Here is a 57,671-nt window from a genome sequence, read left to right as displayed (position 1 = left end):
CGCTACATGGGGCTGATCGGCGCCGCGTTCGGCCTCGCCTCGGTCGCGGGGCCGCTGCTCGGCGGCTACTTCACCGACCACCTCTCGTGGCGCTGGTGCTTCTACTTCAACGTCCCCTTCGGCCTGCTCACGCTCGCCGTCACGGCCGTCGTCCTCAAGCTCCCCAAGCCCACCAAGAAGCCCCGACTCGACGTGCCGGGCGCCCTGTTGCTCGCCTCGGCCTCCACCTGCCTGGTGCTGCTGACCAGTTGGGGCGGCACGCAGTACGCGTGGGGCGACCGGGTCATCATCGGTCTCGGCGCCGGAGCGGTTCTCTCGGCGGCGCTCTTCGTCGTCGCCGAGAAGTACGCGGCCGAACCCCTCATCCCGCTGCGGCTGTTCCGCGACTCCGTCTTCAACCTCAGCGGGTTCGTCGGCATGGTCGTCGGCGTCGCCCTCTTCGGCGCGGCCAGCTACCTGCCGACGTTCCTGCAGATGGTCGACGGGGCCACCGCCACCGAGTCCGGACTGCTCATGCTCCCCATGATGGGCGGCGTCGTCGGCGCCTCGATCCTCTCCGGCCAGCTCATCAGCCACACCGGCCGCTACAAGCTCTACCCGATCCTCGGCGGCGCCCTCTCCGCCCTCGGCATGTATCTGCTGTCGCGCCTGGAGGTGGAGACCCCGCGCCTCGAATACAGCGTCTACATGGCCGTCCTCGGCGCGGGCATCGGCCTGATCATGCCGGTCCTCGTCCTCGCCGTGCAGAACTCGGTGCGCCCCGGCGACCTCGGCACCGCCACCAGCGCCAACAACTACTTCCGGCAGATCGGCGGCAGCGTCGGCGCCGCCATCTTCGGCACGCTCTTCGCGAACCGGCTCGCCGACGCCCTCGCCGACCGGCTCCCCGCCTCCGGCGCCGGACTGCCCGCGGGGCTCGACGCCGAGTCCATCACCCCGCAGCTCGTGCACGCGATGCCCGAGGCGCTGCGCACCCCGTACATCCAGGCGTACGCGGACGCGATGCCCCGCATCTTCCTCTACTTGGTCCCGGTCCTCGTCCTGGGCCTGCTCCTCGCCTTCTTCATCAAGGAGACACCCCTGTTGTCCAGCACAGCCCCCGCCGAGCACCCCGTCACCCCCGCCGTGCCCGCACAGGAGCGCGTCCCGTACGCCGCCGGGGTCCCGGTCTGCGGAACGGTGCAGCACTCCGACGGCACCGCCGTGCCGCGCGCCGCGCTCACCCTCATCGACGTCGGCGGCACCCAGATCGGGCGCGGCGCCAGCGGCGACGACGGCCGGTACGCGCTGTCGACGCCGGGCGCGGGCAGTTACGTACTGATCGCGGCGGCCGGTGGGCACCAGCCGCAGGCCGTGACGGTCACGGTGGGGGAGCGGCCCGTGGAGCTCGACGTGGTGCTCGGCGGCGCGGGCCGCCTCGCGGGCTCCGTCCGCACCGCCGACGGCACCCCGGTGCGGGACGCCATCGTCACGCTGACCAACGTGCACGGCGAGGTCGTCTCGGCCACCCGCAGCGGACGCGAAGGCGCCTACGTCATCACGGAGTTGGTGGCCGGGGAGTACACCCTGGCCGCGAGCGCGCCCGCGTTCCGCCCGGCGGCCCTGCCCGTCACGGTGATGGCCGCCCGCGAGACCCGCCAGGACGTGGAGCTGGCGGGCGGGGCGGTGCTGCGCGGCACCGTGCGGGCCAGTGGCGGGCGCGCCGTGGAGGAGGCCCGGGTCACGCTGCTCGACGCCGCGGGCAATGTGGTGGACACGCTGACGACCGGGCCGGACGGGACGTTCCGCTTCGTCGACCTCTCGTCGGGCGAGTACACGGTGATCGCGGCCGGCTACCCGCCGGTGGCCACGGTTCTCCAGGTCGCGGGCGGCGGCCGTACGGAGCGGGATCTGCAACTGGGCCACGAGGACTGACCCGGGCGGCCGGGTGGCCGGGCGGCCGACTGTCAAGGGGGACACCTCGATTCGCCGGTAACCGCCCCGGGGCCAGGGCCCCCGCGTACCGTGGCAGAAGGCGGTGCGCACCCCCCGGCGTGCCCGGAGGGAAGGAGCGCGACGATGCCAGGCACCCGTCGAGCCCCGCAGGGTCGCGTTCCGCTGGCCGTCGTCGTCGTCGATCAGGCGGGCCGGGTCTCGCACTGGAGCACCGGCGCCCGTCGTCTCTTCGGCCCCGACCGGGAGCAGGCGGTGGGCCGGCCCGCCACCGACCTGCTGCCCGTCTCCGGCGCCCTCTCCGAGGACCGCGCGGAGCCCGACCCGGCGGCCCACGGCGCGTACGGCACCTACGACGCGATCGGGCACGCGCTGGAGGAGTCGCTGGGCGGCCGCACCTCCTACCCGGCCGCGGGCCGTGCCCGGCTCGACACCAGCGCGGGGCCGCGCGACCGCATCGACGTCCTGTGGTGGGCGTACCCCCTGGTGGGGCCGGGGCCCGAGCGGCTGCTCGTGCTCGCCGCGGACGCCCGGCGGCTGAGCGAGGACGCGGGCCCCGACGGCGCGGCGGGGGAGCGGATAGCCCCCGGTTTCGCGCTGCACACCGACTTCTCCGCCGCCGAGGACCTCGCCCGCGGACTGCCCGAGATCCTGCCGAGCATGAGCGTGCGGGAGAGCGCTCGCATCGTCTCGCAGGTGCTCGAACTCGGCTATCCCGTACTGGAGTTCAGTCAGCACGACCGGGTCCCCGTGACCGCCGACTGGGGCATCGCCCGGCGCACCGAGCGCAAGGAGCGGCGCGCCGCGGCGGCCCGCGCGGCGGCGGCCGGGGTGCCGTCCCCGCGTACGCCGCTCGACGACGCCGAGGACGCCGAGGACCTCGAGTACGTGGCGGTGCGCGAGCGCCTGGAGTTCCTCAACGAGGTGAGCGGGCGCATCGGTTCCTCGCTCGATCTCTCCCGCACGATCCTCGAGGTCAGCCGCGCCGTCGTACCGCGCTTCACCGACGTGGCCGGCACCTATCTGCGGGAACAGGTCGTCGCGGGCGAGGGGTTCCCCGACGGTCCGCCCGACGCCACCACGATGTGGCACCGGGTCGCCGTCGAGCACACCGACGAGCCGGGCCGCTGGGACGATGTCGTGCCGGTCGGCGAATCCATGCCGTTCCCGGTGCACACACCGTTCTTCCAGTGCATGACCACCGGCGATCCGGTGCTCGTCCCGTACATCTCGGAGGAGATGGGCAACGGGATCGCGGCGCAGTTCGAGAAGCGTGACATCCGCCCGCTGATCAACCACCGGTCCATGCTCGTCGTCCCGCTGAAGGCCCGGAACGTGGTCCTCGGCTTCATGATCCTCCTCCGCCACCAGGAGCGGCCCCTCTTCAACGACATGGACCGCGTCACCGGCGCCGAACTCGCGGCGCGGGCCGGGCTCGTGCTCGACAACGCGCGCATGTACACCTACCAGGAGTCCGTCGCCGAGACGCTCCAGGACAGCATGCTGCCGCACATCGAACCGCACATGCCGGGCTGTGACGTCGCCACCCGCTATCTGCCGGGCACCCTGCTCGGCCGGGTCGGCGGCGACTGGTTCGACTCCGTCAAACTGCCCGGCGCGCGCACCGCACTCGTCGTAGGCGACGTCATGGGCCACGGGCTCAACTCCGCCGCTATGATGGGTCAGTTGAGGACCGCCGTGCAGACCATGGCCGCCCTCGACCTGCCGCCCGCCCAACTCCTGCGCAACCTCGACGACTTGGCGCAGCGCCTGGGCGAGCACTACCTCGCCACCTGTCTGTACGCGGTGTACGACCCGATCGCCGGCGAGTTGCAGCTCGCCAACGCCGGACACATCCCGCCGGTTACCGTGCGCGCCGCCGACGGCCGCAGCGAGCTGCTCGCCCTGCCGACGGGCGCGCCCATCGGGGTGGGCGGCGTGCCCTTCGAGTCCGTACGCATACCGGTCGCGCCCGGCGACCGCCTCGTGATGTGCACCGACGGGCTCGTCGAGGTGCGCGGCGAGGACATCGGCGTGGGGCTCGCCACGCTCTGCGAGTCGGCCGCCCATCCGGCCGCCTCCATGGACGACGCCTGCGACACCATCATCCGCTCCCTCGGGGTGCGCGGCGGCCGCAAGGACGACGTGGCGCTCCTCATGGTCCGGATGAGCGGCATCGGGAGCGGCGACGTGGCCCAGTGGGAGCTCGAACAGGAGCCGTCCGAGGTGGGGCGCGCCCGCGAGCTCGTGCGGCGGCAGCTCGCGCGGTGGGGACTTTCGGCCATCGAGTACGCCGCCGAACTCATGGTCGGCGAGCTCGTCACGAACGCCGTGCGGCACGCCAGGGGCGGCCCGGTGCAACTGCGGCTCGTGCGCTCGGGCGCGCTGCTGTGCGAGGTGGAGGACGCCGATCACACGCTGCCGACGCTGAGCAGTGCCGGGCCGGGCGACGAGTTCGGGCGCGGCCTTCGGGTGGTCGCGTACCTGGCACGCGAGTGGGGCACGACCCGGACGGCGACCGGCAAGACCGTCTGGTTCGAACTCGCCCTGCGCCGCGCGCGGATCTGACGCGTACGGCGCGTATCCGAAGGGCGCACACCCCGTGAAGGTGTGGTCCCTGTCCTTGTGGGGCGCACCCCGGCGCGGTAGACCGGCCTGAAGCGTCGGCGGAGTCCGCCGTCGCGCCTGGGGAGGGCCATGAGCGTGACCGAGCGCTACAAAGCGGCATGGGAGGGCTTCTGGGCGGACGCCCCCGTGGAGCCCGGGAGCGTCTTCTGGGACGCCGAGCCCGCCCTGACGGTGGGGCTTCATCTCGCCCTGCTGGAGCCGGAGTTGGTGGCGGCGGGGCTCCCGATGGTGGATCTCGGGTGCGGCAACGGCACCCAGACCCGCTTCCTGGCCGACCACTGTCCGAAGGTGGTGGGGGCCGATCTGTCCGCCGCCGCCCTCGACCGGGCTCGCGGCGCGGACCGCGCCGGACAGGTCGAGTACCGGCAGCTGGACGCCACGGCGGCCATCCAAGTGGCAGCGCTGCACGCGGAGTTGGGTGACGCCAATGTCTATATGCGCGGCGTGCTGCACCAAAGTGAACCCCGCGACCGGCAGCCGCTCGTGGACGCGGTGGCGGCGCTGGTCGGGGAGCGGGGGCGGGCCTTCGTCGTGGAGTTGTCCGAGCGGGCCCGGCCCGTCCTGCGGGAACTCGCGCGGCATCCGGCCGGGCCGCCGCCGAAACTCGCCCCGGTGTTCGCGCACGGCATCGCTCCCGGCGAGGTCTCCGACGCGGCTGTGCCGGGGTATGTCGCGCGGGCGGGCCTCACGGTGTTCGCCGCCGGGGAGCTGCCCCTGCTCACCACGGAGTTCACCCCCGACGGAACCCTGATCGAGCTGCCGTCACGGTGGCTGGTGGTGGGGCGGCCTTCCGGTGAGCCGGAAGCGATGAGCGATAAGCGGTGAGTGGTGAGTGGTGAGTGGTGAGTGGTGAGAGTTGAGCGGTGAGCGGTGAATGACGGTGATAGGTTAGCTTAGGCTAAGCTAAGTTCGATACGGTGCGTCAGGAAGCGGTGGGCGATGACAACGCCTCTGGTCTCGTCCGATCTCTCCTGGGTGGCGGAGGCCGTCCGGCCGCGCCCGGCCGTCGGCGCCCGCGTGGCGCGGCTGCTCGACGACCTGGCTGGGGTCGAGGGGGAGCGGCGGGAGGAGATCGCCGCCGCGTTCTGGGCCGACGTGCGACGGCTCGGCGCCCCGCTCGTGGAGCCGATCGAGGGGGAGCCCGGCCACCGCACCCTCACCTTCCTGTACCGGGGCCACCGCGCGACCCGGCACGTCCTCCTCTTCAGCAACCGCCTCGTCGACCGCGCGCGGCTCGCCGACGCCCTGCTGCACCACGTCCCCGGCACCGACATCTGGTACCTCGGCCTGCGGCTGCGCGCCGACCACCGCGGCGCCTACCGGATTGCCGCCGACGTCTCCACCGGCGCCCCGCCCACCGAACCGGGCCTGCTCCAGGACTTCCTGCGCACCCTCCAGCGGTACGCGGGCCCCGACCCGCTCAACCCCCGCACCATCCCCACCCGCTGGGGCGGCCCGGACTGCTCCGTCTTCTCGCTGCCCGAGGCCCCCGTCCAGCGCTGGACCCGCCCCGCGCGCGAGGTGCCGCGCGGCCGGGTCGAGCGGCACGGCGTCGACAGCCCCGCCCTCGGCGCCACCCGCGACGTCTGGGTCTACCTGCCGCCCGGGCACGGCCACCGCGACCTGCCCGTCGTCGTGCTCGGCGACGGTGACATGTGGCTGGGCGGGATGGGTCTCCAGGACTCCCTCGACGTACTGATCGCCGACGGCGTGCTGCCGCCGCTGATCGTCCTCGCCCCCGACTCCGTCGACGGGCCCACCCGCTGGCGCGAGATGAGCGCCCGCGACTCCTACGTCACCTTCCTCGCGGACGACGTCCTGCCCTGGGCCGCGGGGCGCTGGCCGCTCACCACCGACCCGCGCCGCACGGTCGTCGCCGGACAGAGCCTCGGCGGTCTCACCGCCCTGTACGCGGGACTCGTCCGGGCCGAGCGGTTCGGCAACGTGCTCGCCCAGTCGCCCTCCCTGTGGTGGCACCCGGGCCTGCCCTCGGACGGCGGGGTGCCCCAGACGCCGGTCGTCGGCGTGCCCTGGCTCGTCCGGCGGTACGCGGAGGCGGCGCCCCGCGACCTCACCGTGCACCTCGACGTCGGGCTGCACGAGGGCCCGATGGTCGGCTACAGCCGCGCGCTGTACGAGGCCCTGCGCCCGGCCGGTCACCGCATCACGCTCGACGAGTTCAACGGCGGCCACGACTACGCCTGTTGGCACGGCGCGCTCCTCGACGCGCTGGTGCGCATGTTGGCCCCGTAGCCGCCCGCACGGCGCTGACGAGCGGGAACGTCGGCGAACGGGTACGACATTGGTCTATACCCCTGAGAGTTATCCACAGGTCTGGTGGGCTGTGCCCGGATCCGCGTACGGTGCTGCACATGAAGATCCTCATCAGCGCCGACATGGAGGGCGCCACGGGTGTGACCTGGCCCGCCGACGTCCTCCCCGGCACGCCGCAGTGGGAGCGCTGCCGGTCGATGTTCACCTCGGACGTGAACGCGGCGGTGCTCGGCTTCTTCGACGGCGGCGCCGACGAGGTGCTCGTCAACGAGGCGCACTGGACCATGCGCAACCTGCTCCTTGAGCAGCTCGACGACCGCGCGGAGATGCTCACCGGACGGCACAAGTCGCTGTCGATGGTGGAGGGTGTCCAGCACGGCGACGTCGACGGCATCGCGTTCGTCGGGTACCACGCGGGCGCCGGCATGGAGGGCGTCCTCGCGCACACCTATCTGGCCAACCAGATCACCGGCGTATGGGTCAACGACGTACGGGCCAGCGAAGGTCTGCTGAACGCGCACGTGGTGGCCGAGTACGGCGTCCCCGTCGTCCTCGTCACCGGCGACGACCACGCCTGCGACGACGCCCTCGGCTACGCGCCGGGGGCCCGCAAGGTCGCCGTCAAGGACCACGTCTCCCGGTACGCCGCCGTCTGCCGCACCCCCGCGCGGACCGCCGCCGACATCCGGGCCGCCGCCAAGGACGCCGCGTCGATCGCCGTCCGGTACGAGCCGGTGCAGGCCGGACCGTACACGGTCGAGGTCGAGTTCGACGCCGAGCACCTCGCGATGGCCTCGACCGTCGTGCCCGGGGTCGAGCGGACCGGCGAGCGTAGGATCGCGTACACGCACGGGACCATGTACGAGGGCATCCGCACCTTCAAGGCGGTCACCACGATCGCCTCGGCCGCGGTGGAGGAACAGTATGGCTGAGCAGCACCTTCCCACCGTCGACGCGCAGGCGCTGGACGAGGTCGTCACCTTCACCTCCGAGCTGATCCGCATCGACACGACCAACCGGGGCGGCGGCGACTGCAAGGAGCGCCCCGCCGCCGAGTACGCGGCGGCCCTGCTCTCCGAGGCCGGCCTGGAGCCGACGATCCTGGAGCGCACCCCCGGCCGCGGCAACGTGGTGGCGCGCATCGCGGGCACCGACCCCGGCGCCGAAGCCCTCCTGGTCCACGGCCACTTGGACGTGGTGCCGGCCGAGGCCGCGGACTGGAGCGTGCACCCGTTCTCCGGCGAGATCCGCGACGGCGTGGTGTGGGGTCGCGGCGCCGTCGACATGAAGAACATGGACGCGATGATCCTCGCGACCGTCCGCCAGTGGGCCCGCGTCGGATTCCGGCCCCGGCGCGACATCGTCATCGCCTTCACCGCCGACGAGGAGGCCAGCGCCGAGGACGGCTCCGGGTTCCTCGCCGACCAGCACGCCGACCTCTTCGAGGGCTGCACCGAGGGCATCAGCGAGTCCGGCGCCTTCACCTTCCACGACGGCAGCGGCAAGCAGATCTACCCGATCGGGGCGGGCGAGCGCGGCACCGGCTGGCTCAAGCTGACCGCGCGCGGCAAGGCGGGCCACGGCTCCAAGGTGAACGCGGCCAACGCGGTCACCCGCCTCGCCGCCGCCGTCACCCGCATCGGCGAGCACGAGTGGCCCATCCGGCTCACCCCCACCGTGCGCGCCGCCCTCTTCGAACTCGCGGCCCTGTACGGCATCGAGACCGATGTGCACGCCGCGGACCTCGACGTCGACGCGCTGCTCACCCGGCTCGGACCGGCGGCCTCCCTCGTCGAGGCGACCGTGCGCAACAGCACCAACCCGACGATGCTCTCCGCCGGTTACAAGGTCAACGTGATCCCGGGCGAGGCCGGCGCGCACATCGACGGCCGCTTCCTGCCGGGCGCCGAGGACGAGTTCCGCGCCGCGCTCGACACGCTCACAGGACCGGACGTCGACTGGGAGTTCGCCCACCGCGAGGTCGCGCTCCAGGCCCCGGTCGACTCGCCCACGTTCGCGAGGATGCGGGCCGCGGTGGAGGAGTTCGCCCCGGAGGGACACACCGTCCCCTACTGCATGTCGGGCGGCACGGACGCCAAGCAGTTCTCCCGCCTCGGCATCACCGGCTACGGCTTCGCCCCGCTCAAGCTCCCCGAGGGTTTCGACTACCAGGCCCTGTTCCACGGGGTCGACGAGCGGGTCCCGGTGGAGGCGCTCCACTTCGGCGTGCGCGTACTCGACCGGTTCTTGCGCTCGGCATAGGCACGGCCCGCACACTCGCGACGCACTAGGCAATCGTGGAGGACGCGTTGAACATGGAGGGTCCGGAGTAAATGGGGGACGGGGAGGACATGGTGCGCACGCTGGGCTACGGCTCCTGGCCGTCGCCGATCGACGCCGCGCTGGCCGCGGCGCACGACGGCAGACCCGAGTACGTCGGGTTCGTCGGTGACGAGCCCTGGTGGACCGAGCCACGGCCCACGGAGGCGGGCCGCCGCGCCCTGGTGCGGCGCAGGCCCGACGGCACGGAGCAGTCGGTGCTGCCCGCGCCGTGGAACGTGCGCAGTCGCGTCATCGAGTACGGCGGCCGGCCCTGGGCCGGCGTGGACCGCCCCGAGGGCCCTCTGCTGGTCTTCGTGCACTTCGCCGACCAGCGGCTGTACGCCTACGAGCCCGAGGGGTCCGGCACCGCGCCGCGCCCGCTCACCCCGCTCTCCGCGGTCGGCGACGGCCTGCGCTGGGCCGACCCCCAGCTCCACCTCGACCGGGGCGAGGTCTGGTGCGTCCTGGAGGAGTTCACCGGCGCCGGACCGGCCGACGTGCGGCGCGTGGTCGCGGCCGTCCCGCTCGACGGCTCCGCGGCGCAGGACAGGGCGGCGGTGCGTGAACTCACCGACGATGCCCACCGGTTCGTCACCGGCGCCCGCCTCTCGCCCGACGGCAGCCGGGCCGCGTGGATCGCCTGGGACCACCCGCGCATGCCCTGGGACGGCACGGAGCTGCTGGTCGCGCCGGTCACCGAGGACGGCACGTTCGGCCCCGCGAGCACCGTGGCCGGCGGGCCCGAGGAGTCGGTCTGCCAGGCCGAGTGGGCGCCCGACGGCGCGCTGCTGTACTCCGGCGACGACAGCGGCTGGTGGAACCTGTACCGGCTCGACGCGCCCGGCGCCGACAGCACGGACTTCGCCCCGGCCCGGCCGCTGTGCCCCCGCGAGGAGGAGTTCGGCGGGGCGCTGTGGAAGATCGGCCTGAGCTGGTTCAAGCCGCTGGAGGCCGGGTTGATCGCCGTCGTGCACGGCGTCGGCGCCACCGCGCTCGGCGTCCTCGACCCGGAGACCGGCGAGGTCGTCGACACGGCGGGGCCCTGGACCGAGTGGTCCGCCTCGCTCGCCGTGCACGGCACCCGCGTCGTCGGCGTCGCCGCCAGCCCGCGCACCGCGACCGAGGTCGTCGAGCTCGACACCTGCACCGGGCGCGCCCGCGTGATCGGCGCCGCACACCGCGACCCCGTCGACCCGGCGTACTACCCCGAGCCGCAGATCCGCACCTTCGAAGGGCCCGAAGGACGCGACATCCACGCCCACATCTACCCGCCGCACAGCCCCACGCACGCCGCCCCCGACGAGGAACTCCCGCCGTACGTCGTATGGGCGCACGGCGGCCCGACCGGCCACTCCCCGCTCGTCCTCGACCTGGAGATCGCCTACTTCACCTCGCGCGGCATCGGCGTCGCCGAGGTCAACTACGGCGGCTCCACCGGCTACGGGCGGGAGTACCGCGACCGGCTGCGCGAGCAGTGGGGCGTCGTCGACGTCGAGGACTGCGCGGCCGTCGCGCTCGCCCTCGCCGCCGAGGGCACCGCCGACCGGGGCCGGCTCGCCATCCGCGGCGGCAGCGCCGGCGGCTGGACCAGCGCGGCCTCCCTGACCAGCACCGACGTCTACGCGTGCGGCACCATCATCTACCCCGTCCTCGACCTCACCACCTGGGGCAGCGGCGAGACGCACGACTTTGAATCGCAGTACCTGGAGTCGCTCGTCGGGCCGCTCGCCGAGGTCCCCGCGCGGTACGTCGAGCGCTCCCCGGCCGAGCACGCCGACCGGCTCACCGTGCCCTTCCTGCTCCTCCAGGGGCTCGACGACGTGATCTGCCCGCCCGTCCAGTGCGAGCGGTTCCTCGCCCGGGTGGAGAGCGAGGGGCGGCGCGTCCCGCACGCGTACATCGCCTTCGAGGGCGAGGGCCACGGCTTCCGCAGGGCGGACACCATGGTCCGCGCCCTGGAGGCCGAACTCTCCCTCTACGCCCAGGTGTTCGGGCTGCACCCGATTGGCCTCCCCGCTCTGGAGCTCACCAAGTGACACCCTCCCCGGAGCCGTTGGTCCGGCCGGAGAGGCTGGCCCCCGGCGCCCGGGTCGCCGTCGTCGCGCCCAGCGGACCGGTCCCCGAGGACCGGCTGCGGGCGGGCCTCGACATCCTGCGCGGCTGGGGTCTCGACCCGGTCGTCTCCCCCCATGTCCTGGACGCGCACCCGGAGTTCGGCTACCTGGCCGGCGCGGACGCCGACCGCGCCGCCGATCTGCTGCGCGCCTGGTGCGACCCGGGCATCGACGCCGTGCTCTGTGCCCGTGGCGGCTACGGCGCGCAGCGCATGGTCGACCTGCTCGACTGGACCGCGATGCGGGCCGCGCGGCCCAAGGCGTTCGTCGGGTACAGCGACATCACCGCGCTGCACGAGGCGTTCGCCGTCCGGCTCGGCGTGAGCACGCTGCACGGGCCGATGGTCGCCGCGGCGGACTTCCTGAAGAACGCCCGCGCGCAGGATCATCTGCGGGCCACGCTCTTCGAACCGGAGTCGGTCCAGGTGATCTCCGCGCACGAAGGGGCCGGTGCGCTGGTGCCCGGCGTCGCGCACGGCGTCACCCTGGGCGGCTGCCTGTCCCTGCTCGCCGCGGACCTCGGCACGCGCCACGCGCGGGGTTCGGCCCGGGGCGGGCTGCTCTGTCTGGAGGACGTCGGCGAGGGGACCGACCACATCGACCGGTACCTGACGCAACTGCTGCGCGGGGGATGGCTCGAGGGGGTCTCGGGGATCCTGCTCGGCTCCTGGGCGGAGTGCGGACCCGTCCGGGATCTTCTGGTCGACCGGCTCGGGGGGCTCGGGGTCCCGATGGTGGAGGAGTTCGGGTTCGGGCACGGGGAGGGGGCGCTGACGGTGCCGTTCGGGGTGGCGGCGCGGCTGGACGCGGCGGCTCTGACATTGGCCCTGGATGAGCCTGCGCTGCGCTGAGCGCCGCCGCGCGCCCGCCGGGGCGACCAGATCGACCGGGTCCGCCGGATCGACCGGGCCCGCCGGAGCGCTCCGGGTCCCCACGGCGAGTGGTCCCCCGAGAAACACCCCGCACGAGCATTGACCCCCATATGACACGTGTCACAACATGACCACGCCGCAAACTTACCGGTCGGTACAACCCGCGTGGAGGCCCAACGTGTCCCGAGCCATACGCAGAACCCGTCCCACGCTCGCCGCCGCCGTCGGAACGGTCGCGGCGGCGCTGGCCGCCCCGCTCGCCCTCGCCGCCCCCGCGAGCGCCGCCGACGCCCCCGCCCTGGGCGAATACACCGTCACCGCCCTGAAGTTCACGGTCGATGCCGGTGGACGCCGGTGCGTCGTGGACGCCGACCTGTACCGGCCCGCAGGCGTGGACGCGCAGCACACCGCGCCCGCCGTGCTGACCACGAACGGCTTCGGCGGCAGCAAGTCGGACGGGTCCACGGACGCGACCGGCAAGGCGTTCGCGCAGCGCGGGTACGTCGGGCTCGCCTACTCCGGTCTCGGCTTCGGCAAGTCCGGGTGCCTGATCTCGCTCGACGACCCCCGGATCGACGGCAAGGCGGCCTCCGCGCTGGTCGACTTCCTGGCCGGGACCCGCGCCGCCGACGACGGCACCACGATCGACTATGTCGCGGCCGACAAGAAGGGCGACCCGCGCGTCGGCATGATCGGCGGCTCGTACGGCGGCGCCGTCCAGATGGCGACGGCCGCGGTGGACCACCGGGTGGACGCGCTGGTCCCCCTGATCACCTGGAACGACCTGGCCTACTCGCTCGATCCGCAGAACGCCGCCGACCGGGACGTGCCCGGTGTCTTCAAATGGCAGTGGACCAACGGGTTCTACCTGATGGGGGAGGGACAGCCGCTGCTCGTGCCGTCGCTCGACCCGTCGCGCGTCAACAAGCTGAGCTGTCTGCACTTCGTCGACGACGCCTGCGCGACCATCCGCACCCTCAACTCGGGCCGCTACCCGGCGGACCGGACCAAGGCGCTGCTCGACTACGCGCGCGGCGTCTCCCCGGTCTCGTACCTGAAGGACGTGAAGGCGCCGACGCTGTTCGTCCAGGGCCAGGCCGACAGCCTGTTCAACCTGAACGAGGCCAGGGCCGGCTACGACACCCTGCGGGCCCAGGGCACCACCACCAAGATGATCTGGCAGTCCTGGGGGCACAGCGGCGGCCTGACCGACCCGGCGAGCGGTGAACTCAACCTGTCCGAGGGCAACTTGGAGACCAGCTACGTCGGCAGGCGGATCCTCGCCTGGTTCGACCGGTACCTGCACCACAAGAAGGGCGTCGACACCGGCCCCGCCTTCGCCTACTACCGCGACTGGATCACCGACCCGGAGAGCACCTACGCCACCGCCGCAGGCGTCCCCGCCCTGTCGGAGAAGCTGTACCTGTCCGGCGACGGCAAACTCGTCGACAACCGGAAGAAGGTCGCCCGCGGCAGCCGCGAGTACCGCAACTGGCTCATCCCCACGAGCCACTCCGAGTCGTCCCTCGGCGGCCTCATCGGACTCCCCGACCCCGCGCCGCACGACACCCGCGGCACCTACCTCGACTGGACCACGGAGCCGCTGACCACCACCACCGATGTCGTCGGCGCGCCGAAGGCGACCCTCAAGGTGATCTCGCCGAGGACCGAGCGCGTACAGCACTCCGACGACGCCGCCGACAAGCTCGTCCTCTTCGCGAAGCTCTACGACGTCGCGCCGGACGGCACGAAGACGCTGGTGCACCGGCTGGTCGCGCCGGTCCGGGTGCCGGATGTCACCCGCCCCTTCACCGTGACCCTGCCCGGCATCGTGCACCGCTACGAGAAGGGCCACCGCATCCGGTTCGTGATCGCCGCGAGCGACGACGCCTACGGCGGCAACAAGGGGATCAAGACGGTCACCGTCACCAGCGCGCCCGAGGACACCGGCACCGTGGAGCTGCCCGTCGTCGGGCGGTAGCCCGTCACCCGTACGGCCCTCGGCCACTGCGCGATCGCCGCCTCCCCGCACATGCTGGGCGGGGAGGCGGCGACGGCCTCCGGGGGAACGACGGAAGGGTCCACCGATGAGTCCCAAGGACACCGCGAGCTCCGCGAAGAGCGGCGGCTCCAGCGCGTTCACCCCGGCCAGGATCGCGGTCCTCGTCCTGGCCGTCCTCGTCGTGGTCTTCATCTTCGAGAACACCCGCCAGGTGCGCATCCGGCTCCTCGTCCCCGAGGTCACCATGCCGCTCTACATGGCGCTCGCGGCCGTCGCCGTCATCGGTGCCATCTGCGGCGGCTACTTCGTGGCGAGGAGACGAAAGTGAGACCGGCCGCGACCGTCGCCGAACGGTCTGCGTAGGCTGCCCGGATGGCCGCTCACCTCGCCGAAGGAGCCCGGGTCGCGCTCCGGCACATCGCTCTCACCGACGCCGACGAGTTCACCGCGCGAGCCCGCGAGAGCCAGGAGCTGCACCACCCCTGGCTCTTTCCGCCGCTGCGGCCGGACACGTTCGCCGCGTACGCGGGGCGGCTGGTGGACGACCCGGCGAGCCACGGCTTCCTGGTGTGCGAGCGCGAGAGCGGCGCCCTCGCCGGATTCATCAACATCAACAACGTCGTCCAGGGCGGTTTCCGCTGCGGCGCCCTCGGCTACGGCGCCTTCGCGCACGCCGCAGGCCGCGGGCTGATGTCCGAAGGGCTCGGCCTCGTGGTGCGGCACGCCTTCGGGCCGCTCGGACTGCACCGCCTGGAGATCAACGTCCAGCCCGGCAACGCCGCCTCCCTCGCGCTGGCCCGCCGCGCCGGGTTCCGCCGGGAGGGCTTCTCGCCGGACTTCCTCTTCGTCGACGGGGCTTGGCGCGACCACGAGCGCTGGGCCCGCACCGCCGAGATGGCCGCTTTTGCGCAATCCTGACCGGACCGGCCCCTGGTCAGCTGCCCGACGGCGATGTTCCATGGTCATCGGGGGCGGGCCGCGCTCCCTGGCATCGGGAGGCAGCCATGACCGTCGTACGACGTGAGGTACTCACCCTGCCGGGCGTGGCGCTGGGCCCGGAGAACCCGCTGCCCCCGCTGCGGCCCCGCACCGCGGTGCACACGCTCGACGAGCGCGCGAAGGAGGGCCTGCCGCTGGACATGGCCCGCCAGCTCGGCCACGGGGCGCTGCGCAGCGTGCTCCCGGAGCGGATCCGCGACGGGTACGGGCGGGACCGGACGCCCGTCGACCTCGACGCGATCGTGCTGGAGAACGACCGGCTCAAGGTGACGGTGCTGCCCGGCCTCGGCGGCCGGGTCGCGTCCCTGTTCCACAAGCCGACCGGACGTGAACTCCTCTACCGCAACCCGGTGTTCCAGCCCGCGGCGTTCGCGCTCAACGGTGCCTGGTTCTCCGGTGGCATCGAATGGAACATCGGCGCCACCGGCCACTCCACCCTGTCCTGCGCGCCCCTGCACGCCGCCCGCGCCACCGCGCCCGACGGCTCGGAGATGCTGCGCCTGTGGGAGTGGGAGCGGCTGCGCGACCTGCCCTTCCAGGTCGACCTGTGGCTGCCGGACGGCTCCGACTTCCTCCACGTCGGCGTACGGGTCCGCAATCCGCACGAGAAGGCCGCGCCGCTGTACTGGTGGTCCAACACCGCCGTGCCCGAGGAGCGCCGGGTGATCGCGCCCGCACGGGAGGCCTGGCACTACGGGTACGAACGGAACCTGCGCCGCGTCCCCGTGCCGGAGTCCGGCGGAACCGACCGCACGTACCCGCTGAACAGCGAGTTCCCCGCCGACTACTTCTACGAGGTCGAGGACGGGCGGCGCCGCTGGATCGCCGCGCTGGACGAGGACGGGCACGGGCTCGTCCAGACCTCGACCGATGTGCTGCGCGGCCGGAAGCTGTTCCTGTGGGGCACCGGGACCGGCGGGCGGCGCTGGCAGGAGTGGCTGACCGAACCCGGCACCGGCGGCTACGCCGAGATCCAGGCCGGCCTCGCGCGCACGCAGCTGGAGCACGTACGTCTGGAGGCGCAGGGGGAGATCAGCTGGCTGGAGGCGTACGGGCCGCTGGCCGCCACCGCCGATACCGTCCACTCCGCCGGTGACTGGGGCGCCGCCGTTGACGAGGTCGAGGGGCGCCTGGAGCGGGCGCTGCCCCGCGCCGACGTCGAGGCCGCGTACGAGGCGTGGCGGCCGCACGCCGACGCCGACCCCGGGCAGCGGCTCGCCGTCGGGTCCGGGTGGGGCGCGCTCGAAGTGCTGCGCACGGGCTGGAAGCCGGCGGGCACGCCGTTCGACGAGTCGACGCTCGGCGAGGCGCAGGCGCCCTGGCGCGAGCTGCTGGAGACGGGACTGTTCCCCGAGCCGCGGCGGGTCGGCGCCCCGGGCCCCACCCTGGTCTCCCGCGCATGGCGGGACATGCTGGAGACGGCGGCGGCCCGGCCGCTCTCCGAGTACCACCTCGGCGTCGCGCAATGGCACGACGGGGACCGGGCACAGGCCGTGCGGAGCTGGGAGCGGGGCCTCGAACTCGCCGCGTCCGACTGGCCGTTCCTGCGCTGCCTGGCGGTGGCCGACGCGACGGACGGGCACCACGAGCGGGCCGCGGACCGGCACGCCGCGGCCTTCGACGACCTGTGCGCGGAACGCAGGGACGAGGGGGAGGCGTGGGTGGCCGCGACGGCCGCGCTCGGCCGGGAGGCGATCGCGGCGCTGCTGGCGGTGGAGCGGGTCGCGGACGCGCGGCGGGTCTGGGACCGGCTGCACCCGCGCACCCGGGCACGGGGTGCTTTCCGCTTCCTGGAGGCCCGACTGCTGCTCGCGGAAGGCGAACCGGAGTCCGCCCGCGCGGTGTTCGAGGCGGGGTTCGAGGTCGCGGACCTGCGGGAGGGAGCGGAGGTCATCGGGGAGGTGTGGGAGCGGATCGCACCGGGCGAACCCCTGCCGCCTCGCTACGACTTCCGTATGCGGCCCCCGTCTTCGAGCCCCCGCGGCGACTGAGGATCCGTCCGGGGGCGCGGAGTTCAGGAGTCCGCGGACGCCTGCCGGTCCACGTACTCGAAGACCGCGCCGTCGGGGTGGAGCGCGATGAGATTGCGGCCCGCTGGTGTCGGTACCGGACCCGCGAGCACCTTCGCGCCCGACGCCGTCAGGACCGCGTTGGCCTCGTCCACATCGCGCACCGCGATCGTGGCCGACACCTTGCGCAGTACCGCCAGCTCCTGCTCGGGACCGCTCATCAGGAGGAAGCAGCCGACGGCGGCGACGGAGACCCCGCCGCGCTCGAAGCGCAGCGCCCGGCTGCCCGTCAGGTGCTCGTAGAACGTCACCGAGGACTCCAGGTCCTCGACGCAGATGCGCAGCGTGGTGCCCAGGATCTCCATACGGCAAAGCCTAGTTGACCTGGCGCCGGAGCGTGATCGGTTCGCGGGGCGGGGTCGTTACCCGGGACGCGCCCCGGGTACCCGGGCCGCCATGGAACGCATCGACCAGCGAATGAGCGACGAACTGACCGGCCAGGTGACCCGGGCCGTCCGGGAGGCGCTCCGGGCCGAACTGACCGGGGCCGTGCGGGAGAGCGCCCGCAAGCGAAAGCGCATGGCGACGCTGTACGCCGGTGCGGCGGCGGCCGCGCTCTACGCGGGCGCCGCGGTGGCCCTGGCCCTCGGCCTGGCGCTCGCCCTCGCCCTGCCGGACTGGGGCGCCGCCCTGGTCGTCGCGGCGGTCCTGGGCGTCGCCGCCTACGCCCTGCGCCGGGCCGCGCGCCCCGGCAGGCCGTCGGTGCCCGGGGCGCCGCCGATGCCCGCGGGGCCCCCGCCGACCGGGGCGCCCTGAGCCCCGGCGCCTCCACAAACTCCGCACATATAAGGAGAGTTGAAGGTTTGCCGATGGACTGAGCGGTGACTCGAAGGTCGAGATTGCCAAGGCCAACAAGAAGAGTGACGTAGGCGGCTCGACCGGCTCGGCCGATCGCGGCACAGCCCCTGAGGGGGCGGCGTGCCGAGCGTGCGGACCCGTGGAGGTGGCGCGCGAGACGCGCGCCAGGCAGGCAGAGATCACCGACAGCGCGGGCGGACCGGGCCACATGGGTCCGGGCGCCGGACCCGTCGGTTCCCGGCCGCCTCGTACCCGCGTACCCGCGTATCCCGGACCGAGCCCGACCGAGCCCGATCGAGGAGGACAGCTCTCCATGACCGTAGTCCCTGCACAGCAATCCGGCGGCGGTGGCGGCACCAGCGGCCTGTACGACGTTCTCGAACTCGTGCTGGACCGCGGGCTCGTCATCGACGCGTTCGTCCGTGTCTCGCTGGTCGGCATCGAGATCCTGAAGATCGACATCCGGGTCGTCGTCGCCAGCGTCGACACCTACCTCCGCTTCGCCGAGGCGTGCAACCGGCTCGATCTGGAGACCGGCAGCAACAAGAGCCCCGGTCTGCCCGACCTCGTCGGTGACATGACCGAGTCGGGCTCCCAGGGCAAGGCCAAGGGCGCGCTCTCCGGCGCGGCCGAGACCATCTCGGGCGCCTTCGGCCAGGCGCGCGAGGAGGGCCGGTCCGAGCCGCACCGGGCCCGCCGTGCCCCGAGCCGCCGTAAGGAGGAGCAGGAATGAGCAGCACGTACATCTACGGCATCGCGAGCGCCGACCACGCCTCGCTGCCCGAGGGCATGGAGGGTATCGGGCAGCCGTCGCGCAAGGTCAGGCTGGTCGAGGCGGGAGCGCTGACGGCGATCGTCAGCGACGCGCCCGAGGACCTGCGGCCCAAGCGGCGCGACCTGCTCGCCCACCAGAACGTGCTGTCCGAGGCGGGCGGCGGCGGGGCGGTACTGCCCATGCGGTTCGGCAGCCTCGCTCCCGACGACGAGGCCGTCGCCACGGTGCTGGCCGAGCGCGCCGAGCACTACCTGGAGCGGCTGCGGGCGCTCGACGGCAAGGTCGAGTACAACGTCAAGGCAGAGCACGACGAAGAGGCCGTACTGCACCGGGTGATGGCCGAGAGCCCCGAGGTCCGCGCCCTCACCGAGGCCAACCGGCAGGCGGGCGGCGGCAGTCACGAGGAGAAGCTGCGGCTCGGCGAGCTGGTCGTGGCCGCGGTGCAGGCCCGTGAGGCGCAGGACGCGGCCACGTTGCGCCGGCTCCTGGAGCCGACGGCCGAGGCGGTCTCGAGCGCACCGGAGAGCACCGGCTGGCTGGCCAATCTCTCGTTCCTGGTCGACCGGAAGGCCGCCGAGCACTTCCTCGCCGCGGTCGACACGGCCCGCCGCGAGCAGGCGCACCTCGAACTCAAGGTCAACGGACCGCTCCCGCCGTACAGCTTCGTGGAGCCGGGCCCTTCGGCTCCCGTCGGCTCGGAGTGACACAAGCAGCAGGTCGGTACGGAGCGAACGCGGCGACAGATCAGCACGGAGCGAGCGCAACAGCAGATCGGCACGGACCGCAGTTGACATTCGACCGTTACGAGGACCAGCTCCTCGACCGGGTGGAGGCATAGTGAACCGAGTAGCTCTCGGCCTCGCGGTAGGGGCCGGGTACGTCCTCGGGCGTACCAAGAAGATGAAACTGGCGTTCGCCGTCGGCACGATGGTGGCGGGCAAGAGGCTGAAACTGAGCCCGCGCGCGCTGGCCGAACTGGTCAGCACGCAACTGGAGAAGAACCCGCAGTTCAAGGAGCTCGGCGGCCAGCTGCGCCAAGACCTGCGCGGCGTCGGCACGGCCGCGTCGGGTGCCCTGGTGGAGCGGCAGCTGGAAGGTCTCGCCGGCCGGCTGCACTCGCGGACGCAGGGCGTGCAGGACCGGATAGCGGGCGTCGCGCCCGACACCGACGACGTCCGGGACGCGGGGGAGCGGGTGACGGGCCTCGTCCCGGGGCGCCGGCGCCGTGACCGCGACGAGGCGCAGGACGGTGACGACGCGGCGCACGCCGACGACGAGGCGTACGAGGACGAGCACGACGCGGACAGCCGCGACACCGACGACGACAGCCGCGCCGAGGACGACAGCCGCGCCGAGAACAAGAGCCGCGACGAGAACGGCGCACGGAGCGAGAAGTCGTCGTCGAACCGGCGCACCGACAGGGCCCGCAAGTCCAGCGCCGCCAAGACCGGCACCACCAAGTCCACCGCCACCAAGTCCACCGCCGCCAAGACCGGCGCGACCAAGTCCGGTGACACGGCGAAGAAGGCGCCCGCCAGGAAGACCGCGGCGAAGAGCGCGGGCAACGGCAGGGCGGCCGGTGGCGCCAAGACGTCCGCCACCAGGGCCCCCAGGGCCGCGAAGAAGACCGCGGGCAGCGCGACGCGCGCCGCGAAGGGAGGCCAGGGACGTGGCTGACTCTCCGACCAAAGCGCTCAGTGGCATAGCCAAGAGCGAGGCCGCCGAGCATCTGAAGGCCGCAGCGCAGGAGTACGCCGTGGCCCAGATCCATCGCGTCCTCGCCGGCACGGGCCGCAAACTGGGCGAGACGACCGGCAAGCTGACCGACATCGCCGAGGGCAACAGCCCGGGCTTCGCCAAGCTCGCGCTCGACGGCGGCCGCAAGCTGGCCGAGGGCAAGGGCCCGGTGCGCACCGCGGTCGAGCTGGGTGCGGGCCGCCTCAAGGACAATGTCGTCGGGGCGTTCAAGGGCCTCGGCGGCAAGGGCAAGCGCAAGGGCGGCGCCGGCAAGAAGCCCACCGTGATCATGGAGTTCGTCGACATCGGCGTCGACCTGCGGACCGCGTACGACCAGTGGACGCAGTACCAGGAGTTCAGCACCTTCGCCAAGGGCGTCAAGAACGCGAACCGCGCCGACGACGTCACCTCCGACTGGCAGATGAAGATCTTCTGGTCCAACCGGAGCTGGAAGGCGCACACCACCGAGCAGCTGCCGGACGAGCGGATCCAGTGGACGTCCGAGGGCGCCAAGGGCACGACGAAGGGCGTCATCACCTTCCACCCGCTGGCCGACCGGCTCACCCGGGTCCTGCTCGTCATCGAGTACTACCCCAAGGGCCTGTTCGAGAAGACGGGCAACATCTGGCGCGCCCAGGGCCGCAGGGCCCGGCTCGACCTCAAGCACTTCGCCCGCTTCGTGACGTTGCGCGGCGAGGCGAGCGACGGCTGGCGTGGCGAGATCCGGGACGGCGAGGTCGTCCTGAGCCACGAGGACGCTCTGGAGCAGGAGCAGGAGCAGGAGCAGGAGCAGGAGCAGGAGGCGCAGGCCAAGCCGTCGGACGACGCGTACGAGAGCGAGTCCGAGGAGGCGGAGGCCGACGACGAGGACGACGAGTCGTACGAACCGCGGGACGCCGACGCGGACGCGGAGGCCGACGAGTACGAGGACGAGTACGAGGACGAAGGCGAGGCCGAGGAGGAGGACGAGCCGGCGCACGAGGACGCCGCCGACGAGCAGGAGCCCGCGGAGGAGTACGACGAGCGGGACGAGGAAGAGGAGCCCGCACCGGCCGCTGCCGGCCGGTCCCGTCGATGACCACCGCCGGCCGACGGCGCCTGACCGGACTGACCGGACTGACCGAACTGGAGGAACCGCGCACGGAGAGCGGGTCCGGCTGACCGGGACCGCCCGACCGGTTCCGACTGACAACGGACGGCTCGTTGCCGCGCAACGAGCCGTCCGTCAGTGCTGCCCGTTGCTGCCCGACGGCACAGGTGTCCGGTCCGGCAGTTCCGGCAGGCCCAGTGGTTCCGCCAGGTCCGGCGGAGCCGCTGGGTGTCAGGACGCCGGGGCGTCCGCCTGCTTGCGGCAGAGCAGCTCGCCGTGCAGGACCGCGAACCACGCGTCCTCGTGCCCGCCCCACTCCCGCCACGCCTCCGAGACGGCCGTCAGCTGTTCGGCGCTCGCGTGGCCGCCTTCCGTCGCGCGGTCGGCGTACGCGGAGGCGACGGTGCGGTCCGCCCACAGCCCGCTCCACCAGGCGATCTCGTCCGGCGTCGCGTAGCACCACGTACCGGCCGTGGACGTGATGTCCGCCGCCGCGAAACCCGCCTCCAGGGCCCACGACTTCAGGTGCCGTCCGGCGTCCGGCTCCCCGCCGTTGCCCCGGGCGACCCGCCGGTACAGGTCCAGCCAGTCGGTCATGCCCGGCGACGACGGGTACCAGGTCATCGCCGCGTAGTCCGAGTCGCGTACCGCGATCAACCCGCCCGGCTTGGTGACGCGCCGCATCTCGCGCAGCGCCCGCACCGGATCGCCGACGTGCTGCAGGACCTGGTGCGCGTGCACGACGCAGAAGGTGTCGTCGGGCCAGTCGAGGGCGTGCACGTCGGCGGTGGTGAACTCCACGTTGGTCAGGCCCCGTGCGGCGGCCGTGGCCCGGGCGTGGTCCAGGATTCCCGGGGCGTGGTCGGCCCCGACGACGTGGCCGTCCGGGACCAGTGCGGCCAGGTCCGCGGTGATCGTGCCCGGGCCGCAGCCGATGTCCAGGATCCGCATGTGCGGCTTGATCGAGCCGAGAAGGTAGGCCGCGGAGTTGGCGGCGGTGCGCCAGGTGTGCGAACGCAGCACGGACTCATGGTGGCCGTGGGTGTACACGGCGGTCTCCTGCGGCATGACCGATCCCCTTCACGATGCGACGGCCCGCCCGGACGAGGAGCGCCGGGCGGGACCGTCACCGTACGTCGGGTAGCCGGATCGTGAGATATACGTCTCGCAGTGTGGACCAGAAGGGTGTCACAGTATGCTCAGCGGCCGGTACACGCGCAGCGCCTCGTGCTGCTTGTCGATCGTCAACTTCCCCTCGCACTCGATGACTTCACCGTCGTACGCGAGCGGTGTCCCCGGTGACACGCCGTCGATGTGCAGCTTCGTGAGCCGGGTCGCGGCGTGGAACGGGGAGCGGGACAGCGGACCCGACAGAGCCGCCGCGAGCAGCCGTACGCCGGGCAGCCGGCCGCCGCTGACGGTGCGCACGTCGAGGAGGCCGTCCGCGAGATCCGCGCGCCGGCCCGCCGTCAGACCCATCCGCCGGTAGGTGCAGTTCCCGGCGAACAGCAGCCACAACGGCTTCTTCTCGCCGTGCAGTTCGACCTCCAGCGGGTGGTCGCGGCGCAGCACGTGCACCGCTCCCACGACATCGGCGAGCCGTCCGCCGATCCGGCCGGACCAGCGCTCGCGCTCACGCACCAGCTCCGGATAGGCGCCCAGGCTGAACGTGTTGAGGAAGATGCCCGACGCCCTGCCCGAGCGGAACCGGCCGACGTCGACCGCGACCGCGTCGCCGCCGATGACGGCCCGCACCAGGTCGCCCGCGTCCTCGATGCCGAGGTCGTAGGCGAAGTGGTTCAGCGTGCCGCCGGGCAGCACGGCGAGCGGCAGCCCGTGCCGCAGCGCCACCCGCGCCGCGGTGTTCACCGAACCGTCGCCGCCGGAGATGCCGAGCGCGCGGGCACCGGCCGCCGCCTTCTCCAGGGCGTCCGGGATCTCGGGGCCCTCGCACTCCACGAACTCGGCCAGCGGCAGCGCGTCCTTGAGGACACGCACCCGCTCCGGGGTGCCCGCCTGGGTGTTGACCACCATCACCAGGCCCTCGCCGTCGGGCAGCGCCGGCACGTCGTCGACGAGCGGACGGCCCGGCGACGGCATCTGGTCGCGGGTCGGCACCAGACCCCGGACGGCGAACGCGGCGCCCACCCCGAGCGCCGCGCCCGCGATCACGTCACCGGGGAAGTGCGCGCCCGTGTACACGCGGGAGGCCGCCACCGAGAACGCCACCGGGGCGATGGCCGCGCCCCAGCCCCGCGACTCCAGGGCGACGCCCGTCGCGAACGCCGCCGCCGAGGCCGCGTGGCCCGAAGGGAACGACGTGGTGAACGGCTGCCGCTTCAGCCGGCGCACTATCGGCACCGCGTCGAGCGCCGGCCGCGTCCGGCGCACCGACCGCTTCCCGAGCGTGTTGATCGTGGCGGAGGCCAGCGCAAGCGAGGCCACCCCGCGCATCGCGGCCCGGCGGGCGCGCGGCGAACCCGTCGCCGCCAGCGCCCCGCCCACCGCGAACCACAGCACGCCGTGGTTCGCGGCCCGGCTCAGGCCGGGCAGGATTCGCTCGGCGCCGGGCCAGCGCGCCCCGGCGGCGGACTCGAACAGCCGCCGGTCGAGAGCGGCCAGCCGGTCGCGCAGGGGAGGGCCCGGCCGGGGCGGGTCGTCCGCGGCCCGCGCCAGCTTGGTGAGGTCGAAGTCGGCACACATGCCACGACGACTACCCCGGCCCGGGCCCCGCACCCAGGTTCGCGCGCCCTATTGGTTTGCCCGTCACCCGCACGGCCGTGAAGAATGCGCGACCATGGGACATCTGGAAGCCGCGCACATCGAGTACTACCTGCCGGACGGGCGGGCGCTGCTCGGTGATGTCTCGTTCCGGGTGGGCGAGGGCGCCGTCGTCGCCCTGGTCGGGCCGAACGGGGCGGGCAAGACGACCCTGCTGCGGCTGATCTCCGGCGAGCTCCAGCCGCACGGCGGCTCCGTCACGGTCAGCGGCGGTCTCGGGGTGATGCGCCAGTTCGTGGGCTCGGTGCGCGACGGTTCGACCGTGCGCGACCTGCTCGTCTCCGTGGCGTCGCCGCGTATCCGCGAGGCCGCGCAGGCGGTCGACAAGGCCGAGCACGCGATCACGACCGTCGACGACGAGGCCGCGCAGATGAACTACGCACAGGCCCTCGCCGACTGGGCCGAGGCACAGGGGTACGAGGCGGAGACGCTGTGGGACATGTGCACCACGGCCGCGCTCGGTGTGCCCTACGACAAGGCGCAATTCCGTGAGGTGCGCACCCTCTCCGGCGGTGAGCAGAAGCGCCTCGTCCTCGAAGCGCTGCTGCGCGGCGGCGACGAGGTCCTGCTCCTGGACGAGCCGGACAACTACCTCGACGTGCCGGGCAAGCGCTGGCTGGAGGAGAAGCTCCGCGAGACCCGTAAGACGGTGCTGTTCGTCTCCCACGACCGCGAGCTGCTGGCCCGCTCCGCCGAGAAGATCATCAGCGTCGAACCGGCCCCCGGCGGCGCCGACGCCTGGGTGCACGGCGGCGGCTTCGCCACCTACCACGAGGCCCGGCGCGAGCGCTTCGCCCGGTTCGAGGAGCTGCGCCGCCGCTGGGACGAGAAGCACGCCCAGCTGAAGAAGCTCGTGGTGAGCCTGCGCCAGGCGGCCTCGGTCAGCCACGAGATGGCGTCCCGGTACTCCGCCGCCCAGACCCGGCTGCGCAAGTTCGAGGAGGCCGGGCCGCCGCCGGAGCCGCCGCGCGAGCAGGACATCACGATGCGGCTCAAGGGCGGCCGCACCGGAGTGCGCGCCGTCACCTGCAAGGGCCTCGAACTGACGGGCCTGATGAAACCGTTCGACCTGGAGGTCTTCTACGGCGAGCGGGTGGCCGTCCTCGGTTCGAACGGCTCGGGCAAGTCCCACTTCCTGCGGCTGCTCGCCGGGGACGGGTCCGTGGCGCACACCGGCGAGTGGAAGCTCGGTGCCCGGGTGGTCCCCGGCCACTTCGCCCAGACGCACGCCCACCCCGAACTCCAGGGTCGCCCCCTCCTCGACATCCTCTGGCGCGACCACGCCAAGGACAAGGGCGCCGCGATGTCCCTGCTGCGCCGCTACGAACTCACGGCGCAGGCCGAGCAGAAATTCGAGCGCCTCTCGGGCGGCCAGCAGGCCCGCTTCCAGATCCTGCTCCTCGAACTGGAGGGCGCCACGGCCTTGTTGCTGGACGAGCCGACGGACAACCTCGACCTGGAGTCGGCCGAGGCGCTCCAGGAGGGCCTGGAGTCCTTCGACGGCACGGTCCTCGCGGTCACCCACGACCGCTGGTTCGCCCGCGCCTTCGACCGGTACCTGGTCTTCGGCGCGGACGGCCGGCTCCGTGAGACCTCGGAGCCGGTCTGGGACGAACGCCGCGTGGAGCGCCCGCGCTAGCCTCGCCACGACCTGCCCGACCGTTCCAGCCGGCCGGACTTAGGACCTCCCCCGGGGCCCCTCGTGGTCCCGGGGGCCCTGAGACGGTGCCAGGTCGCCCAGGGTCACCGTGCCCACCGCGCGGCCGTCCTCCACCACCGGCAGGCGCCGCACCGCGTGTTCCCGCATCAGCGCCACCGCCGCGGACACCGCCTCGTCGGGACCTATGGTCACCAGGACGGGCGTGCACACGGCGTCCGCGCTGACGGTCAGCGGATCCGCCCCGTCGGCGACGGCGCGCACCGTGATGTCCCGGTCGGTGAGCACCCCCACCACCAGACCGTCCGCCGCCACCAGGACGTCCCCTATGCCCTGGGCGCGCATCAGCTGCGCGGCCTCGACGAGCGACGCGTCGGAGCGGACCGTCACCACGCCCGGCGTCATGACTTCTCTCACCAGAACGGCCATGGTCGTGGGCCCTTCTTCCCTCGGACGCGGCGGACGCGGACACGGTGCCCGGCCGCAGTACCCCTCTCCTCGACAGCTATGCGTTTGCTCCCCCGGTCGGCGGGCAGGCGTAGGTGAGTGCTTCGGACTGGAGGCACGTCCGTGGGAGAGATGCCGCTCGGTATCCACCCCGGGTGTGTCCGACGCTGTAGCGAGGCGCGACTCCCACGGTGACCACCGAACCCCAAAGCACCTCCAGGGGAGTTGCGATCCATGCGTACGCCCACCAGCGCGCCCGTGAACCCGGCGAAGCCCCGTCGGCGCCACCCGCACGACGACGCACCCGACACGGCCGAAGCGTTCGCCAAACTGTCCGCGATGCCCGACGGCCCGGCCCGTGACGAGCTGCGCCACGATGTCGTGGAGGCCTGGCTGCCGATGGCCGACCGGCTCGCCGGCCGGTTCCGCAACCGCGGTGAGTCCTACGACGACCTGCGCCAGGTCGCGGCGATGGGCCTGGTCAAGGCCGTCGACCGCTACGATCCGGCGCGCGGCAACGCCTTCGAGAGCTACGCCGTGCCCACCGTGACCGGTGAGATCAAGCGGCACTTCCGGGACCACATGTGGACCCTGCACGTGCCGCGCCGCGTCCAGGACCTGCGCAACCGGGTCCGCTTCGCCCAGCACGAACTGGCGGGGAACATCACCGGGCGCGCCCCCACCACCACCGAGATCGCCGAGCACGCGAATCTGACGGAGGACGAGGTGCACACCGGCCTGGAGGCCCTGGAGAGCTTCACGGCCCTCTCGCTCGACGCGGAACTGCCCGGCAGCGACGACGGCTACTCGTTGTCCGACGCGCTCGGCGCCGCCGACCCCGCGCTCGACGTCGTCATCGACCGGGAGGCCGTCAAACCGCGTATCGCGGCCCTGCCGGAGCGCGAGCGGCAGATCCTCTACATGCGCTTCTTCGGCGACATGACGCAGAGCCGCATCGCCGAACAGCTGGGCATCTCGCAGATGCACGTGTCCCGGCTCATCACCCGGTGCTGCCACCGGCTGCGCGCCGAGGTCCTGGCCGACGCGGCCTGACCGCCGGCGCCCCTCACCTGCGCATGGCCAGGGCGATGTGACGTGACATCACGTCCAGCGCCCTGGCCTCCGCCATGGAGTACGCCGGCCGGCCCGCGGACCGGCACAGGGTGAGCACACCCTGGACCGGTTCGCCGGGCGCCGGGACGAGGGGCACGCACAACAGGGACGTGACGTCCGCCCGCACCAGGACCGGGGCGCCCGACGCGTCATCGCCCAGCGCCCCCGCGTCCTCGGGGCGGACCAGCAGCGCCGGTGAACCGCCGCGGGCCGCCTCGACGACGAGGGGGCTCGCGGCGGGGTCCTGCGCGGCGATGTCCCGGACCGCCCCGGCGTCGGCGCCGAGCACCGCCGTACGGACCGGCCGCGCGGCCCCCCGGTCCGCCACCACCCAGTCCGCGAACCGCCCGTACAGCGCCCGCGCGGCCCGCCGCAGCACCTCGGCCGGATCTCCGGCGGGCGCGCCCAGCAGCTCCCGCGCCATCAGGTCCACCAGATCCATCAGCGCCGTGTGCCGGGTGGTCTCCGCGAGGTCGGGGACGGACGCGGCCAGGTCCGCCGCCGGCGCGAGCAGGGAGCCGTCCTCCTCGGGCCGCATCAGGACCAGGACCGTGGGCTGCCGCTCGTTGCCGGGGCGCAGCCCCGTCAGCGACGTACGGATCGCGGTCTGCGGGCTCTGCTGCAGATGCAGGGTCAGACCCCGGTCGCCCTCGCCACGGGCCACCGCCGCGACCTGCGAACGCAGGGCGGCCCGGTCGGCGTGGGCGAACAGGGCGGTCAGTGAGCGGCCCGTCGCGTACCCGGCGCGCACCCCGGTGAACGTCGTCGCGGCGAAGTTCAGCCGCCGTACGACCGACTCCCGGTCGACGAGGGCCACCGGCAGCGGCAGCCGCTGGAAGACGGCGCGCAGCAACTGCTGTTCCTGCCGGTCCGCCGCCGCCGACCGGCTGGGCTCCGCACCGGGGTCGGCGGCCCGCCGGTCCTCCTGGTGCGGCAACAGCTCCCGTACCGCGTGGTCGAGTTCGAAGAGCGCCGCGTCGAGCACGGCGGGCAGCTCGTCGGCCGGGACGGATCGCGCGGCTTTCAGCTCGGCCACCCGGCGGACGAAGTCCGCGCGCTCTTCACCGGATTCGTCCATCTGCGGCATGCCGAGAACCTATCCCGCGCTCCTGTTTCCCGGGGACGGCCCGGGGAACCCGCTGGAGGAGGAGGCGTTGACCGATGCGACAGCCCGATCCTTCCGGCACGCGGGCACAGGCCGGCGAGCACGGCACCGGCGTCCGGGCCCCCGGCCGTCGCCTCTCCGAACTCGCCGAGGGCGCGGCCCACTGCATGCCCGACTGCTGCGGCGCCGTGGCCACCGCATCCGACGGCGGCGACGACCGCGCCTGCGCGGCGACCCATCCCGACCTCGCCGCCCTGGCCTGCGAACAGCTGTGCTCCGGCGAGGGCCCGATCCCGGCGGCCGAGGAAGCCGGGACGCCCGTGGACAGCGCCGACCTCCTGAAGGACGGGCGGTGGCCGCGGTACCGGGCCCTGGCGCTCGACTCCGGGGTGCGCTCCAGCGTGACGTTGCCGTTCCGCAGCGTCGGCCTCACCGTCACCCTCAGCCTCTACAGCTTCCGCGCCGGCACGCTGCGGGACGCCCCGCGCGGCCCGGTCAGTGCCCTCGGCGAGCTGGCCGCCCTGTGCCTGGCCCGCGACCGCTCCTACCAGGCGGCCCTGACCGAGCTCGACCAGCTGGGCGCGGCGCTGCGCACCCGGCCCGTCGTCGACCAGGCGTGCGGCATCGTCATGCACGTGCTGGGCTGTGACGCGGGCGAGGCGTTCACCGTGCTGCGCCGTATCTCGCAGACCACCAACCGGAAACTGGCCGACGTGGCCCGCGCCGTCGTGGAGCGGCGCGGTCGCGGTCTCGAGAGGGAGTTCGCCGCGCTGACACCCTGACCCCGGACCCGCCCGTCCCGGCGCCCCGGTGTCGGCCGGCTTTCACTCGTTCGGCGCAGCGCCCGCCCCGGACCACTCGCCTGTCCGTCCGTCCCGTGGGTATGCGCATGGACACGCGCCCGGCAGGCGCACGGCGCGCGCAGGTGCCCGCAGGGATGTGACGCTGGGAACAGCGCACCCACGCGGCACGGCGACCCCACACGGCACGGAGGCAGCATGCGGCCATCGGACCCCACGGCCCGGGCATCCCGCGCGGACGCGGCCCGCGGGCCCGTCCCCGAGGGCCGCGGCCCGGTGCGGTACGGGCCGCCGCTGCCCGAGCCGGGGCTGCCGGTCCTGCCCGAGCTCGCGGGCGTCGTCGCCGGGGCCGCCGGACGCCCGGACGCCGAGCCGCCCGGCGGATCGCCCGCGCTCCTCGAAGCCGCCCGTGGCTACTGGCAGCGCCGGGGCCTGGCAGCCGAGGGGGCCCGCGTCGTCGCCGCGCCGGGCGGCGCCCCGCTGCTCCTCGCCCTCACCGCGGCGCTCGGCGGCGACGTCCTCGTGCCGCGCCCCTGTCCGGCGTGGTGGGCGCCGCAGGCCCGCCTCCTGGGCCGCGACGTCTTCCACGTGCCGACGCCCGCCGAGTGCGGCGGCGTCCCCGACCCCTACGCCCTCCTGGAGACGGTCCGCCGGGTCAGGGCCGAGGGCGGCGACCCCCGGCTGCTCGTCCTGTCCGTCGCCGACGACCCGACGGCGACCGTGCCGCCGCCCGAGGTGCTGCACGAGGCGGTGGAGGCCGCCGCGGGAGAGGGCCTGCACGTCGTCAGCGACGAGACCTGGCGCGACACGCTGCACCCGGACGCGGACACCGTGCTGTTCAGCCCCGCCGAGATGTTCCCCGCCCAGGTCACCGTGGTCACCGAGCTGACCGGCGGCTATCTGCCGCCGTCGCTGCCCGCGGCCTGCGCGCGTTTCCCGCCGACCGCGCGCGGCGACCGCCTCACCGACCGCGTCCTGGACTTCCTCACCGCGACCGGCGCCGTGCTCGCGGCGCCCCTCGCCGCCGCGGCGACGTACGTGCTGGGCGAGCCGGAGGAGGTCACCGCCCGGCGCACGGCCGCCGTCGCCCTGCATGCCCGGGTGGCCACGGCCGCGTACCGCGCCGTGCTCGCCGGTGGCGGCCTGGCCCGGCCGCCACGCTCGGGCCGGCACCTCTACGTCGACCTGGACCCGCTGCGCCCGCCGCTCGCCGCCCGCGGTGTCAGCGACGCCCAGGACCTGGAGGACTTCCTGACCGAGCGCCTCGGCATGCCGGCCCCCGGCGGTCACCGGTTCGGCGACGATCCCGCGGCGCTGCGGGTGCGCCTGTCGACGGGTCCGCTCCTCGGATCAACCCCGGACGAGCGCGGCGCGTCTCTCATCGCGCCGGAACCTTTGCAACTGCCGCATGTGGCAAGGCTGTTGGGAAGGGTGGGGGCGGTGCTCGACGACCTCGGCGACGGCGCGGACCCGGCGGGCAGGACCGGCCCGCCGGGCCCGGCGGGCAACGGACCGGCAGGCGAAGGATGGGAGTCCGAGCGATGACCCAGGCGTCCGAATCGACGACAGCGCAGCGGGCTGATGCCGCCGCGGTCGGCAGACCCCCCGTCGAGCCGCGGCCGCTCGGCGGGGCAGGCGTCACCGAGGCACCGCCGCGCCGCTGGCCGCGGTCCTTCGCCGACCGTCTGACAGCGCCTCTGCCCGGGCTGCGCGCCTTCGCCCGGTTCGCCCGCGAGAACGCGCTGCGGCCGCGCCCCGAGGGCCTCGTCGACATCCCGCGGCTGCCGTTCGAACCGGGCCCGCTGCCCGATGTCGACGCCCGTACGGCCGCCGTCACCTGGGCGGGCCACGCCAGCTGGATCGTCCGCATCGGCGGCCTGACCGTCCTCACCGACCCCGTGTGGTCCCGCAAGATCCTCGGCACCCCGGCCCGGATCACCCCGGTCGGCGTCGCCTGGAGCGCGCTGCCGCCCGTCGACGCGGTCGTCATCAGCCACAACCACTACGACCATCTGGACTGGCCCACCGTCAGAAGGCTCCCGCGCTCCACCCCGGTCTTCGTCCCGGCGGGCCTCGGCCGCTGGTTCACCCGGCGCGGCTTCACCCGGGTCACGGAGCTCGACTGGTGGGAGGCGGCCGAACTCGAAGGTGTCCGCTTCGACTTCGTCCCGGCGCACCACTGGTCGAAGCGCTCGCTCACGGACACCTGCCGCACCCTGTGGGGCGGCTGGGTCCTCACCGACCGGCAGGGGCAGCGGATCTACTTCGCGGGCGACACCGGTTACGGCCGCTGGTTCGCCGAGATCGGCCGCCGCCACCCCGGCATCGACCTGGCGCTGCTGCCCATCGGCGCGTACGAGCCGCGCTGGTGGCTGCGGGACGTGCACTGCGACCCCGAGGACGCGGTGCGGGCCGCGCAGGACGTGGGCGCGCGCGCCATGGCGCCCATGCACTGGGCCACGTTCCTGCTGTCGGCCGAACCGGTCATGGAGCCGCTCACCCGGCTGCGGGCCGCCTGGGAACGGGCGGGCCTGCCGCGTGCCGCGCTCTGGGACCTGCCGGTCGGCGCGTCACGCGTGCTGACTGCCTGACAGCCGCCGCACCTTGCGCCACAGCGCGGGGGCCGCGCCGACCAACACCGTCAGCACGACAGCGGCGACGACACCCTCCCACGGCTCCTTGAACAGGGAACCGCCGAGGATCCCGATGATCTGGTACGTCACCGCCCACGCGAGACACGCCGGGACGTCCCCGCGGGCGAAGCGGCGCAGCGGCATCTTCGCCATCAGGCACGCCAGCATCACCGGGATCCGCCCGGCGGGTACCAGGCGCGACAGCACGAGGACCATCACCCCGTGGTCGGCGAGCTTCTCCTGCGCCTGCTCAAGACGCTCCTGCGGGGCCCGGGAGCGCAGGGCCTCCAGCCACCGCGACCCGTTCTTCGACCGCATGCCGCGCCGCCCGAGCCAGTACAGGGCGATGTCCCCGAGGAACGCGGCGAGCGCAGCCACACCGAACAGGAGCAGCAGCGAGAACGGCGCGGTCTGGTGGAAGGCGACGACGGCCGCGGAGCTGACGAGCGCACCCGTCGGGATCACCGGCACCAGCGCGCCGACCGCGACGAGCAGGAACAACGTCGGGTAGCCGGCGGCCTGTTGGGTCGACTCGGTCGGCACCACCTGGGTGAGGGCGTCCAGCATCAACGGGTCACCGCCGGCCGGACGCTCTCGCCGTGGGCGAGGTGGTGCACCGTCACGTCCGGGGCGCGCAGCGCGGCCTGCCGGACGAACTCCTCGCCCGGCGTGTGGAACTCGTGCGGGCGCACCGCGTCAAGCCCGATCGGCCAGTACGTCCCGTAGTGCACGGGCACCGCGCTGCGCGGCGCGATCCTGGCCAGCGCCTCGGCGGCGCGCGCCGCGTCGAGGTGGTGCGGGCCGAGGTGCGGCCCCCACCCGCCGACCGGCAGCAGCGCGACGTCCACCTCGCCGACGGCCTCGGCCATGCCGTCGAACAGCCCGGTGTCGCCCGCGAAGTACGTACGGGCCTCGCCGCTGACCACGTAGCCGAGCGCGGGGGAGCGCTGCGGGCCCACCGGCAGCCGCCGCCCGTCGTGCGCCGCGTGCACGGCCCTGACGGTGAGCCCGCCGGTCTCGACGACGGCCCCCGCCTCGACCTCGGTGATCTCAAGGGCCCGCAGCCGGCGGAGCCCCGGCACGGAGCGGGCGGCGCCGCGCGGCATCAGCACCCGGGTGCCGGGCGCGATCCTGGCCAGCGACGGCAGATGCAGATGATCGGCGTGCAGATGTGAGACGAGAACCACATCCGCGCGGGCGGCGCTCGCCGGCGGCGGCGCGCCACGGCGCCGCCGCAGATGCGCCAGGCGCCGCGCGAAGAGCGGATCCGTGAGCACCCTGGTCCCCGAATCCTCGATCGTGCAGGTGGCATGCCCCCACCAGGTGATCTCCACCGGCACCCGGTGCCTCCTTACGTGCGACTGCCTTGAGCGTACGTGCAGGAGTAGGGTCGTCGCCCAAAGGGTGAGGTGAGGGGGACACCATGGGCGCACCGGACGGGGGCGGCGCCGCCGTGCGGGTCGCGGCGATCGCCAGTCTGACGCCGCTGGAGGAGCTGGACGCGGACCCCTTCCTGGTGGACTCGCGCAGCCAGCACGCCATGTGCGCCCGCTGGGCCGCCGAGCGCGGCTACGTGATCACCCGGGAGCTTCTCGTGCACGGGGTGCGCCCCGACCACGAGGTCCTGTGGGCGGATGTCGACGCGGGCCTGGTCGATGTCTTCGTCGCCCCCTGCGACCGCGTCCTGCACGCGGCGCTCCGCTCGGTCGACGCGTTCTCGGCGGAGTGCGCGCGGCGCGGGATCCGCCTGGAGACGGCGGGCCTCGCCGAGCCGTCGTACGACACGGAGATGAAGGCGCGGGTCCACCGCCGGCTGTCGATGCCGACCGCCGGTTACGACGGCTGCTGACGGACCCCGCCCGGCGGCGCGGGGAACCGCGACCGGCCCCGCCGCTCCGAGAGCCGCGGGCGCGGCCCGCCGTGCCCCCGCGCACCGGTGACGGCACAGGGCAGGACCGGCCGTCCGAACCGTATGAAACCCTGGCCGACGACAGTCGACGCAGCAGCGCGGAAGCGAAGGAGACCTGAAAAGTGGCCGGAGGCCGGTGGCGGCGGGCGGCGAGCACAGCATGGCGCTCGCTCACGGTCTGGGCGGCGAGCACCCTGACGATGCTGGTCCTGGCGGGCCTCCTGCCGGACTTCCAGCTCCAGTCCGACACCGGTGACAGCGCCACCCGCGTCGCCACCACCGCCGCACTCGGCGCCGGCGCCTTCGCCCTCCTGTCGGCGCTGGTCTGGCCGCTTCTGGTGCGCGCCCTCCTCCTCGTGCCGGCCCTCCTCCTCGGCCTTGTCGTCTTCTTCCTGAACGGCGCCCTGTTCCTGATCGCCCTGCACCTCGTCCCCGACGGCCGCGGCGAGGCCGGCCCGGAGACCGCGGTCGTCGTCGCCGCCGTGATGTCGGCCGTGGCGTCGGCGACCGGCGGCGCCCTGGCGGTCCGCGACGACGACGCGTACCGGCGGCGCCTGTACCGGCTCGCCGACCGAAGACGCCGCAGGGCCGTCGAGGACGTGGCGGCCGACGTGGGACCGCCCGCGCCCGGCACCGTCTTCATCCAGCTCGACGGCGTCGGCCACGAGGTCCTGCTGCGCGCGGCCCGCGACCACGTGATGCCCACCGTGGGCGGCTGGCTGCGCGACGGGGGGCACCGCCTCACCCCGTGGCGCACCGACTGGTCGAGCCAGACCGGCGCGAGCCAGCTCGGCATCCTGCACGGCTCCAACCACGACATCCCCGCCTTCCGCTGGTACGAGAAGGACACCGGCGAGATCCAGGTCTCCAACCGGCCCACCAGCGCCGCCGAGCTGCAGCGCCGCGCCGTCGAGCACACCGGCGACGGCGGCCTGCTCACCTTCGACGGCGCGAGCCGCGGCAACCTCTTCAGCGGCGGCGCCGAAGAGGTCGCGCTCGTCCTCTCCGTGGCCGCCCGGCGCGGCAAGGAGAACCGCTCCCGGGCCGGCTACTTCGCCTACTTCTGCGACCCGGCGAACGCGGTGCGCACCGCCCTCTCCTTCTTCGCCGAGGCAGGCCGCGAGATCGGCCAGTCCACCCGGGCCCGGCTGCGCAGACAGCGGCCGCGCATCGGCCGCGGCGGCCTCTACCCCTTCATCCGCGCCTTCGCGACCGTCGTCGAGCGGGACGTCGTCGTCGCCGCCGTCATCGGCGACCTGCTGGCCGGCCGCAGCGCCGTCTACGCCGACCTCGTCGCCTACGACGAGGTGGCCCACCACTCGGGCCCGTTCAGCCGCGACGCCCAGAAGGTCCTCGAACGGCTCGACCGCTCGCTCGCGCTGATCGAGAAGGTCGTCGAGCACGCCCCGCGCCGCTACCGCATCGTGGTCCTCTCCGACCACGGCCAGAGCCCGGGCGAGACCTTCCACGCCCGTTACGGACTGACCCTCCAGGACCTGGTCCGCGCGGGCTGCGGGCTGCCCGTGCCGCGCAAGGCGCGGCGCACCCACAGCGGAGCCGAGGCCCGCGCCGCCGTCCGGGCCGCGCTGCGCCGCCCCGTCGAGGAGCCCGCCCCCAAGGGCAAGCACCACGAACCCGTCGTGCTCGCCTCCGGCAACCTCGGCCTCGTCTCCTTCCCCGACGTGCAGCACCGGATGAGCCGGGAGGAGATCGACGCCCGCCACCCGGCGCTGCTGCCGACCCTCGCCAACCACCCCGGCATCGGCTTCCTCCTGGTCCGCAGCGAGGAGCACGGGGCCGTCGTGCTCGGCGCGCGGGGCGCCGAGGTCGCGCTCTGCGACCTGGCCGACGGGCAGGGCCCGCTCGCCGACTTCGGGCCCGGCGCCGCGGCCGCCGTGCGCCGCACCCACTCCTTCCCGCACACCGCCGACATCATGGTCAACTCCTGGTACGACCCGGTGGACGGCGAGGTCCTCGCGTTCGAGGAGCAGATCGGCTCGCACGGCGGGCTCGGCGGCGCCCAGGGCCGCCCGTTCCTGCTCTCGCCCGCGGCCCTGTCCGAGCCGGTCCCGGCCGGCGGTGAACTCGTCGGCGCCGAACAGGTCCACCACGTCCTGCGCCGCTGGCTGCGCGAGGGCCACGGCCCGCAGGTCCCACTGGAGAATTCCCTCCCACGCACCCCCGACGTCGCAGCATTTGTGGCCGCACCCCCCGGGGCGCAGGACAAAACGGCTTGATTTGGAGCGGGCTGCCGCGTCGTCCGACCATGGAGCGTCGCCCGGCGATCCCGTGCCGAAGAGCCCGACAGCGAACCCCCGCCCGCGCCCCGGCGCCCGCTCGACGCACGGAGTCCGAGGACGGGTGGCTCCGCAGCACGACCGAGAGGCGCACCACCCCATGCACGACACCGGGCCTGCCACGCAGACGGCTCCGGCCAGGGACGACGACCAGGACAGCAGGCACGCCCGCAGGTTCGGTCTCCCCATCGCCACCGCCCTCGTCATGGGCAACATCATCGGCGGCGGCATCTTCCTGCTCCCCGCCTCCGTGGCCCCGTACGGCACGATCAGCCTCGTCGCCTTCGGTGTCCTGACGGTCGGCGCGATCGCGCTCGCCCTCGTCTTCGGCCGCCTCGCCCACCGGCATCCGCGGACGGGCGGCCCCTACGTCTACGCCCGTGAGGCGTTCGGTGACTTCGCCGGTTTCCTGGCCGCCTGGTCGTACTGGATCACCACCTGGGTCTCGAACGCGGCGCTCGCCGTCGCCGCCGTCGGCTACCTCGACGTCCTGCTGCCGATCCGCGGCTCGACGTTCTGGACGATCGTCGCCGCCCTGGCCTGCCAGTGGCTGCCCGCGCTCGCCAACCTCGCGGGCACCCGTTACGTGGGCGCGGTCCAACTGGTCTCCACCGTGCTGAAGTTCGCGCCGCTGCTGCTCGTCGCCGTCGGCGGGCTGTTCTTCTTCGACGCGGACAACACGGGCCCGTTCCGGGCCACCGGCGACTCCGCGCTCGGCGCCGTCTCCGCGTCCGCCGCGATCCTGCTCTTCAGCTACCTGGGCGTCGAGTCGGCGTCCGTCAGCGCCGGCGAGGTCCGCGACCCGCAGCGCAACGTCGGCCGCGCCACCGTCCTCGGCACGGGGCTCGCCGCGCTCCTCTACCTGCTGGGCACCGTGTCGGTGTTCGGCACGGTCGCGCACGACACGCTGGTCGCCTCCACGGCCCCGTTCTCCGACGCCGTCAACGCGATGTTCGGCGGCACCTGGGGCGGCACCGTCGTCGCGGTCGCCGCGCTCGTCTCCATGGTCGGCGCGCTCAACGGATGGACGCTGCTCAGCGCCCAGACACCGTACGCCGCCGCCCAGGACGGTCTGTTCCCCCCGGCCTTCGGGAAGAAGCGGCGCGGAGTGCCGACCGTCGGGGTGCTCGTGGCCGTCTCCCTCGCCTCACTCCTGACGATCTACAACTACACCGCCGGATCGAGCGGGGTCTTCGAGACGCTCGTGCTCGTGACGACCTTCACCGCGACCGTCCCTTACCTGCTGGCCACCGCCGCGCAGATCTACTTCCTGCTGTCGGGCCAGGGGCACCGGGTGCGGCGCTCGCGGCTGGTCCGGGACCTGGTCCTCGCCGTCGCCGCGTTCGGCTTCTCCATGTGGCTGGTCGGCGGCGCGGGGTACGCCGCCGTCTACCAGGGCGTGCTCTTCCTCTTCGCCGGCGTCCTCGTCTACGCGTGGATGGCGGCCCGCAAGAAGCGGACCGCCACCCACTGACCCCATCGTCGTCGCTCACCTGGCCAGCGGCGCGACCACCCAGCGCAGCTTCTTGAACATGCTGTCCCGCGAGCCGATCTCGATCAGCTTGCGGGCGGCCGGGTAGGCCTCGTTGCCCTCGATCTCGTAACCGACCTCCAGCGTGCCGGGCACGTCCCTGACCTCCAGCTGCGCCTCGATGTCGGCCGCCGGGTGCTCGCTGTCCGACGCCATCGCCGTCAGATGCGCGATGCGCCGCTGCTGCGCCTCGTCGAGAGCCTGGCGCGGGTCACGCGCGCCGGGCGACGCCGCGGCCTGCGTGCCCTTGCCGGACGGCGGCGCGACCGCCGAACTCGGGGTACGGACCTCGCCGGTGGGCCGCCGGGTCGACAGCGTCGCCTGCACCACGGTGCCGTCGTTGTCGAGCGCCACCCGGAACTCGCCGCGCCCCGGCGTGATCACCGGCACCCCGCCGAAGGTCTGGCGGAACGTGACGTGCGTCTCCAACGACACCGGCTCGCCGATCTGCGATCCGTCCTTCTTGCCGCTGTTCTGCATCAGGTCGTGCACGCCGTCGACGACCAGCTCGGCGCCGCCCGTCTCCTCGCCGTGCTGCTCGACGAAGTGCCGGGCCAGCTCGACCGCGCGTTCGGTCGACAGCTGCCGCGTGTTGCGGTGGTTGGCCTCGGCCAGCTTCACCCAGCGGACCGCTCCCGGCGCCGTCGAGATGTACCGGTCGCCCGAGTTCGCGCTCAGCACGCCCTGCCGCTCGACCTGGACCTCCTGGAGCGCGGCCTGCGGGAAGTGCGCCAGCTGTCCGAGCGCGGTCAGCTCCCGGCTCGGGTCGCGCGGCGCGAGCTGCACGATCTGCGGCTGCGGCGGCGCCTGCGTCAGCGGATCGCGCAGCCCCTCGCGGGCGTAGTACCAGCGCCACGCGTACCAGGCGTCGGAGACGTGCTCGCGGTAGAAGTTTCGCTCGGAGTTGAGGCGGTTGGTCGCCTCGGCCTGCGTGGCGCCGGTGGCCGCGACGGATGGCGCCTGGCCGTGGTAGATGTCCCAGCTCGCGTTGAGCCACGCGTCGCAGTACGTCTGGCCGGCCCGCCACTTCTCCCAGAACTTCTTGCCGTAGTCCCCGCTGTCGATGCTCGTCGTCTCGAACCCGAAGATCATCCGGGAGCCCAGGTTCGGCCCGGCCCACGTGCGGACGGGGGAGTGCCCGTCGAGGACGCGCAGCGAGTTGCACGTCGACCAGAACACGTAGTTGGCCCGCTCGTTGCCGAACGCCATCCGGTTGGAGACCGCGTCCGAGCGGTTGTCCCACGCGGCGCCCAGCGGCGCGAAGAAGACGCCGTTGCCGTCCATGCCGCCGTGGCCCGAGTGGTACACGGCGACGACGGCGTCCATGCCGTACCGGTCCTGCCAGTTGTCGTACGTCTCCTCGTACGCCCACACCTGCGCGCCGCCGTCGGCGAACCAGAAGTTGCGGTCGTAGAACTGCTGGAGGTACGCCAGCCAGCCGGTGGCGTCCTCGTGCGTGTGCGAGAGCGGGTTCTGGTTGACGAACTTCTGGATGCTGAACGCGCCCCACCAGCCGAACGTCGAGTCGCGGTCGGCGGCGCCGGGCTTCCCTGTCTCCAGTGGCGACGGACCGCGGTCCGAATAGATCATGCGCATGGCCAAACCCCCTGCGAAACTCCGTGCGGAACCCCCGTGGTCGGAGGCTCAAAGTGTCACCGCCGTGCGGTCTTGCCCAGCGCGGATTCCGGCCATGGTGCCCGGGATGCGGGATGGCCGCCGGGTCTTGCGGGTGCACGGGAGTCACATGTGGTCGGATGGTGTTCGAAGGCAATCGGAAACGGCCCCGCCGCAGGGGGCCGTACGGAAGGGAACCATCGTGGCAACCACGCGCTCCGCACACACCGTGTGGGAAGGCAACCTGTTCGAGGGCAACGGCGTCGTCACCTTCGACTCCTCCGGCATCGGCGAGCAGCCGGTGTCGTGGCCCTCGCGCGCCGAGCAGGCCAACGGGAAGACCAGCCCCGAGGAGCTGATCGCGGCGGCGCACTCGTCCTGCTTCTCCATGGCGCTCTCGAACGGCCTGACCGGTGCGGGCACTCCGCCCACCAAGCTGGTGACCTCCGCGGACGTCACGTTCCAGCCCGGGACCGGCATCACCGGCATCCACCTCACCGTCGAGGGCACCGTGGAGGGCCTCGACGAGCAGGGCTTCACCGCGGCCGCCGAGGACGCCAAGAAGAACTGCCCGGTCAGCCAGGCGCTCACGGGTACGACGATCACGCTGACGGCCAAGCTGGCCTGACCGCGCGCCCGTTGTCCCCTTGACGTGGGCCCGCTCAAGATTTGTGCTGGATACCCGGACCACCCGGTGTCCGCCGCGACTCGAGCGGGCCCACTTCTGTGCGATGTGAGAGGGGACGCGTCATGGCGCGTGCGGTCGGAATCGATCTCGGTACGACGAACTCTGTGGTGGCTGTACTGGAGGGCGGTGAACCCACCGTCGTCGCCAACGCGGAGGGCGCGCGCACCACCCCCTCCGTGGTGGCCTTCGCCAGGACATCGAACGCCGAGGTCCTGGTCGGTGAGGTGGCCAAGCGGCAGGCCGTCACCAATGTGGAGCGCACCGCGCGCTCCGTCAAACGCCATATGGGCGACGGGGACTGGCAGTTCCCGCAGAGCGGCACCATCGACGGCGCCCGCTACAGCGCCCAGGAACTCGCCGCGCGCGTCCTGCAGAAACTCAAACGGGACGCCGAGGCGTATCTCGGCGAGGACGTCACCGACGCCGTCGTCACCGTGCCCGCGTACTTCGACGACGCGCAGCGCCAGGCCACCAAGGAGGCGGGCGAGATCGCGGGCCTGAAGGTGCTGCGCATCATCAACGAGCCGACGGCCGCGGCGCTCGCCTACGGCCTCGACAAGGGCGACGAACAGACGGTCCTCGTCTTCGACCTGGGCGGCGGCACCTTCGACGTCTCCCTCCTGGAGATGGGTGACGGCGTCATCGAGGTCAAGGCCACCAACGGGGACACCCAGCTGGGCGGCGACGACTGGGACCAGCGGGTCGTCGACCACCTCGTCGCGAAGTTCAGGAACGGGCACGGCATCGACCTCGGCAGCGACAAGATGGCCGTGCAGCGGCTGCGCGAGGCCGCCGAGAAGGCGAAGATCGAGCTGTCGTCGGCGAGCGAGACGACTGTGAACCTGCCGTACATCACCGCCTCGGCCGCGGGCCCGCTGCACCTGGACGAGAAGCTGACGCGCGCTCAGTTCCAGGAGCTGACCGGTGACTTGCTCGACCGGTGCAAGAAGCCGTTCCACCAGGCCGTGAAGGACGCCGGCGTGGAGCTGTCGGCCGTCGACCACGTCATCCTCGTCGGCGGCTCGACGCGCATGCCCGCGGTCTCCGACCTGGTACGGGAGCTGACGGGCAAGGACCCGCACAAGGGCGTCAACCCGGATGAGGTCGTCGCCATGGGCGCGGCCCTCCAGGCCGGTGTCATCCGCGGCGACGTCAAGGACGTGCTGCTGCTCGACGTGACGCCGCTCTCTCTCGGCATCGAGACCAAGGGTGGCGTCATGACGAAGCTCATCGAACGCAACACGACCATTCCGACCCGGCGTTCGGAGATCTTCACCACCGCCGCCGACAACCAGCCGTCCGTCGGCATCCAGGTCTTCCAGGGCGAACGGGACATCGCCGCCTACAACAAGAAGCTCGGCGTTTTCGACCTGACGGGTCTGCCGCCCGCGCCGCGCGGTGTCCCGCAGATCGAGGTCACCTTCGACATCGACGCCGACGGGATCATGCACGTGTCGGCGAAGGACCTCGCCACCGGCCGTGAGCAGAAGATGACGGTGACCGGCGGCTCGGCGCTGCCCAAGGACGAGATCGACCGGATGATGCGGGAGGCCGAGGCGCACGCCGAGGAGGACCGGGGGCGGCGCGAGACCGCCGAGGTGCGCAACGAGGCCGAGCAGCTCGTGTACCGGACGGAGCAGTTCCTGCGGGAGAACGAGGAGCGGGTGCCGGCCGGGATCCGCACCGAGGTGGAGGCCGCCGCCGCGGAGTTGAACACCGCCCTGGCCGCCGACCCGCCGGACACGAACGCCCTGCGCGAAGGGGTGCGGAAACTGGCCACCGTGAGCCAGAAGGTGGGGCAGGCCATGTACGAGCGGCCCGCGGACGGCCCGTCGGGCGACGCACCGCGGGACGAGACGGCGAAGGACGAGACGGCGAAGGACGACGTGGTGGACGCCGAGATCGTCGACGACGAGAAGGGGACGGCCTCGTAGGCGCGAGCCCCGCGGGGCTCGCAGGGCTCACAGGCGGGCGCGCCACTTCTGCATGATCTCCAGCGTCCGCTCCGCACCCGCCGCCTGGGCCACCAGGTGGTCCAGGACCTCCAGATGCGTGCCGACCTCGTCACGCGAGTCGAGATAGAGGGCCCCGGTGACGTACTCGCTGTACACCATGTCCGGCAGCTCCCGCACCGGGAAGCGGAACAGGGTGAACGGGCCGAACGTGCCGGGGTGCGGCCCGCTCGCGAACTCCGCTATCTGCAAGGTCACATGGGGCAGCGCGGCCACCTCGATGAGGCGGTCGAGCTGCCCGCGCAGCACCGCGCTCCCGCCGGGCGGACGCAGCAGCACCGTCTCGTCCATGACGACCCACAGGTGCGGCGCGTCCTCCCGGGTCAGCAGCGACTGGCGGGCCAGCCGCAGCGACACGTGCCGGTCTATGTCGTCGGGCTTGGAGCGGCCCACGGTGCCGGCGTCGAAGACGGCCCGCGCGTACTCCTCGGTCTGGAGCAGGCCGGGCACGAAGTGCGGTTCGTAGGCGCGGATCATCTCGGCCGCGCCCTCCAGGCTCACGTACAGGCTGAACCAGTCCGGCAGCACGTCGTGGAACCGCTGCCACCAGCCGGGCAGGTTCGCCTCCTCGGCGAGCGCGACGAACGCCTCGATCTCCCGCTCGGGGACCGCGTACAGCTCCAGGAGCATCTGGACGTAGGGGATCTTGAGCGCGACCTCCGCCGTCTCCATCCTGCGGATCGTCGCCCCGGTGACCCGCAGCGAGCGGGCGGCCTCGTCCCGCTTGAGCCCGGCGGCCTCCCGCAGATCGCGCAGGCGCCGGCCGAGCACGACCTGGCCCACGGTGGGAGCGGGCCGTCTTTCACTCACGTCACGTCTCCCCACGTGCCGGACTGCGACGAGCAGCGGCTACGAGCCGGTGCGCTCCCACCCCCGTCGATCCGGTCGCGCGGCCAGCTGCCGCGGGTCGCGACTGCGATAGACCACGTACGGGCGGAACAGGTACTGCACCGGCGCGCTGAACATATGCACGAGCCGGGTGAACGGTACCAGCGCGATCAGTGACATGCCCACTACCGCATGGATCTGGTACAGCACCGGCACGCCCTCCATCCGCCAGGTGTCCGGGCCGAGCGTGAACAGGCTGCGCGCCCACGGGCCGATGGTCTCGCGGTAGTTGTAGCCGTCACCCGAGGAGTGCGTCAGCTTGGCGACCATGCCGAGCACGAGGGAGCCGAGCAGCACCACGTACATGAGCTTGTCGTTGCGGGTCGTCGCGCGGAAGACGGGCGCCTTCGTGCGGCGCCGGTACACCAGCAGGAAGATGCCGCAGACGGCCAGCACACCGGCGAACGTGCCGCCGTACAGCGAGAACAGGTGGTACGTGTGCTCGCTGACGTGCGCCTTCTCCGTCCACGACATCGGGACGAACAGCCCGACGAGGTGGCCGACGAGCACGAACAGGATGCCGTAGTGGAAGACGGGCGAGGCGATGTTGAGCAGCTTCGACTCGTAGATCTGCGAGGAGCGCGTCGTCCAGCCGAACTTGTCGTAGCGAAAGCGCCAGATCGTGCCCGCGATCAGCAGGACGAAGGCGATGTAGGGCAGCGCGCCCCAGATCAGCGTGGTCACGGGGCGTGCTCCTTCACGAACAGCGGCAGGGGTTCACGCAGACCGAGGTCGCCGAAGGGCTCCAGGCCGACCTCTTCGCGCGGCGGCCCCGAGCGGGCCAGCGCCAGCGCCTCGGCCCGGTCCTTGGGGGAGGGGCCCGGCAGCGAGGCGCAGACGGCGTCGAGGACGTGCGCGTAGGGCGTGCCGTGCTCGGTGAGGGCCAGGCGCAGCAGTTCGAGGCCGCTGCGGTGCTCGGTCAGGAGGAACGGGCCGGCCTGCGCCGAGAACTCCAGGACCGCGGGGAGGAAGTCGGGAAGCTCCTCCCCGGTGAACTCCAGGCCGTGCTCCCGGTAGACCTCCTTCATACGCACCAGCGACATGCCGCGCCGCCGGGTGTCACCGTCGCGCCACCACGTCAGGTACAGGCTGTGCCGGTTCTTGAAGTCGAAGACCTGCACGTAGTGGGCGGCCAGCTCCGCCGGGGGCGTGGCCTCGGCGTGGTCGACGAAGGGGGCCAGCCCCGGCGCGGCGGCCCGTACGAGCGGCAACCGCTCGTAGAACTCCTCGTCGGGGTAGGTGAGGCAGAGCGCCGCCGCCTGGTGGAGGAGGGCTGAGGGGCCGGTCACGGGCTCTCCTTCGGGTCGTCGGCGCTCTGGCGGCGTTTGGTGAGGTGGAAGTTCTCGAACGAGACGACGGGCAACAGCTTGCGCCCGCCCGCCATGGTGTTCCCCGAGTCGCCGCCGAAGGGGCCCTCGCCGCCCATGCCGGGGCCGTCGGCGTGGTCGAGGCTGCACGAGTCGGGGATCGCCGTCTCCTCCAGGCGCTGCGCGTCGCCGAGCGCCGCCGTCGGGATCACGTACCGGTCCTCGTACTTGGCGATGGCGAGCAGCCGGTACATCTCCTCGATCCGCTCGGCCGTCATGCCGACCGACGCGGCGATCGCGTCGTCGGGCGGCCCGCCGAGGTTGATGGCCCGCATGTGCGAGCGCATCGCCGCCAGCTTCTCCAGGGACGCGCGGACGGGTCCCACGTCACCGGCCGTGAAGATCTCCGCCAGGTACTCCAGCGGGATGCGCAGCGTGTCGATCGCGCCGAAGAGGTTGGCGTGGTCCTCGCCGTCGTGGCCCGTCTCGTTGAGCGCGTCGACGACGGGGGAGAGCGGCGGGATGTACCAGACCATCGGCATCGTCCGGTACTCCGGATGCAGCGGAAGCGCCACCTTGTACTTGCTGATGAGCGCGTGGACCGGGGAGCGGCGCGCCGCCTCCACCCAGTCGAACGGGATCCCGGCCTCCTCCGCGGCCCGCCGCACCCCGGCGTCCTCCGGATCGAGGAAGACCCCCAACTGCGCCTCGTACAGGCCCGTGTCGTCCTGCGTCTGCGCCGCGGCCGTCACCTTGTCGGCGTCGTAGAGGATCACGCCGAGATAGCGCAGCCGCCCCACACACGTCTCCGAGCAGACCGTGGGCAGGCCCACCTCGATGCGCGGATAGCACATCGTGCACTTCTCGGCCTTGCCGGTGCGGTGGTTGAAGTAGACCTTCTTGTACGGGCATCCCGTCACGCACATCCGCCAGCCGCGGCACTGGTCCTGGTCGACCAGGACGATCCCGTCCTCCGCGCGCTTGTACATCGCGCCGGACGGGCAGGACGCCACGCACGACGGGTTCAGGCAGTGCTCGCAGATGCGCGGCAGATAGAACATGAAAGTCTGCTCGAACGCGAACTTCACCTTGTCCGCCGCCTGTTGGCGGGTCTTCTGCACCATCGGGTCGAGGTCGCCGTACTGCGGCGCGCCGCCGAGGTTGTCGTCCCAGTTCGAGGACCACTCGATCTTCATCGGCTTGCCGGTGATCTGGGAGCGGGGCTCCGCCACCGGGTAGTCGTCGCCGAGCGGCGCCTCGGTCAGGTTCTTGTAGTCGTACGTCCAGGGCTCGTAGTAGTCCTTCATCTCCGGCAGCTTGGGGTTGGAGAAGATGCCCGCGAGCTTCTTGAAGCGGCCCCCGTTCTTCAGCTTCAAGGCACCCCGCTTGTTGAGCTCCCAGCCGCCGCGCCACTTCTCCTGGTCCTCGTAGCGGCGCGGATACCCCTGTCCGGGGCGGGTCTCGACGTTGTTGAACCAGACGTACTCCATACCGCTGCGGTTGGTCCACGCCTGTTTGCAGGTGACCGAGCAGGTGTGGCAGCCGATGCACTTGTCGAGGTTCATGACCATCGCGATCTGAGCCATACAGCGTCCGATGGTGACTTCGTCACGGGGCATGCGTTCAGTACTCCACCTTCTGCGAGCGGCGCCGGATGACCGTCACCTCGTCGCGCTGGTTGCCCGTCGGGCCGAGGTAGTTGAACGCCCACGACAACTGGGCGTAGCCGCCGATGAGATGGGACGGCTTGAGGATGAGCCGGGTCAGCGAGTTGTGGATGCCGCCGCGCCTGCCGGTGGTCTCCGCCTTGGGCACGCCGACCGTGCGTTCCTGCGCGTGGTGCATGTAGACCGTGCCGGCCGGCATGCGGTGGGAGACGATCGCCCGGGCGACGACGACACCGTTGCGGTTCACCGCCTCGATCCAGTCGTTGTCCTCGACGCCGATGGCCTCCGCGTCCTGCGGTGCCATCCAGATCGACTGGCCGCCGCGGGAGAGCGCCAGCATGAACAGGTTGTCCTGGTACTCGGAGTGGATGGACCATTTGTTGTGCGGTGTGAGGTAACGGACCGTCACCTCCCGTTCACCGTCCGGTCCGAGGCGTGGCTCGCCGAACAGCCGGTTCATGTCGAGCGGCGGCCGGTAGACGGGCAGCGCCTCACCCAGCTCGTGCATCCAGTCGTGGTCGATGAAGAAGTGCTGGCGTCCGGTGAGCGTGTGCCAGGGCTTGAGGTGCTCGGTGTTGAGCGTGAAGGCCGTGTACCGGCGGCCGCCCGACTCGCTGCCCGACCACTCCGGTGACGTGATCACCGGGACGGGCGCGGCCTGCGTGTCCGCGTACGTGACGCGTTTGCCCTCGTGCTCGGCGGCGAGGTGCGCCATCTCCTGCCCGGTCCGGGCTTCAAGGGTGTGGAAGCCCTGGGTGGCGAGGCGGCCGTTGGTCGTCCCGGACAGGGCGAGGATCGTGTTCGCCGCCTTGACCGCCGTGTCGAGGCGGGGGCGGCCGTCGGCGGGCCCGCCGTGCGCGACACCGTTGCGCTCGCGCAACTCCGCCACTTCCTGGTCGGGTTTGAGCGTGATGCCCTTGGCGGGCAGGCCCAGTTGCTCGACCAGCGGGCCGAGCGCACCGAACTTCGCGCCGATCGCCGTGTAGTCGCGTTCGACGACGACGAGGTTCGGCATCGTCTTCCCGGGCACCGGCTCGCACTCGCCCTTGCGCCAGTCCAGGACGACACCGCCGGGCTGGGCGATCTCGCCCGGTGTGTCGTGCTGGAGCGGCGCCGCCACCAGGTCCTTGCGCACACCGAGGTGGCCGACGGCCAGTTCGCTGAGCTTCTCCGCGAGCGCCTTGAACGCGTCGAAGTCGGTGCGGGCCTGCCACGGCGGGTCCACGGCCGGCGTGAACGAGTGCACGTACGGGTGCATGTCCGTCGAGGACAGGTCGTGCTTCTCGTACCAGGTCGCGGCGGGCAGCACCACGTCGGACAGGAGGGTGGACGACGTCTGCCGGAAGTCGAGCGAGAGGAGCAGGTCGAGCTTGCCCTCGGGCGCCTCGTCGCGCCACGTCACCGTCGTGGGCCGCTCGCCGGGCGCCGCCTCCTCGGCCCGCAGCGAGGAGTGCGTACCGAGCAGGTGCTTGGTGAAGTACTCGGCGCCCTTCGCGGACGAGCCGAGCAGGTTCGCCCGCCACAGGGTCAGCACCCGCGGCCAGTTCTCGGGCGCGTCGGGGTCCTCGCAGGCGAACTTCAGGGTGCCCGCCTTGAGTTCGGCGACCGTGTCGTTCACCGGGTCGTCGCCCGCCCCCAGCTCCAGCGAGCTGCGGTCGAACGTCGGGTACGACGGCATCCACCCCGAACGCGCCGACAGCGCAAGGCAGTCGGCGCCCGTCATCCCCTCGAAGGCGCCCTTGCCGAGCGGTGAGGCGAGCACGTCCGCGCCGAACTTGTCGTAACGCCACTGGTCGGTGTTGGTGAACCAGTACGCCGTGCCGATCATCTGGCGCGGCGGCCGCGACCAGTCGTTCGCGGAGGCGAGCGAGGCCCAGCCCGTCACCGGACGGCACTTCTCCTGGCCCACGTAGTGCGCCCAGCCGCCGCCGTTCCTGCCCTGGCAGCCGGTGAGCTGGAGCAGGGCGAGGAAGCTGCGGTAGATGGTCTCGGAGTGGAACCAGTGGTTGGTGCCGGCCCCCATCAGGATCATGCAGCGGCCCTGCGACTTCTCGGCGGTGTCCGCGAACTCCCGGGCGATCTTCACGCACTTGGCGGCCGGCACGGAGGTGTGGATCTCCTGCCAGGCGGGCGTCCCCGGCGCGTCCGCGTCGTCGTACGAGGCCGCCCAGTCGCCCGGCAGCCCATCGCGGGCCACCCCGTACTGGGCCAGCAGCAGATCGAAGACGGTGGTGACCAGCGGGCCGTCCTGCCCGCCGAGCCGGGTCGCCGGTACGCCCCGGCGGACGACGTCGCCGCGGCCCTGCCCGTGCGTGCCGCCGTCGGTGTCGAAACGGGGCAGCAGCACCTCCACACCGGCCGCGACCTCGCTGCCGTGCAAGCTCAACTGGGGCCGGATAGCGCCCAGTTCGAGGTTCCACTTGCCCTTGCCCGACTCGGCCCAGCGGAACCCCAGCGACCCGTTCGGCACGGCGGGCCGCCCCGTAGCCTCATCGAGGACGGCCGTCTTCCACTCGGCCCCCTCCCCGCCCTGCCCGAGGTCGGAGGCGCGCAGGAACTTCGCCGGGACGAAGCCGCCGTCCTTCTCCTCCAGCGTCACCAGGAACGGCAGATCCGTGTACTTCTTGACGTAGTCCGTGAAGAACGGCGTCTGCCGGTCGACGAAGAACTCCTTCAGGATGACGTGCCCCATGGCCAGCGCCAGCGCCCCGTCCGTACCGGGGTGCGGGTGCAGCCACTCGTCGGCGAACTTCGCGTTGTCCGCGTAGTCGGGGGCGACAACCACGACCTTCTGCCCGCGGTAGCGCGCCTCGGCCATCCAGTGCGCGTCGGGCGTCCGCGTCACGGGCACGTTCGAGCCCCACATCATCAGATACGCGGCGTCCCACCAGTCACCCGACTCCGGTACGTCCGTCTGGTCGCCGAAGACCTGCGGCGACGCCACCGGCAGATCCGCGTACCAGTCGTAGAACGACAGCATCGGCGCGCCGATCAGCGACATGAACCGGGTCCCGGCCGCGTGCGACACCATCGACATCGCGGGGATCGGCGAGAACCCCGCGACCCGGTCCGGCCCGTACGTACGGATGGTGTGGACGTGCGCGGCCGCCACGATCTCCACGGCCTCGTCCCACGTGGCCCGCACCAACCCGCCCTTGCCGCGGGCCAGTTGGTACTTCCGGCGGCGGTCGGGATCCTGCTGGATGTCGGCCCACGCCAGCACCGGGTCGGTCAGCCGCGCCTTTGCCTCCCGGTACATCTCCAGGAGCACACCCCGGATGTACGGGTAGCGCACCCGCGTCGGCGAGTACGTGTACCAGGAGAACGCCGCCCCCCTGGGGCAGCCGCGCGGCTCGTACTCCGGCCGGTCGGGGCCCACCGTGGGATAGTCCGTCTGCTGCGTCTCCCACGTGATGATGCCGTCCTTGACGTACACCTTCCACCGGCACGACCCCGTGCAGTTCACCCCGTGCGTGGAGTTCACGACCTTGTCGTGGCTCCACCGGTCCCGGTAGAAGACGTCCCCGTCGCGCCCGCCCTCGATCCGCACACTGTGCAGGTCGTCGGAGGCCGTGCCCCGCCGGAAGAACCGCCCGGCCCGCAACAGCGCGGCATCCGGCTCGGTCGGGGGATGCGTCGTGTCTGTCACCGTGTGTGCTCCCTCGCGTCGCCGTCCTTCGCACGCTAGGGGCGAAACAGCGAGGGCACATGTCGGCCGGGGCCGTACGGGCGTCACCCGCATGGCCCCCGCGCGATCATGACCTGGCAGGTAATCGACCGGCCCGGCGGGCGCGGGCAAGCTCGGTGTCACCCGAACGACAGGGACCGCCGAGCCGACAGAGGGTGAACCGCATGGCCGCCACCACCACGACCACCGACCCGGGCACAGCGGCGCGGGGCCGCGCCTGGCTACGCCGCTTCCTCGCCCTGGACGCCGCCGTCACCGCCGGGAACGGCCTCGCCTACGTCGCCGCGTCCGGGCCGCTCGGCCGCTTCCTCGGCATCGACCGCGGCCTGCTCCTCGGCCTCGGCGCCCTCCTCCTCGCCTACGGTCTCGGCGTCGCCGCCCTGGCGGCCCGTAGTGGCCCGCCGGTCCTCGGCGTCCGCGTCGTCATCGAGACCAACCTCCTCTGGTCCACGCTCAGCCTCGTCGCCCTGTTCGCCTGGCTCACGCCGACCACGGCGGGCGCGGTGTGGGTGGTGCTCCAAGCCGTGGCTGTGGCCGCCTTCGCCGCGCTCCAGCACACGGCCCTGCGCGCCGCGCGGACTCAACCCAGTTCGGACTGAAGGTACTTGGCCGTCGCCGGGTCGGCCGGGAGCAGCGTCTCGATGGCCAGCTCGGCGACCGTCACGTCCATCGGCGTGTTGAACGTGGAGATTGACGAGACGAACGACAGCACGTGTCCGTCGTGCTCGATCACCATCGGCAACGCGAAGTACGGCACCGGCTCGGTCGGCCCGGAGCCGCGCGCCTCCTCCGGCACCGGATACGCCGCCACTTCTTCGTACAGCTCCCGCAGCGCGTCCGAGCGCGCCAGCGCGATCTGCCGCTCCATCTGCGCGAGCAGGTGCCCGCGCCACTCGCGCAGGTTCCTGATCCGGGGCGCGAGCCCCTGCGGGTGCAGGGTGAGCCGCATCGCGTTCAGTGGCTGCCGCGCGAGCAGCTCCTCGGGCAGGGAGGACATCAGCGCCGCGAGGCCGCGGTTGGTCGCCACCACGTCGTACGTCGCGTCGACGATCAGCGCCGGATACGGCTCGTAGCCGCGCAGCAGCCGCTCCAGACCGTCGCGCAGCGCGCCCATCGACGGATCGTCGAGCGGGGTCCGGGTGAAGCGCGGTGCGTAACCCGCCGCCAGCAGCAGGGCGTTGCGCTCCCGCATCGGTACGTCCAGATGCTCCGCGAGCCGCAGGATCAACTCCTCGCTCGGCCGTGACCGACCCGTCTCCACGAAACTGATGTGCCGTGCGGACGAGTCCGCGCGCAGCGCGAGCTCCAGCTGGCTGACCCGCCGCTGCTCGCGCCAGCTCCGCAGCAGACGGCCCACTTCGGACGTGTTCTTGCGCGTCGCAGTCGTCATCGGGAGACCGTAACGCGGTGCGGGTGGCACGCTGGGGTCATGCCAACAGAACCGCTCTCCCTGAAAGAGATCGAGGACCGCCTCGCCGAGCTCCCCGGCTGGTCGCTCGAGGGTGACCGTATCACCCGCACCTACCGCCTGGGCACGCACTTCGCGGCGACCGCCCTCGTCGTGCACATCGCGCAGACCCAGGAGGAGCTGGACCACCACTCCGACCTCACCCTCGGCTACAACACGGTAACCCTCGCGGTGCACACGCACGACACGGGCGGCGCCGTGACGGTGAAGGACTTCGAACTCGCCCACAGGGTCGAGGCGCTGGCCCCGGCCCACGGCGCGCACTGACCCGCCCCGGCCCCCGCCCCGCACCAGGTGCGGGGCGGGGGCCGGGCCGGATCAGACGGCGTCCAGCCGGGCCCGCTCGTCCTGCGTCAGCTCCAGGTCCACCGCGGCCAGGCTCTCCTCGATCTGCGCCACCGACGACGCCCCGACGAGCGGGACCGCCGGCACCTGGGCCCCGATCATCCAGGCCAGCACCACCTGGTTGACGGTGGCCCCCGCCGACTTCGCCACCTCCCGCAGCGCCGCGAGCCTGGGCTGCGTACTGCCGTGATCGTGGCCCGCGCTCAGCGGCTTGTCGTCCCGGACGTACGCCCCGCCGAGCAGCGGCGAGTACGCGACGAGCGTGAGATCCCGCTCGGCCCGCACCATGCTGAGCAGATTCCCGTCGGCCGTGCCGAGCTCCCCGTCCAGGGACAGTTGGCTCGGCGTATCGATCCGGTGCCGCAGATAGCTGTGCTGGTACTGAAGCACCTCGTACCCCGGCAGCCCCTCGGCCCGCGCGATGGCCCTGGCCCGCTCCACCTGCCACGCCCAGTGGTTGGACACCCCGAGCAGCCCGACCGTGCCCTCGTTCACCAGCGCCCCGAACCCCCGTACCGTATCGGCGAGTTCGACCTCGGGGTCGGGGATGTGCGCGTACAGCAGATCCAGCCGCTCCATGCCGAGCCGGGCCGTGCTGCCCGCCACGGCCGACCGGATCGCCGCCGGGGAGAGCCCCTCGGCGTTGTCGACGTAACCGGTGCCGGGGGCGAGGGGCGCCGCGCCCAGCTTGGTGGCGATGACGATCTCGTCGCCGATCCCGCGGCTGCGCCGCCAGTTTCCGAGGACCGTCTCGCTCTCACCGCCGACGCTGCCGGTCTGCCAGAACGCGTAGTTGTCCGACGTGTCGATGAACGTGCCGCCCGCCTCGACGTACCGGTCGAGAATCGCGAACGCCGTCCTCTCCTCGGTGACCGTGCCGAACAGCATCGTGCCGAGGCTCAGCACACTGACCTCGCGGCGCGTCGCCGGATCCGAACCGATGGTGCGGTACTTCATGCGGAGCTCCCCCTCACGGGCCCCGGCCGCCGGGTGCGGGCCGGGCTGTGGGACGGAGTCAACGTGTTGAAGCGCACGCGAAGTCAAGCGGTCCTCAACCCCGTCGAGCCGCGGGCGCGGATCGCGGCGTGCGCGGCGCTATCGGCGAAATCGCCCGCGAGCGGCAACCAACCGGGCCCCAGCGGCAACTGACGGAGCGTGACCCGCCCGCACGGCCCTACCCCCAGGAGCCCTCGCATGCGCCGACCGCACCCCCACCGCAGACCCCGCCGACCGCTGCTCGCCATGACCACCGCCGCCGCGCTCGCCGCCGCGGGCCTCACCCTGCTGCCCAGCGACCACGCGTCCGCGGCCACCGCCCGGCAGGCCGAGAAGCTCGACCGCGGCCTGGTCAGCGTGCACACCGACGCCGGGAACCTGATCACCTGGCGCTGGCTCGGCACGGACCCCGACAACGTTTCCTTCAACGTCTATCGCGCCGGTACGAAGGTCAATCCGACGCCGATCACCGGCTCCACGAACTACTTCCACTCCGGCGCCCCGAGCTCCGCCGACTACACGGTCCGCGCGATCGTCGGTGGCGCCGAACAGGCCGACTCGGCGCACGCGATCCAGTTCCGCACCGGCTACAAGGACGTACCGATCACCCCGCCCGCGGGCGGCACCACCCCCGACGGCGTCGCCTACACCTACGAGGCCAACGACGCCTCCGTAGGTGACCTGGACGGCGACGGCGTCCTCGAATTCGTCCTCAAATGGCAGCCCACCAACGCCAAGGACAACTCGCAGTCCGGTTACACCGGCAATACCATCGTCGACGCGGTCAAGCTCGACGGCACCCGCCTGTGGAGCGCTGACCTGGGCAAGAACATCCGCTCCGGCGCCCACTACACCCAGTTCCAGGTGTACGACTACGACGGCGACGGCAGGGCGGAGGTCGCCATGAAGACGGCCGACGGCACGACCGACGGCCAGGGCAAGGTGATCGGCAGCGCCTCGGCGGACCACCGCAACTCCAGCGGCTACGTCCTGTCCGGCCCCGAGTACCTGACGATGTTCGACGGGCGGACGGGCGCGGCGATGGGCACCGTCGACTACGTCCCCGCACGCGGCACGGTCTCCTCGTGGGGCGACGCGTACGGCAACCGCGTGGACCGCTTCCTCGCGGGCACCGCCTACCTGGACGGCGCCCGCCCCTCCCTGATCATGGCGCGCGGCTACTACACGCGGTCCGTGATCGCGGCCTGGGACTGGCGCGACGGGAAGTTCACCCGCCGCTGGACGTTCGACACCAGCTCCTCGACCAACAGCGGCAAGGGGTACGACGGGCAGGGCAACCACCAGCTCTCCGTCGCGGACGTCGACGGCGACGGCAAGGACGAGATCGTCTACGGCGCGATGGCCGTCGACGACAACGGCTCCGCCCTGTGGACCACGAAGAACGGCCACGGCGACGCCATGCACGTCGGCGACCTCGACCCGTCCCGGGCGGGCCTGGAGGAGTTCAAGGTCGACGAGGACAGCTCCAAGCCGTCGTCCTGGCTGGCCGACGCGCGGACCGGCGCCGTCATCTGGTCGACACCCTCCAACGGCGACAACGGCCGCGGCGTCTCCGACGACATCTGGTCCGGCAGCGCGGGCGCCGAGTCCTGGTCGTCGTCCGAGTCCGGCATCCGCAACCCCAAGGGCACGGTCGTCAACTCCCGCAAGCCGTCCTCCGCCAACTTCCTCTCCTGGTGGGACGGCGACACCACCCGCGAACTCCTCGACGGCACGCACATCGACAAGTACGGCACCGCCTCCGACACCCGCCTCCTCACGGGCTCGGGCGTCCACTCCAACAACAGCACCAAGGCGACACCGGCCCTGTCGGGCGACATCCTCGGCGACTGGCGCGAGGAAGTCGTCTGGCCCACAACGAACAACACGGCTCTGCGCATCTACTCGACCCCGCTGGAAACCTCCACCCGCATCACCACACTCCTCCACGACACCCAGTACCGCACGGCCCTGTCATGGCAGAACACGGCCTACAACCAGCCGCCGCACCCGAGCTTCCACATCGGCGCGGGAATGGCTACGGCGCCGCGGCCGACGGTCATCACACCCTGAGAGAGCTCGCGGCGGCTGCTCCGGTGCGGGGCAGCCGCCGTCCCCGCGGAAGTTCCGGCCGGGGGAGTGCATCCGTTCCGGGGCGCGGGGATGAAGGAACAAGTGTGGCGGGGAGTCCCTCGGCCCTCTGCCGCACACCGCTGACGCCGGGCGCCTGCACGCCCCGGCGTCAGCTGTACGTCCACCACCAGGCGTTCGAGCCGGCCCGGCACGTGATCGCCGAGCCGCTCGCCGTCGTCATGGCCGCGCCGGGGTGCCCGGCCGGGTGCTGCGGTAGCGGCCGTCAGCCGACCGCGCACTCCTTCCCGCCGGCCGTGAACGCCGAAGGCGCCCCGTTCGCCGCAGGCCGGCTCCCCGTGAAGCCGAAGGCGACCGAACTACCCGCCGCCACCTTGGCGTTCCAGCCGACGTTCCGCGCGGTCACCGCCGGACCCGACTGGGTCGCCGCCGCGTTCCACGCCTGGGTCAGCTTCTGGCCGTCCGGGAAGGTCCAGGACAGGGACCAGCCGTCCCACGCCGTCGTGCCCTTGTTCGTCAGGGTCACGTCCGCCTGGAAGCCGCCCGGCCACTCGTTGGTGACCTTGTACGTGACCGCGCAGGCGGACGACCCCGAGCCGCCGTCGCCCGGGGGCGGGGTGTCCGCCGTGTCCCCGTAGACGACGCCCCGCCCGTTCGTCGACACGTACACCCGGCCGTAGACCCGCGGGTCGCCCGTGATCGCCGCGCCCGTCCAGCCCCACTGGTGGGCGTCGTCGTTGATCCGGGTCCAGGAGGCGCCCGCGTCCGTGGAGCGGAAGATGCCCCGGACGCCGCCGATCTTCGCACTGGCGAACAAGGTCTGGTAGGTCGCGCCCGGCGCCGCCCGGCCGAACCCGATCGTGTCCGCCTCGTCGACGTTCGCGAGTTCGGTGAACGTGGCGCCACCGTCCGTCGAGTGCCACAGCCCGTACGCGCCCTTCGTCGAACCGCCCGCCAGCCAGATGTCACCCCGCACGCCCGGCACCGCCTTGAACCGTACTGGCCCGTCCGCCGGGAGCCCGCTCGACGCCTTCGCCGTGAACGTCGCCCCGCCGTCCGAACTGACGTAGAACGTCCCGGCCTTGAAGGCGTAGAAGGTGTTCGCATCCTTGCGGTCCGACTCGACGACCGCGCCCGCCGGCACCCCGCTCGACGCCGTCCACGACGAGCCCGAGCCCGTCTGCACGCCCGCGCCCTCCGGGCTCCACACGTACCGCCCACCGTCCGCCGACACCGCGACCGTGCCGCCGCCCGTCACCCCCGAAGGGTCGCTGCCCGGAGCCCAGGTGGCGCCGTTGTCGGCCGAGAAGGCGAGGTGCGCGCCCGAGTCGGCGTTGCCGGCGCGCACCACCGTGTCCGGCTTCGACTCGGCGAAGTCCAGGCTCGTCGTGGTGGTGAAGTTCGGGTTCGTGAACATCATCGGCGGAACCTTCGTCAGGTCCGTGTGGCGGAAGCCGCCGATGTCGCCGAGCGCGCTCAGCAGGGGCGCGCCCGAGGGCGGGGAGGCCAGGTCGTTGACGGCCGTCTCCTCCAGGCCCCGCACCATCGGGGTGATGGAGAAGGTGCCGCCGGTGTCCCACTTCCCGAGGTTCTCGGTCCCGTAGATCGTCGCGCCCGTCCCGTACATCATCCGGTCCGAGTCGAACGGGTCGATCTCCAGCGCCTCCGTCATCCAGCCCAGTTTGGGTGACTGCTCCGGCGGCGCCGGGTTCGCGCCCCAGGTCAGCCAGGGTGCGGAGGAGACGTCCATGGTGTAGCGGTTCGTTCGGTCCGGGTACGAGGAGTAGTCCCACGCCTTCGTCCACGTACCGCCGCTGTCCGTGGAGCGGAAGATCATCGTGTCCGGGTACCAGGAGCTGTAGCCGGACACCATGACCGTGCCCGGATGCTGCCGGTCGACCGTCAGCCCGCTGAAGCCGTAGTACGTGTCCGCCTCCGCGGCCGGGCTGACGTTCTTCCACTCCCCGGTCCGCGTCGCGTACCGCCAGACCTGGCCCTTGCCGCCGTCGTAGGGGCCGCCGGTGTCGCTGTACGCGAGGTAGAGATAGCCGTTCTCCGCGTCGAGGACCCCCTTGTGCGCGAGGTAGCCGGTGGGTTGCCCTGCCACGCGCTGCCAGGTCGCGCCCGCGTCCGTCGAGCGGTACACCGCGTTGTCCTTGTCCGCCACGCCCGCGTAGATCGTCCGCGTGCGGGACGTGCCCGAGCCCGTCGACTCGTCGAACGTCACCCACACGACGCCCTGGAGATCGGAGGCGTAGCCCGACGTGTCGGACGGGTCCTGCCGGTAGGTGCCGGGGTTCGGGAAGGCCGTGACCTGCGCCCACGTCACGCCCGCGTCCGTCGAGCGCCACAGACCCTTGCCGCTGGGCGCGCCCAGGTACAGGACCTTGTTGTCGTGCGGGTCGACGGCGAGGCGTTCGCCCATGCCGCGGCCGGGCATGTTCCCGCCGAGCTTGAAGGGGAGGTCCGTCTTCTTCCAGGTCGCGCCGCGGTCGGCGGAGCGCAGGACCGCGCCGTTGCCGGGGTCCCAGTCGTTGGTGTACGTGCCGACGGCCGCGTACACCTTGTCCGGGTCCACGGAGTCCGAGGCGAGGGAGGCGACGCCGGTGTGGCCCCAGTCGTCCCAGCCGACCGAGTCGAGCAGCGGCGTCCAGGACTTCGTCGCCTGCTCCCAGCGGTAGGCGCCGCCGATGTCGGTGCGGGCGTAGGCGAGGTTCTTCTCGGCGCGGTTGAAGACGATGCCGGGGACGAAGCCGCCGCCGTCGATACGGGCGTTCTTCCAGGCGTACGTGTCGGCGGCGACGGAGGCCCGCGGCTCGGCCGGCGGCCCGGCGGCCGTGGCCGCGCCGGTCGTCAACAGGGCGGCCACGAGCGCGAGTACGCCTGCCAGGGGCAAGCGGGGTCTGTGCATGAGGTCTCCAGGAAAGGGGCGCAGGGGGGAGGGGCGGGGGGGGGGGGGGGGGGGGGGGGGGGAGGGGGGGAGGGGGGGGGGGGCCTCACACCCGGGAGGGTTCTTCTCCCA

General features: G+C 72.6%; 46 protein-coding genes (1 of these 46 running past the window's edge). 30 read left to right on the top strand and 16 right to left on the bottom strand.

Translation table 11 applies throughout. From position 1 onward, the window contains the following. From ACZ45E_RS23620 to ACZ45E_RS23565, 12 genes are all read left to right on the top strand, one after another. On the top strand, window positions 1–1,914 hold the 3' portion of the coding sequence (locus ACZ45E_RS23620) for an MFS transporter (RefSeq protein ID WP_468223570.1). Its footprint begins 516 nt before the window's first position; 1,914 of the gene's 2,430 nt are visible here — the last part of the coding sequence; its start codon lies beyond the left edge, outside the window; the stop codon is at window positions 1,912–1,914. 144 nt (window positions 1,915–2,058) lie between these two features. Continuing rightward, entirely contained in the window at window positions 2,059–4,500 is a 2,442-nt protein-coding gene (locus ACZ45E_RS23615; protein WP_468223568.1) for an ATP-binding SpoIIE family protein phosphatase, read from the top strand. Window positions 4,501–4,629: 129 nt separating this feature from the next. Continuing rightward, complete coding sequence (locus ACZ45E_RS23610; protein ID WP_468223567.1) at window positions 4,630–5,385, top strand: class I SAM-dependent methyltransferase; 756 nt, start codon at window positions 4,630–4,632, stop codon at window positions 5,383–5,385. Between the two features lie 114 nt (window positions 5,386–5,499). Further along, window positions 5,500–6,813: an enterochelin esterase gene (fes, locus tag ACZ45E_RS23605; protein WP_468223564.1), complete on the top strand. Its 1,314-nt coding sequence runs from the start codon at window positions 5,500–5,502 to the stop codon at window positions 6,811–6,813. Window positions 6,814–6,932: 119 nt separating this feature from the next. Continuing rightward, a complete protein-coding gene (locus ACZ45E_RS23600) occupies window positions 6,933–7,766 on the top strand; it encodes a M55 family metallopeptidase (RefSeq protein WP_468223562.1) in 834 nt (277 codons plus the stop codon). Further along, window positions 7,759–9,096, top strand: coding sequence for a M20/M25/M40 family metallo-hydrolase (locus tag ACZ45E_RS23595; protein ID WP_468223559.1), 1,338 nt, complete (start codon window positions 7,759–7,761; stop codon window positions 9,094–9,096). The genes ACZ45E_RS23600 and ACZ45E_RS23595 overlap by 8 nt, the downstream gene beginning before the upstream one ends. A 71-nt stretch (window positions 9,097–9,167) precedes the next feature. Continuing rightward, entirely contained in the window at window positions 9,168–11,192 is a 2,025-nt protein-coding gene (locus ACZ45E_RS23590; protein WP_468223557.1) for an LpqB family beta-propeller domain-containing protein, read from the top strand. After that, a complete protein-coding gene (locus ACZ45E_RS23585; RefSeq protein ID WP_468223554.1) occupies window positions 11,189–12,121 on the top strand; it encodes a S66 peptidase family protein in 933 nt (310 codons plus the stop codon). The genes ACZ45E_RS23590 and ACZ45E_RS23585 overlap by 4 nt, the downstream gene beginning before the upstream one ends. A gap of 148 nt (window positions 12,122–12,269) precedes the next feature. Beyond that, complete coding sequence (locus ACZ45E_RS23580; protein ID WP_468223552.1) at window positions 12,270–14,123, top strand: CocE/NonD family hydrolase; 1,854 nt, start codon at window positions 12,270–12,272, stop codon at window positions 14,121–14,123. 106 nt (window positions 14,124–14,229) lie between these two features. Continuing rightward, the gene (locus ACZ45E_RS23575) at window positions 14,230–14,472 is read left to right on the top strand and encodes a LapA family protein (protein WP_468223550.1); all 243 of its coding nucleotides are present in this window, start codon (window positions 14,230–14,232) and stop codon (window positions 14,470–14,472) included. Window positions 14,473–14,516: 44 nt separating this feature from the next. Continuing rightward, window positions 14,517–15,062, top strand: a complete 546-nt coding sequence (locus tag ACZ45E_RS23570) for a GNAT family N-acetyltransferase (RefSeq protein ID WP_468223548.1) — start codon at window positions 14,517–14,519, stop codon at window positions 15,060–15,062. 86 nt (window positions 15,063–15,148) lie between these two features. Next, window positions 15,149–17,134 carry a DUF5107 domain-containing protein gene (locus ACZ45E_RS23565; RefSeq protein ID WP_468223545.1) on the top strand — a complete coding sequence of 662 codons (1,986 nt, stop codon included), beginning with the start codon at window positions 15,149–15,151 and terminating at the stop codon, window positions 17,132–17,134. Window positions 17,135–17,157: 23 nt separating this feature from the next. Here the strand turns inward: ACZ45E_RS23565 and ACZ45E_RS23560 are convergent, their stop codons facing one another. Beyond that, entirely contained in the window at window positions 17,158–17,517 is a 360-nt protein-coding gene (locus ACZ45E_RS23560; protein WP_468223542.1) for a VOC family protein, read from the bottom strand. Window positions 17,518–17,608: 91 nt separating this feature from the next. On the opposite strand from ACZ45E_RS23560, the gene ACZ45E_RS23555 reads away from it, so the two are divergent. From ACZ45E_RS23555 to ACZ45E_RS23535, 5 genes are all read left to right on the top strand, one after another. Beyond that, complete coding sequence (locus tag ACZ45E_RS23555; RefSeq protein ID WP_468223540.1) at window positions 17,609–17,968, top strand: phage holin family protein; 360 nt, start codon at window positions 17,609–17,611, stop codon at window positions 17,966–17,968. Between the two features lie 355 nt (window positions 17,969–18,323). Beyond that, complete coding sequence (locus tag ACZ45E_RS23550) at window positions 18,324–18,743, top strand: gas vesicle structural protein GvpA (protein WP_468223538.1); 420 nt, start codon at window positions 18,324–18,326, stop codon at window positions 18,741–18,743. Continuing rightward, complete coding sequence (locus tag ACZ45E_RS23545) at window positions 18,740–19,489, top strand: GvpL/GvpF family gas vesicle protein (protein ID WP_468223535.1); 750 nt, start codon at window positions 18,740–18,742, stop codon at window positions 19,487–19,489. The genes ACZ45E_RS23550 and ACZ45E_RS23545 overlap by 4 nt, the downstream gene beginning before the upstream one ends. 133 nt (window positions 19,490–19,622) lie before the next feature. Further along, on the top strand, window positions 19,623–20,462 hold the full coding sequence (locus ACZ45E_RS23540) for a DNA primase (protein WP_468223533.1): 840 nt from the start codon (window positions 19,623–19,625) through the stop codon (window positions 20,460–20,462). Then, entirely contained in the window at window positions 20,455–21,600 is a 1,146-nt protein-coding gene (locus tag ACZ45E_RS23535; protein WP_468223530.1) for an SRPBCC family protein, read from the top strand. The genes ACZ45E_RS23540 and ACZ45E_RS23535 overlap by 8 nt, the downstream gene beginning before the upstream one ends. Window positions 21,601–21,843: 243 nt before the next feature. Here ACZ45E_RS23535 and ACZ45E_RS23530 read toward each other — a convergent pair whose 3' ends face one another. Together ACZ45E_RS23530 and ACZ45E_RS23525 are read right to left on the bottom strand one after the other, a co-directional pair. Continuing rightward, complete coding sequence (locus tag ACZ45E_RS23530) at window positions 21,844–22,680, bottom strand: class I SAM-dependent methyltransferase (protein WP_468223528.1); 837 nt, start codon at window positions 22,678–22,680, stop codon at window positions 21,844–21,846. Between the two features lie 120 nt (window positions 22,681–22,800). Then, entirely contained in the window at window positions 22,801–24,315 is a 1,515-nt protein-coding gene (locus ACZ45E_RS23525) for a phosphatase PAP2 family protein (protein WP_468223525.1), read from the bottom strand. Between the two features lie 94 nt (window positions 24,316–24,409). Here ACZ45E_RS23525 and ACZ45E_RS23520 point away from each other — a divergent pair, with 94 nt between their 5' ends. Further along, entirely contained in the window at window positions 24,410–26,032 is a 1,623-nt protein-coding gene (locus tag ACZ45E_RS23520) for an ABC-F family ATP-binding cassette domain-containing protein (protein ID WP_468223523.1), read from the top strand. A 39-nt stretch (window positions 26,033–26,071) separates the two neighbouring features. Here the strand turns inward: ACZ45E_RS23520 and ACZ45E_RS23515 are convergent, their stop codons facing one another. Further along, window positions 26,072–26,479 (bottom strand): CBS domain-containing protein, encoded by a 408-nt coding sequence (locus ACZ45E_RS23515; RefSeq protein ID WP_468223521.1) that lies wholly within the window; start codon window positions 26,477–26,479, stop codon window positions 26,072–26,074. A gap of 252 nt (window positions 26,480–26,731) precedes the next feature. Here ACZ45E_RS23515 and ACZ45E_RS23510 point away from each other — a divergent pair, with 252 nt between their 5' ends. Continuing rightward, window positions 26,732–27,550, top strand: a complete 819-nt coding sequence (locus ACZ45E_RS23510; protein WP_468223518.1) for an RNA polymerase sigma factor SigF — start codon at window positions 26,732–26,734, stop codon at window positions 27,548–27,550. A gap of 13 nt (window positions 27,551–27,563) precedes the next feature. Here the strand turns inward: ACZ45E_RS23510 and ACZ45E_RS23505 are convergent, their stop codons facing one another. Then, complete coding sequence (locus ACZ45E_RS23505; protein ID WP_468223517.1) at window positions 27,564–28,697, bottom strand: PAS domain-containing protein; 1,134 nt, start codon at window positions 28,695–28,697, stop codon at window positions 27,564–27,566. A gap of 74 nt (window positions 28,698–28,771) precedes the next feature. Between ACZ45E_RS23505 and ACZ45E_RS23500 the strand changes: the two genes are divergently transcribed. From ACZ45E_RS23500 to ACZ45E_RS23490, 3 genes are all read left to right on the top strand, one after another. Continuing rightward, window positions 28,772–29,497 (top strand): ANTAR domain-containing response regulator, encoded by a 726-nt coding sequence (locus ACZ45E_RS23500; RefSeq protein WP_468223515.1) that lies wholly within the window; start codon window positions 28,772–28,774, stop codon window positions 29,495–29,497. A 216-nt stretch (window positions 29,498–29,713) separates the two neighbouring features. Next, window positions 29,714–31,060 (top strand): aminotransferase class I/II-fold pyridoxal phosphate-dependent enzyme, encoded by a 1,347-nt coding sequence (locus tag ACZ45E_RS23495; protein ID WP_468223512.1) that lies wholly within the window; start codon window positions 29,714–29,716, stop codon window positions 31,058–31,060. Beyond that, entirely contained in the window at window positions 31,057–32,106 is a 1,050-nt protein-coding gene (locus ACZ45E_RS23490; protein ID WP_468223510.1) for an MBL fold metallo-hydrolase, read from the top strand. Before ACZ45E_RS23495 ends, ACZ45E_RS23490 begins: the two co-directional genes overlap by 4 nt. Here the strand turns inward: ACZ45E_RS23490 and ACZ45E_RS23485 are convergent. Further along, window positions 32,086–32,715 carry a DedA family protein gene (locus ACZ45E_RS23485; protein ID WP_468223509.1) on the bottom strand — a complete coding sequence of 210 codons (630 nt, stop codon included), beginning with the start codon at window positions 32,713–32,715 and terminating at the stop codon, window positions 32,086–32,088. The genes ACZ45E_RS23490 and ACZ45E_RS23485 overlap by 21 nt on opposite strands. Then, entirely contained in the window at window positions 32,715–33,488 is a 774-nt protein-coding gene (locus ACZ45E_RS23480) for an MBL fold metallo-hydrolase (protein ID WP_468223507.1), read from the bottom strand. Before ACZ45E_RS23480 ends, ACZ45E_RS23485 begins: the two co-directional genes overlap by 1 nt. Window positions 33,489–33,571: 83 nt before the next feature. Here ACZ45E_RS23480 and ACZ45E_RS23475 point away from each other — a divergent pair, with 83 nt between their 5' ends. From ACZ45E_RS23475 to ACZ45E_RS23465, 3 genes are all read left to right on the top strand, one after another. Beyond that, window positions 33,572–33,997 (top strand): hypothetical protein, encoded by a 426-nt coding sequence (locus ACZ45E_RS23475; protein ID WP_468223504.1) that lies wholly within the window; start codon window positions 33,572–33,574, stop codon window positions 33,995–33,997. A gap of 182 nt (window positions 33,998–34,179) precedes the next feature. After that, a complete protein-coding gene (locus ACZ45E_RS23470) occupies window positions 34,180–36,294 on the top strand; it encodes a phage holin family protein (protein WP_468223502.1) in 2,115 nt (704 codons plus the stop codon). Between the two features lie 160 nt (window positions 36,295–36,454). Then, window positions 36,455–37,828, top strand: a complete 1,374-nt coding sequence (locus ACZ45E_RS23465) for an amino acid permease (protein ID WP_468223499.1) — start codon at window positions 36,455–36,457, stop codon at window positions 37,826–37,828. A 15-nt stretch (window positions 37,829–37,843) separates the two neighbouring features. On the opposite strand, the gene ACZ45E_RS23460 is transcribed toward ACZ45E_RS23465, so the two are convergent. Beyond that, entirely contained in the window at window positions 37,844–39,481 is a 1,638-nt protein-coding gene (locus ACZ45E_RS23460) for a DUF6345 domain-containing protein (protein ID WP_468223496.1), read from the bottom strand. A 220-nt stretch (window positions 39,482–39,701) separates the two neighbouring features. Here ACZ45E_RS23460 and ACZ45E_RS23455 point away from each other — a divergent pair, with 220 nt between their 5' ends. Both ACZ45E_RS23455 and dnaK read left to right on the top strand, forming a co-directional pair. Beyond that, window positions 39,702–40,127 (top strand): OsmC family protein, encoded by a 426-nt coding sequence (locus ACZ45E_RS23455; RefSeq protein WP_468223494.1) that lies wholly within the window; start codon window positions 39,702–39,704, stop codon window positions 40,125–40,127. A 122-nt stretch (window positions 40,128–40,249) separates the two neighbouring features. Beyond that, on the top strand, window positions 40,250–42,121 hold the full coding sequence (gene dnaK, locus ACZ45E_RS23450; RefSeq protein ID WP_468223491.1) for a molecular chaperone DnaK: 1,872 nt from the start codon (window positions 40,250–40,252) through the stop codon (window positions 42,119–42,121). 27 nt (window positions 42,122–42,148) lie between these two features. On the opposite strand, the gene ACZ45E_RS23445 is transcribed toward dnaK, so the two are convergent. From ACZ45E_RS23445 to ACZ45E_RS23425, 5 genes are read right to left on the bottom strand one after another with little or no spacing between them, the layout of a single operon-like run. Further along, window positions 42,149–43,009, bottom strand: coding sequence for a helix-turn-helix domain-containing protein (locus tag ACZ45E_RS23445; RefSeq protein ID WP_468223488.1), 861 nt, complete (start codon window positions 43,007–43,009; stop codon window positions 42,149–42,151). 39 nt (window positions 43,010–43,048) lie between these two features. Further along, entirely contained in the window at window positions 43,049–43,771 is a 723-nt protein-coding gene (narI, locus tag ACZ45E_RS23440) for a respiratory nitrate reductase subunit gamma (protein WP_468223486.1), read from the bottom strand. Continuing rightward, window positions 43,768–44,376, bottom strand: a complete 609-nt coding sequence (narJ, locus tag ACZ45E_RS23435; RefSeq protein ID WP_468223483.1) for a nitrate reductase molybdenum cofactor assembly chaperone — start codon at window positions 44,374–44,376, stop codon at window positions 43,768–43,770. Before narJ ends, narI begins: the two co-directional genes overlap by 4 nt. Further along, complete coding sequence (narH, locus tag ACZ45E_RS23430; protein ID WP_468223481.1) at window positions 44,373–46,013, bottom strand: nitrate reductase subunit beta; 1,641 nt, start codon at window positions 46,011–46,013, stop codon at window positions 44,373–44,375. Before narH ends, narJ begins: the two co-directional genes overlap by 4 nt. A gap of 4 nt (window positions 46,014–46,017) precedes the next feature. Beyond that, the gene (locus ACZ45E_RS23425) at window positions 46,018–49,710 is read right to left on the bottom strand and encodes a nitrate reductase subunit alpha (protein WP_468223478.1); all 3,693 of its coding nucleotides are present in this window, start codon (window positions 49,708–49,710) and stop codon (window positions 46,018–46,020) included. Between the two features lie 203 nt (window positions 49,711–49,913). Here ACZ45E_RS23425 and ACZ45E_RS23420 point away from each other — a divergent pair, with 203 nt between their 5' ends. After that, a complete protein-coding gene (locus tag ACZ45E_RS23420) occupies window positions 49,914–50,348 on the top strand; it encodes a hypothetical protein (RefSeq protein ID WP_468223476.1) in 435 nt (144 codons plus the stop codon). Here ACZ45E_RS23420 and ACZ45E_RS23415 read toward each other — a convergent pair. Continuing rightward, window positions 50,330–51,139 (bottom strand): helix-turn-helix domain-containing protein, encoded by an 810-nt coding sequence (locus ACZ45E_RS23415; RefSeq protein ID WP_468223473.1) that lies wholly within the window; start codon window positions 51,137–51,139, stop codon window positions 50,330–50,332. The genes ACZ45E_RS23420 and ACZ45E_RS23415 overlap by 19 nt on opposite strands. A gap of 39 nt (window positions 51,140–51,178) precedes the next feature. Here ACZ45E_RS23415 and ACZ45E_RS23410 point away from each other — a divergent pair, with 39 nt between their 5' ends. After that, window positions 51,179–51,484, top strand: coding sequence for a 4a-hydroxytetrahydrobiopterin dehydratase (locus ACZ45E_RS23410; protein WP_468223472.1), 306 nt, complete (start codon window positions 51,179–51,181; stop codon window positions 51,482–51,484). A 51-nt stretch (window positions 51,485–51,535) separates the two neighbouring features. Here ACZ45E_RS23410 and ACZ45E_RS23405 read toward each other — a convergent pair whose 3' ends face one another. Then, window positions 51,536–52,519, bottom strand: coding sequence for an aldo/keto reductase (locus ACZ45E_RS23405; protein WP_468223470.1), 984 nt, complete (start codon window positions 52,517–52,519; stop codon window positions 51,536–51,538). A gap of 237 nt (window positions 52,520–52,756) precedes the next feature. Between ACZ45E_RS23405 and ACZ45E_RS23400 the strand changes: the two genes are divergently transcribed. Next, window positions 52,757–54,631, top strand: a complete 1,875-nt coding sequence (locus ACZ45E_RS23400; protein WP_468223467.1) for a rhamnogalacturonan lyase — start codon at window positions 52,757–52,759, stop codon at window positions 54,629–54,631. 283 nt (window positions 54,632–54,914) lie between these two features. Here ACZ45E_RS23400 and ACZ45E_RS23395 read toward each other — a convergent pair whose 3' ends face one another. After that, on the bottom strand, window positions 54,915–57,560 hold the full coding sequence (locus ACZ45E_RS23395; protein ID WP_468223465.1) for a cellulose binding domain-containing protein: 2,646 nt from the start codon (window positions 57,558–57,560) through the stop codon (window positions 54,915–54,917). Window positions 57,561–57,671 lie beyond the last annotated feature (111 nt).

The organism is Streptomyces sp. NPDC030991 (assembly GCF_055571235.1).
This window is presented reverse-complemented; position numbering and strand designations above follow the sequence as displayed.

Bases quoted from the DNA above. Each gene is read 5' to 3' on its own strand.
- ACZ45E_RS23610 (WP_468223567.1), top strand. From the start codon at position 4,630: ATGAGCGTGACCGAGCGCTACAAAGCGGCATGGGAGGGCTTCTGGGCG.
- ACZ45E_RS23515 (WP_468223521.1), bottom strand. From the start codon at position 26,479: ATGGCCGTTCTGGTGAGAGAAGTCATGACGCCGGGCGTGGTGACGGTC.
- ACZ45E_RS23505 (WP_468223517.1), bottom strand. From the start codon at position 28,697: ATGCCGCAGATGGACGAATCCGGTGAAGAGCGCGCGGACTTCGTCCGC.
- ACZ45E_RS23395 (WP_468223465.1), bottom strand. From the start codon at position 57,560: ATGCACAGACCCCGCTTGCCCCTGGCAGGCGTACTCGCGCTCGTGGCC.
- ACZ45E_RS23500 (WP_468223515.1), top strand. From the start codon at position 28,772: ATGCGACAGCCCGATCCTTCCGGCACGCGGGCACAGGCCGGCGAGCAC.
- ACZ45E_RS23600 (WP_468223562.1), top strand. From the start codon at position 6,933: ATGAAGATCCTCATCAGCGCCGACATGGAGGGCGCCACGGGTGTGACC.
- ACZ45E_RS23405 (WP_468223470.1), bottom strand. From the start codon at position 52,519: ATGAAGTACCGCACCATCGGTTCGGATCCGGCGACGCGCCGCGAGGTC.
- ACZ45E_RS23530 (WP_468223528.1), bottom strand. From the start codon at position 22,680: ATGCCGCAGGAGACCGCCGTGTACACCCACGGCCACCATGAGTCCGTG.
- ACZ45E_RS23485 (WP_468223509.1), bottom strand. From the start codon at position 32,715: ATGCTGGACGCCCTCACCCAGGTGGTGCCGACCGAGTCGACCCAACAG.
- dnaK (WP_468223491.1), top strand. From the start codon at position 40,250: ATGGCGCGTGCGGTCGGAATCGATCTCGGTACGACGAACTCTGTGGTG.
- ACZ45E_RS23595 (WP_468223559.1), top strand. From the start codon at position 7,759: ATGGCTGAGCAGCACCTTCCCACCGTCGACGCGCAGGCGCTGGACGAG.
- ACZ45E_RS23495 (WP_468223512.1), top strand. From the start codon at position 29,714: ATGCGGCCATCGGACCCCACGGCCCGGGCATCCCGCGCGGACGCGGCC.
- ACZ45E_RS23565 (WP_468223545.1), top strand. From the start codon at position 15,149: ATGACCGTCGTACGACGTGAGGTACTCACCCTGCCGGGCGTGGCGCTG.
- ACZ45E_RS23590 (WP_468223557.1), top strand. From the start codon at position 9,168: ATGGGGGACGGGGAGGACATGGTGCGCACGCTGGGCTACGGCTCCTGG.
- ACZ45E_RS23525 (WP_468223525.1), bottom strand. From the start codon at position 24,315: ATGTGTGCCGACTTCGACCTCACCAAGCTGGCGCGGGCCGCGGACGAC.
- ACZ45E_RS23420 (WP_468223476.1), top strand. From the start codon at position 49,914: ATGGCCGCCACCACCACGACCACCGACCCGGGCACAGCGGCGCGGGGC.
- ACZ45E_RS23545 (WP_468223535.1), top strand. From the start codon at position 18,740: ATGAGCAGCACGTACATCTACGGCATCGCGAGCGCCGACCACGCCTCG.
- narH (WP_468223481.1), bottom strand. From the start codon at position 46,013: ATGCCCCGTGACGAAGTCACCATCGGACGCTGTATGGCTCAGATCGCG.
- fes (WP_468223564.1), top strand. From the start codon at position 5,500: ATGACAACGCCTCTGGTCTCGTCCGATCTCTCCTGGGTGGCGGAGGCC.
- ACZ45E_RS23465 (WP_468223499.1), top strand. From the start codon at position 36,455: ATGCACGACACCGGGCCTGCCACGCAGACGGCTCCGGCCAGGGACGAC.
- ACZ45E_RS23510 (WP_468223518.1), top strand. From the start codon at position 26,732: ATGCGTACGCCCACCAGCGCGCCCGTGAACCCGGCGAAGCCCCGTCGG.
- ACZ45E_RS23460 (WP_468223496.1), bottom strand. From the start codon at position 39,481: ATGCGCATGATCTATTCGGACCGCGGTCCGTCGCCACTGGAGACAGGG.
- ACZ45E_RS23400 (WP_468223467.1), top strand. From the start codon at position 52,757: ATGCGCCGACCGCACCCCCACCGCAGACCCCGCCGACCGCTGCTCGCC.
- ACZ45E_RS23490 (WP_468223510.1), top strand. From the start codon at position 31,057: ATGACCCAGGCGTCCGAATCGACGACAGCGCAGCGGGCTGATGCCGCC.
- ACZ45E_RS23560 (WP_468223542.1), bottom strand. From the start codon at position 17,517: ATGGAGATCCTGGGCACCACGCTGCGCATCTGCGTCGAGGACCTGGAG.
- ACZ45E_RS23555 (WP_468223540.1), top strand. From the start codon at position 17,609: ATGGAACGCATCGACCAGCGAATGAGCGACGAACTGACCGGCCAGGTG.
- ACZ45E_RS23575 (WP_468223550.1), top strand. From the start codon at position 14,230: ATGAGTCCCAAGGACACCGCGAGCTCCGCGAAGAGCGGCGGCTCCAGC.
- ACZ45E_RS23415 (WP_468223473.1), bottom strand. From the start codon at position 51,139: ATGACGACTGCGACGCGCAAGAACACGTCCGAAGTGGGCCGTCTGCTG.
- ACZ45E_RS23475 (WP_468223504.1), top strand. From the start codon at position 33,572: ATGGGCGCACCGGACGGGGGCGGCGCCGCCGTGCGGGTCGCGGCGATC.
- ACZ45E_RS23580 (WP_468223552.1), top strand. From the start codon at position 12,270: ATGACCACGCCGCAAACTTACCGGTCGGTACAACCCGCGTGGAGGCCC.
- ACZ45E_RS23615 (WP_468223568.1), top strand. From the start codon at position 2,059: ATGCCAGGCACCCGTCGAGCCCCGCAGGGTCGCGTTCCGCTGGCCGTC.
- ACZ45E_RS23410 (WP_468223472.1), top strand. From the start codon at position 51,179: ATGCCAACAGAACCGCTCTCCCTGAAAGAGATCGAGGACCGCCTCGCC.
- ACZ45E_RS23570 (WP_468223548.1), top strand. From the start codon at position 14,517: ATGGCCGCTCACCTCGCCGAAGGAGCCCGGGTCGCGCTCCGGCACATC.
- ACZ45E_RS23520 (WP_468223523.1), top strand. From the start codon at position 24,410: ATGGGACATCTGGAAGCCGCGCACATCGAGTACTACCTGCCGGACGGG.
- ACZ45E_RS23550 (WP_468223538.1), top strand. From the start codon at position 18,324: ATGACCGTAGTCCCTGCACAGCAATCCGGCGGCGGTGGCGGCACCAGC.